Origin of the sequence: Streptomyces albiaxialis (assembly GCF_039530985.1) — a bacterium.
Classification (GTDB): Bacteria; Actinomycetota; Actinomycetes; order Streptomycetales; family Streptomycetaceae; genus Streptomyces; species Streptomyces albiaxialis.
Map to the genome: position 1 here is coordinate 114,326 of NZ_BAAAPE010000013.1, position 56,791 is coordinate 171,116.

49 protein-coding genes and 2 pseudogenes (1 of these 51 only partly in view) are annotated in these 56,791 nt (G+C 72.3%); 28 read left to right on the top strand and 23 right to left on the bottom strand.

Annotated features, from left to right (window positions below; translation table 11 throughout):
- Positions 1-129: 129 nt before the first annotated feature.
- Together ABD343_RS24130 and ABD343_RS24135 are read left to right on the top strand one after the other, a co-directional pair.
- A complete protein-coding gene (locus ABD343_RS24130) occupies positions 130-423 on the top strand; it encodes a hypothetical protein (RefSeq protein WP_344531411.1) in 294 nt (97 codons plus the stop codon).
- A gap of 200 nt (positions 424-623) precedes the next feature.
- Entirely contained in the window at positions 624-989 is a 366-nt protein-coding gene (locus tag ABD343_RS24135) for a DUF5994 family protein (protein WP_344531412.1), read from the top strand.
- 63 nt (positions 990-1,052) lie between these two features.
- Here the strand turns inward: ABD343_RS24135 and ABD343_RS24140 are convergent, their stop codons facing one another.
- Positions 1,053-1,451, bottom strand: coding sequence for a DUF5994 family protein (locus ABD343_RS24140; RefSeq protein ID WP_344531413.1), 399 nt, complete (start codon positions 1,449-1,451; stop codon positions 1,053-1,055).
- Positions 1,452-1,891: 440 nt separating this feature from the next.
- Here ABD343_RS24140 and ABD343_RS24145 point away from each other — a divergent pair, with 440 nt between their 5' ends.
- Both ABD343_RS24145 and ABD343_RS24150 read left to right on the top strand, forming a co-directional pair.
- On the top strand, positions 1,892-2,230 hold the full coding sequence (locus tag ABD343_RS24145) for a hypothetical protein (RefSeq protein ID WP_344532221.1): 339 nt from the start codon (positions 1,892-1,894) through the stop codon (positions 2,228-2,230).
- Between the two features lie 26 nt (positions 2,231-2,256).
- Positions 2,257-2,853 (top strand): DUF5994 family protein, encoded by a 597-nt coding sequence (locus ABD343_RS24150; protein ID WP_425578290.1) that lies wholly within the window; start codon positions 2,257-2,259, stop codon positions 2,851-2,853.
- Here ABD343_RS24150 and ABD343_RS24155 read toward each other — a convergent pair.
- On the bottom strand, positions 2,798-3,283 hold the full coding sequence (locus ABD343_RS24155) for a tyrosine-type recombinase/integrase (RefSeq protein ID WP_344531415.1): 486 nt from the start codon (positions 3,281-3,283) through the stop codon (positions 2,798-2,800). The two genes, ABD343_RS24150 and ABD343_RS24155, sit on opposite strands and share 56 nt — an antisense overlap.
- 352 nt (positions 3,284-3,635) lie before the next feature.
- Here ABD343_RS24155 and ABD343_RS24160 point away from each other — a divergent pair, with 352 nt between their 5' ends.
- Positions 3,636-4,316: a DUF6879 family protein gene (locus ABD343_RS24160; protein ID WP_344531416.1), complete on the top strand. Its 681-nt coding sequence runs from the start codon at positions 3,636-3,638 to the stop codon at positions 4,314-4,316.
- 73 nt (positions 4,317-4,389) lie between these two features.
- On the opposite strand, the gene glnA (ABD343_RS24165) is transcribed toward ABD343_RS24160, so the two are convergent.
- Complete coding sequence (gene glnA / locus ABD343_RS24165; protein WP_344531417.1) at positions 4,390-5,805, bottom strand: type I glutamate--ammonia ligase; 1,416 nt, start codon at positions 5,803-5,805, stop codon at positions 4,390-4,392.
- 199 nt (positions 5,806-6,004) lie between these two features.
- Between glnA (ABD343_RS24165) and ABD343_RS24170 the strand changes: the two genes are divergently transcribed.
- A complete protein-coding gene (locus ABD343_RS24170) occupies positions 6,005-6,478 on the top strand; it encodes an RDD family protein (RefSeq protein ID WP_344531418.1) in 474 nt (157 codons plus the stop codon).
- 79 nt (positions 6,479-6,557) lie between these two features.
- On the opposite strand, the gene ABD343_RS24175 is transcribed toward ABD343_RS24170, so the two are convergent.
- The 4 genes from ABD343_RS24175 to lipB all read right to left on the bottom strand — a co-directional run bounded on the left by ABD343_RS24175 (position 6,558) and on the right by lipB (position 9,454).
- Positions 6,558-7,259: a DUF4191 domain-containing protein gene (locus ABD343_RS24175; RefSeq protein WP_344531419.1), complete on the bottom strand. Its 702-nt coding sequence runs from the start codon at positions 7,257-7,259 to the stop codon at positions 6,558-6,560.
- 10 nt (positions 7,260-7,269) lie between these two features.
- Positions 7,270-7,503: a hypothetical protein gene (locus ABD343_RS24180; RefSeq protein WP_425578255.1), complete on the bottom strand. Its 234-nt coding sequence runs from the start codon at positions 7,501-7,503 to the stop codon at positions 7,270-7,272.
- A 97-nt stretch (positions 7,504-7,600) separates the two neighbouring features.
- On the bottom strand, positions 7,601-8,545 hold the full coding sequence (lipA, locus tag ABD343_RS24185; RefSeq protein ID WP_344531420.1) for a lipoyl synthase: 945 nt from the start codon (positions 8,543-8,545) through the stop codon (positions 7,601-7,603).
- Between the two features lie 84 nt (positions 8,546-8,629).
- On the bottom strand, positions 8,630-9,454 hold the full coding sequence (gene lipB, locus ABD343_RS24190; protein ID WP_344531421.1) for a lipoyl(octanoyl) transferase LipB: 825 nt from the start codon (positions 9,452-9,454) through the stop codon (positions 8,630-8,632).
- 229 nt (positions 9,455-9,683) lie between these two features.
- Between lipB and ABD343_RS24195 the strand changes: the two genes are divergently transcribed.
- Positions 9,684-11,390 carry an NsdA family TPR-like regulatory protein gene (locus tag ABD343_RS24195; protein WP_344531422.1) on the top strand — a complete coding sequence of 569 codons (1,707 nt, stop codon included), beginning with the start codon at positions 9,684-9,686 and terminating at the stop codon, positions 11,388-11,390.
- Positions 11,391-11,530: 140 nt separating this feature from the next.
- Positions 11,531-12,268, top strand: a complete 738-nt coding sequence (locus tag ABD343_RS24200) for a metallophosphoesterase family protein (protein WP_344531423.1) — start codon at positions 11,531-11,533, stop codon at positions 12,266-12,268.
- An 81-nt stretch (positions 12,269-12,349) separates the two neighbouring features.
- Here the strand turns inward: ABD343_RS24200 and ABD343_RS24205 are convergent, their stop codons facing one another.
- Positions 12,350-13,546, bottom strand: a complete 1,197-nt coding sequence (locus tag ABD343_RS24205) for an MFS transporter (RefSeq protein WP_344531424.1) — start codon at positions 13,544-13,546, stop codon at positions 12,350-12,352.
- Between the two features lie 95 nt (positions 13,547-13,641).
- Between ABD343_RS24205 and ABD343_RS24210 the strand changes: the two genes are divergently transcribed.
- Positions 13,642-14,538 (top strand): LysR family transcriptional regulator, encoded by an 897-nt coding sequence (locus tag ABD343_RS24210; RefSeq protein WP_344531425.1) that lies wholly within the window; start codon positions 13,642-13,644, stop codon positions 14,536-14,538.
- A 175-nt stretch (positions 14,539-14,713) separates the two neighbouring features.
- Positions 14,714-15,079: an arsenate reductase family protein gene (locus ABD343_RS24215; RefSeq protein WP_344531426.1), complete on the top strand. Its 366-nt coding sequence runs from the start codon at positions 14,714-14,716 to the stop codon at positions 15,077-15,079.
- Here ABD343_RS24215 and ABD343_RS24220 read toward each other — a convergent pair.
- Complete coding sequence (locus ABD343_RS24220; protein ID WP_344531427.1) at positions 15,063-16,541, bottom strand: sensor histidine kinase; 1,479 nt, start codon at positions 16,539-16,541, stop codon at positions 15,063-15,065. The two genes, ABD343_RS24215 and ABD343_RS24220, sit on opposite strands and share 17 nt — an antisense overlap.
- 251 nt (positions 16,542-16,792) lie before the next feature.
- Here ABD343_RS24220 and ABD343_RS24225 point away from each other — a divergent pair, with 251 nt between their 5' ends.
- Complete coding sequence (locus ABD343_RS24225) at positions 16,793-19,105, top strand: MMPL family transporter (protein WP_344531428.1); 2,313 nt, start codon at positions 16,793-16,795, stop codon at positions 19,103-19,105.
- A 107-nt stretch (positions 19,106-19,212) separates the two neighbouring features.
- Positions 19,213-20,091, top strand: coding sequence for a Gfo/Idh/MocA family protein (locus ABD343_RS24230; protein WP_344531429.1), 879 nt, complete (start codon positions 19,213-19,215; stop codon positions 20,089-20,091).
- Positions 20,092-20,506: 415 nt separating this feature from the next.
- On the opposite strand, the gene glnII is transcribed toward ABD343_RS24230, so the two are convergent.
- Positions 20,507-21,535: a glutamine synthetase gene (gene glnII / locus ABD343_RS24235; RefSeq protein ID WP_344531430.1), complete on the bottom strand. Its 1,029-nt coding sequence runs from the start codon at positions 21,533-21,535 to the stop codon at positions 20,507-20,509.
- A 112-nt stretch (positions 21,536-21,647) separates the two neighbouring features.
- Here glnII and ABD343_RS24240 point away from each other — a divergent pair, with 112 nt between their 5' ends.
- Both ABD343_RS24240 and ABD343_RS24245 read left to right on the top strand, forming a co-directional pair.
- A complete protein-coding gene (locus ABD343_RS24240; RefSeq protein WP_344531431.1) occupies positions 21,648-22,358 on the top strand; it encodes a maleylpyruvate isomerase family mycothiol-dependent enzyme in 711 nt (236 codons plus the stop codon).
- Between the two features lie 14 nt (positions 22,359-22,372).
- Positions 22,373-23,338 (top strand): SMP-30/gluconolactonase/LRE family protein, encoded by a 966-nt coding sequence (locus ABD343_RS24245; protein WP_344531432.1) that lies wholly within the window; start codon positions 22,373-22,375, stop codon positions 23,336-23,338.
- 16 nt (positions 23,339-23,354) lie between these two features.
- On the opposite strand, the gene ABD343_RS24250 is transcribed toward ABD343_RS24245, so the two are convergent.
- The 4 genes from ABD343_RS24250 to ABD343_RS24265 all read right to left on the bottom strand — a co-directional run bounded on the left by ABD343_RS24250 (position 23,355) and on the right by ABD343_RS24265 (position 26,513).
- Positions 23,355-24,464, bottom strand: a complete 1,110-nt coding sequence (locus tag ABD343_RS24250; RefSeq protein WP_344531433.1) for an amidinotransferase — start codon at positions 24,462-24,464, stop codon at positions 23,355-23,357.
- A gap of 191 nt (positions 24,465-24,655) precedes the next feature.
- Positions 24,656-25,483, bottom strand: coding sequence for an SAM-dependent methyltransferase (locus tag ABD343_RS24255; RefSeq protein WP_344531434.1), 828 nt, complete (start codon positions 25,481-25,483; stop codon positions 24,656-24,658).
- Positions 25,480-26,052 carry a GNAT family N-acetyltransferase gene (locus ABD343_RS24260; RefSeq protein WP_344531435.1) on the bottom strand — a complete coding sequence of 191 codons (573 nt, stop codon included), beginning with the start codon at positions 26,050-26,052 and terminating at the stop codon, positions 25,480-25,482. Before ABD343_RS24260 ends, ABD343_RS24255 begins: the two co-directional genes overlap by 4 nt.
- Before the next feature lie 26 nt (positions 26,053-26,078).
- Positions 26,079-26,513, bottom strand: coding sequence for a MerR family transcriptional regulator (locus ABD343_RS24265; protein ID WP_344531436.1), 435 nt, complete (start codon positions 26,511-26,513; stop codon positions 26,079-26,081).
- A gap of 155 nt (positions 26,514-26,668) precedes the next feature.
- Here ABD343_RS24265 and ABD343_RS24270 point away from each other — a divergent pair.
- From ABD343_RS24270 to ABD343_RS24290, 5 genes and pseudogenes are all read left to right on the top strand, one after another.
- Positions 26,669-26,794 (top strand): annotated as a pseudogene (locus ABD343_RS24270) (alkene reductase); the annotation flags it as partial.
- Between the two features lie 111 nt (positions 26,795-26,905).
- Entirely contained in the window at positions 26,906-27,814 is a 909-nt protein-coding gene (locus ABD343_RS24275) for an alpha/beta fold hydrolase (protein WP_344531437.1), read from the top strand.
- A gap of 72 nt (positions 27,815-27,886) precedes the next feature.
- Positions 27,887-28,534: a response regulator transcription factor gene (locus tag ABD343_RS24280; RefSeq protein ID WP_344531438.1), complete on the top strand. Its 648-nt coding sequence runs from the start codon at positions 27,887-27,889 to the stop codon at positions 28,532-28,534.
- 309 nt (positions 28,535-28,843) lie between these two features.
- On the top strand, positions 28,844-31,993 hold the full coding sequence (locus ABD343_RS24285) for an alpha-N-acetylglucosaminidase (protein WP_344531439.1): 3,150 nt from the start codon (positions 28,844-28,846) through the stop codon (positions 31,991-31,993).
- Positions 31,994-32,118: 125 nt separating this feature from the next.
- Positions 32,119-33,207: a sensor histidine kinase gene (locus ABD343_RS24290; protein ID WP_344532223.1), complete on the top strand. Its 1,089-nt coding sequence runs from the start codon at positions 32,119-32,121 to the stop codon at positions 33,205-33,207.
- Between the two features lie 51 nt (positions 33,208-33,258).
- On the opposite strand, the gene ABD343_RS24295 is transcribed toward ABD343_RS24290, so the two are convergent.
- Entirely contained in the window at positions 33,259-34,365 is a 1,107-nt protein-coding gene (locus ABD343_RS24295) for a hypothetical protein (protein WP_344531440.1), read from the bottom strand.
- 136 nt (positions 34,366-34,501) lie between these two features.
- On the opposite strand from ABD343_RS24295, the gene ABD343_RS24300 reads away from it, so the two are divergent.
- The 4 genes from ABD343_RS24300 to ABD343_RS24315 all read left to right on the top strand — a co-directional run bounded on the left by ABD343_RS24300 (position 34,502) and on the right by ABD343_RS24315 (position 38,018).
- A complete protein-coding gene (locus tag ABD343_RS24300) occupies positions 34,502-35,377 on the top strand; it encodes a metal-dependent hydrolase (RefSeq protein ID WP_344531441.1) in 876 nt (291 codons plus the stop codon).
- Positions 35,374-36,465, top strand: coding sequence for a PDR/VanB family oxidoreductase (locus ABD343_RS24305; RefSeq protein ID WP_344531442.1), 1,092 nt, complete (start codon positions 35,374-35,376; stop codon positions 36,463-36,465). The genes ABD343_RS24300 and ABD343_RS24305 overlap by 4 nt, the downstream gene beginning before the upstream one ends.
- 91 nt (positions 36,466-36,556) lie before the next feature.
- The gene (locus ABD343_RS24310) at positions 36,557-37,267 is read left to right on the top strand and encodes a TetR/AcrR family transcriptional regulator (RefSeq protein WP_344531443.1); all 711 of its coding nucleotides are present in this window, start codon (positions 36,557-36,559) and stop codon (positions 37,265-37,267) included.
- Positions 37,268-37,361: 94 nt separating this feature from the next.
- Positions 37,362-38,018, top strand: coding sequence for a SnoaL-like polyketide cyclase (locus ABD343_RS24315; RefSeq protein WP_344531444.1), 657 nt, complete (start codon positions 37,362-37,364; stop codon positions 38,016-38,018).
- Positions 38,019-38,149: 131 nt separating this feature from the next.
- Here ABD343_RS24315 and pulA read toward each other — a convergent pair.
- From pulA to ABD343_RS24345, 6 genes and pseudogenes are all read right to left on the bottom strand, one after another.
- Positions 38,150-40,786, bottom strand: a pseudogene (pulA, locus tag ABD343_RS24320) (pullulanase-type alpha-1,6-glucosidase); the annotation flags it as partial.
- A gap of 444 nt (positions 40,787-41,230) precedes the next feature.
- Positions 41,231-42,235 (bottom strand): LacI family DNA-binding transcriptional regulator, encoded by a 1,005-nt coding sequence (locus ABD343_RS24325; RefSeq protein WP_344531446.1) that lies wholly within the window; start codon positions 42,233-42,235, stop codon positions 41,231-41,233.
- Positions 42,232-43,821: a glycoside hydrolase family 13 protein gene (locus tag ABD343_RS24330; RefSeq protein ID WP_344531447.1), complete on the bottom strand. Its 1,590-nt coding sequence runs from the start codon at positions 43,819-43,821 to the stop codon at positions 42,232-42,234. Before ABD343_RS24330 ends, ABD343_RS24325 begins: the two co-directional genes overlap by 4 nt.
- A 53-nt stretch (positions 43,822-43,874) precedes the next feature.
- Positions 43,875-44,714 (bottom strand): sugar ABC transporter permease, encoded by an 840-nt coding sequence (locus ABD343_RS24335; protein ID WP_425578256.1) that lies wholly within the window; start codon positions 44,712-44,714, stop codon positions 43,875-43,877.
- Positions 44,711-45,589, bottom strand: a complete 879-nt coding sequence (locus tag ABD343_RS24340) for a carbohydrate ABC transporter permease (protein ID WP_344532224.1) — start codon at positions 45,587-45,589, stop codon at positions 44,711-44,713. Before ABD343_RS24340 ends, ABD343_RS24335 begins: the two co-directional genes overlap by 4 nt.
- A 44-nt stretch (positions 45,590-45,633) precedes the next feature.
- A complete protein-coding gene (locus tag ABD343_RS24345; RefSeq protein ID WP_344531449.1) occupies positions 45,634-46,902 on the bottom strand; it encodes an extracellular solute-binding protein in 1,269 nt (422 codons plus the stop codon).
- Positions 46,903-47,096: 194 nt separating this feature from the next.
- Here ABD343_RS24345 and ABD343_RS24350 point away from each other — a divergent pair, with 194 nt between their 5' ends.
- From ABD343_RS24350 to ABD343_RS24360, 3 genes are read left to right on the top strand one after another with little or no spacing between them, the layout of a single operon-like run.
- Positions 47,097-48,791 carry a glycoside hydrolase family 13 protein gene (locus ABD343_RS24350; RefSeq protein ID WP_344531450.1) on the top strand — a complete coding sequence of 565 codons (1,695 nt, stop codon included), beginning with the start codon at positions 47,097-47,099 and terminating at the stop codon, positions 48,789-48,791.
- A gap of 15 nt (positions 48,792-48,806) precedes the next feature.
- Entirely contained in the window at positions 48,807-49,877 is a 1,071-nt protein-coding gene (locus tag ABD343_RS24355; protein ID WP_344531451.1) for a LacI family DNA-binding transcriptional regulator, read from the top strand.
- Between the two features lie 35 nt (positions 49,878-49,912).
- Positions 49,913-50,755, top strand: a complete 843-nt coding sequence (locus ABD343_RS24360; protein WP_344531452.1) for a phosphatase PAP2 family protein — start codon at positions 49,913-49,915, stop codon at positions 50,753-50,755.
- Positions 50,756-50,768: 13 nt separating this feature from the next.
- Here the strand turns inward: ABD343_RS24360 and ABD343_RS24365 are convergent, their stop codons facing one another.
- Positions 50,769-53,756 carry a bifunctional [glutamine synthetase] adenylyltransferase/[glutamine synthetase]-adenylyl-L-tyrosine phosphorylase gene (locus ABD343_RS24365; RefSeq protein WP_344531453.1) on the bottom strand — a complete coding sequence of 996 codons (2,988 nt, stop codon included), beginning with the start codon at positions 53,754-53,756 and terminating at the stop codon, positions 50,769-50,771.
- Between the two features lie 111 nt (positions 53,757-53,867).
- The gene (gene glnA, locus ABD343_RS24370) at positions 53,868-55,229 is read right to left on the bottom strand and encodes a type I glutamate--ammonia ligase (protein ID WP_344531454.1); all 1,362 of its coding nucleotides are present in this window, start codon (positions 55,227-55,229) and stop codon (positions 53,868-53,870) included.
- A gap of 203 nt (positions 55,230-55,432) precedes the next feature.
- Between glnA (ABD343_RS24370) and ABD343_RS24375 the strand changes: the two genes are divergently transcribed.
- Together ABD343_RS24375 and ABD343_RS24380 are read left to right on the top strand one after the other, a co-directional pair.
- Entirely contained in the window at positions 55,433-56,566 is a 1,134-nt protein-coding gene (locus tag ABD343_RS24375; protein WP_344532225.1) for an LLM class flavin-dependent oxidoreductase, read from the top strand.
- Positions 56,563-56,791: the 5' portion of an FMN reductase gene (locus ABD343_RS24380; protein WP_344531455.1), read on the top strand. The gene runs 404 nt beyond the window's last position; only the first 229 of its 633 coding nucleotides appear in the window; its start codon is at positions 56,563-56,565; its stop codon lies off the right edge, out of view. The genes ABD343_RS24375 and ABD343_RS24380 overlap by 4 nt, the downstream gene beginning before the upstream one ends.

The following is a 56,791-nucleotide window of genomic DNA, read 5'->3' on the forward strand; positions in this document are numbered from 1 at the left end:
GCTCCACCGTACTACCGGCGTCCGACGGCCGGGGAAGCCGAGCCCGCCCGTCGCCGGGAAGCGGCCTTGGGTTGGCCGCCGGAGTAGGGTGAAGATCCTTCTCCCGTCCTGTCGGACAAAGAGGTCACCATGCAGCCAGCGGAGACACCCCCGGACGAGCACGCCGAGGTACACATCGTCGCGGAGACCCCCGAGGCCGCCCGGCGCGTCGCGGAGACCATCCGCCGCCACTTCGCCGCCACCGAGCAGCGCAGCTACCCTGCGGGCGACCAGGGCGGGACCCGCCTTGAACTCACCGTGGACACGAACCGCGCCCCGGAACCGGCGCAGACCTGGCTGGACTCCAGCCGCTCCGCGGAGAACGACGTCCGGCAGAGCGGCGCGGGAGAGCCGTCGGCCACGAGCGGTCCGTCCGGCCCCTGAGAGGAGTACGGTGACGCCATCGGGAGCGTTTCGCACACCGGCCCCGATGCCGGTGTCGTTCCCGGTGAGAGACGACACCGGGCGGCCGTCGCCGCGCGGGAGTCCGGAGACAGGTTCGCGCAGTGTCCGCGATCGCCGAGCATCCCCTGTCAGCGGCCGGGCCCTTCAGGGCCCCGACGGCCCGCCTCGCGCTGAAACCCGTGAGCCCTTCCCGGGAGCCCGGTGAACTGGACGGTGCCTGGTGGCCGCGTACACGTGACCTCACAGCCGAGCTGTCCGCTCTCACGGACGTGCTGGATCCGCTGGGGGGGCGAATCACCCGTATCGCCCTCAACCAGCACTGTTGGCCGGTCATCCCGCGCAAACTCTTCATCAACGGCTATGTGGTGAAGGTCGGCTGGTTCTACTCGGAGCCGGACCCGCACAGGATCCTGCTGCTGTCCTCGACGGCGGGCCGCTGGGACCTCCTCGTGATCCCCCCGGAGACCGGCATCCCCTCGGCCGCCCGGCTGCTGGCCGCCGCGAGCGTGCGCACGCGCTGCCGAAGACGGCGACCGCGCTCATGACAGCGGAACGGGCCCTCCACGGCGGACCCGCGTGAGCTGCCGGTCCGCCCGCCGCACACCTGCTCAGGCGCGACCGTCGGTAGCCGCCGCCATGAGACGTTCCGCGGACTCCTCATCCGTATCCGGGGGCACGACCAGCAGGTCCCAGCGCCCCCGGCCCGGCGAGAGGAGGATGACGGTGTTCGGGGCGGAGGCCGCCAGCGTCCTCCTGAGCCGCACGATCCGGTCGCCGACGAGAACGTGGCCGGGAGCCGCGGGCCACGTGGCCCCGTTGACCATCACGCTGGTGATGTGGCCCCACGCGCGCGGCAGCCCGGCGAGCAGGGACGGCAGTTCCGCGGTGAGATCGTACGAACGGGGCCACCACGCACCGTCGATGGAGCGCGGCATGCCGCGGCGGGGAGCCAGACGCAGGCGGAGGACGGGGCGGGAGGGGGGCGGGGTCCGCAGTACGAGGGTCATGGGATCACCTGTCGATAGCCGGAGGATGGCCGGTGGAAGCGGTGGTCGCCGTCAGGCGGAGCCGCCCTCGTGGGCGTCGCGGAACTGGGGGCACTGGGGGCACGGGGCACTCCTTGGCCTCGGGACCGCCGCTGGGATGAGGTGCGGCCGGGGTCTCGGGCTGCCCCCGACGGGCGGGGTGGCGTGCTCGGAACCGGTGCGCCCGGAGACGAACCGTCGGGCGGGCACGCCGCGTTCCTCTTCTTACGAGCGTACTCCCGGCGACGAAGGCACGTTGACACGCTCTCCCGCCGGACGTTGACTGGCGTCACCGCACGAGGGAACACGCCAGGGAGGCAGTTCGCCGTCCTGCCTCGCCGGACACGACGCGCAGGATGAAGGACAGGATCACCGGCACGATCTTCACGGTGATCGTCATCGCGACAGAGCGGCAGGCGAGCATGTACGACCAGCAACGCGCCCAACAGCCCCCCGACCAGCCCCCGGAGCGTGGTGAGCGGCGCGGCCCGAGCGCGAACGCGCTGCTCCCGCCGGACGCACGCGACCGGATATCGCTGCGCCTCGGACACGCCCTCAACACCTTGGCCGACGACCCGCGCGAGGCCCTGGCAGAAGCCGAGGCCGCCCTCGACGACGTCAGCACCCTGCTCGCGGACGCCCTCGCGGAACGGCGACGGACCCTCCGCACGGGCTGGCAGGACTCCTCCGCGGAATCCACGGAACTCCGGCTGGCGATGCGGGAGTACAGGGAGATCACCCAGCGCCTGCTCCGCCTCTAGCGGGCACGCGGCGGGCGGGGAGTAGGCTGGAGAGGATCGAGAGCATCTCGCACACCGGCTTCCACGCCGGGTCGTTCTCGGTGAGAGACGAATCCCGGGCCACTGCGGAAGTGGTCTGGAGACGGGTCCGCGTCATGTCAGCGATCCTCCCCCTGCCCCCACCGCAGAGCCCGCCCCGCGCAGGCGGGGCCGCGCGTCTCACGCTCAAGCCCGACGGCGGCTCCCGTGGGCTCCTGGACGGTGCCTGGTGGCCTCGTTCCCGGGATCTTCTGGTCGAGCTGCCCGCGCTCATCGAAGCCCTGGCACCCGTGTGGGGCCGCGTCACCCGGGTCGCCGTCAATCCGGAGCACTGGCCCGTGGTACCGCGCCAAGTGCCCGTGCTCGGCCACGTCGTCAAGGTCGGCTGGTTCACCCCCGAACTCGACCCGCACAAGCTGCTACTGCTGTCCTACGGCGCCGGCCGCTGGGACCTGCTCGTCATCCCACCCGGGAGCACGGCGGCGTCGGCCGCCCGGCTGATGTCCGCCGCTTCCGAGTGCGACGGTCCGCCCCTGTCCGCGAGCGGGCTCATCGCGGCGGATCAGGCATGGGAGTACGAGGGCGGTACCGCACAGGTTCCATGACCGCACCGAGCCGCAGGCGGACGATGCGTGCGATCCTCTCCTCACCGCAGCCGGCGAGCGAATCGGCCAGACGCCAGGCCGCGAGGCGATACCGCTTGCCGATGGCCTTCCCGGCCTCCGCCACGGCGCCCGTCACGCGGTGCACGTACCGGCGCAGCGTGAAGGCCGGGTCCTCGTGGCCGAGGAGGTCGGCGAGGGTGTGGACGTCGACTCCCTCGTTGATGGCCTCGGAGGCGAAGAGGTGCCGGAGGGCGTGCATCATCTTGTCGCGGCACTTCTCCCACTTGCGGCCTCGGCCCACGGTCGTCTCGTCGAGGACCTGGCGGCGGCGCTTGATCCAGGGCTGGACGGTGGAGGGCTTGATCTGCCGCAGTCGCAGGGCGCCGAGCGGCTCGATGATGTGGTTGCGGACGCGCGACTCGTACTGCACGTAGGTGACCCCAAGCCCATTTCCGACAATGCGGATCGCAGGAGAGGAACGTATGCCTGAACAACGTAGCGACTCCCCTACCCCCGACGCATTCCCGCACAGCGTCTGACCACCGGTCGCGATCCCCGGACAACTGCACCTCCCCGGCAGCGGGAGCGGGGACCGGTCCCCGGATCGCAGTCGGTCCCCGGGGACCGGGAGCCGGGGACGGTCCCCCCGCTCCCGGGGGACCGCCGGCGGGTGAGGGTGCCGAGTTGCTGTCCGAGCTGCGGGCACCGGCTCCGACATCTTCGAAACCATCGAAACGGCGGTCCCGTAGCAGTCAGCGAGGTCTCCAAGGTGGAGGAACCGCGTGGAGCTGATCACCGGCGTCGAGCGCAACCGGCTCATCGAGGCGTGCGCGCACGACGCGTTCCACCTGGAACTGCGGGACGACTACTCGGTGCCCGACGAGGACGGCCCCTTCGAGAGCTGGCTCCCCGACGAGCCGGTGGACTACGCCTTCATGCAGCCGTGGACGCGGATGGTCAAGCGGCTGACGGGCGAGGGAAAGGCCGTTCGACGCGTCCGCGTCGTCTCCCACCCCCACACGCCGTACATCCGGTGGGAGCACCGCACCACTCCCCGCAACCTGGAGGCCGGTGAGGGTATCCGCTGGCTCCCCCGCCACACCGTTCCCGGTGATCTGGTCTTCCCGTTCGACGGAAAGGACTGGTGGCTCATAGACGACCGCCTCCTGGCCGTCGGCCACACCGATGCGAGACGGGTGACGGGACACGAGGTCATCGACGACCCCGAGTGCATCGCTGAGGCCGTCGCGCTCCGCGATGCCCTGTGGTCCCTCGCCATCCCCCACGGCGAGTACCGACCCGGACGTCCGTACTGCGGGCCAACGGTGGCCGAGCCGACGACGAGGGCCGCCGTCCCGGGCAGGGAGGGCGGCCCTCATATCTGTCCTGACGTCACGTCAGAGAATCGACCGGCCGGTGCACATCCGGTGCACAAGAGCCCGGAAATCAGCCGGGACCAGTGAGAAACAGAAGGCACTGTTTCCGCAGGTCACAGCGGTTTCCAGAGTCTCGGCCCAGGTCGCCCGAACCCGCGTTTTAGATGTCGAAGTACAGCTCGAACTCGTGCGGGTGGGGGCGGAGTTGCATGGGGGCGATTTCGTTTGTGCGCTTGTAGTCGATCCAGGTTTCGATCAGGTCGGCGGTGAAGACGCCGCCGGCCTGGAGGTATTCGTTGTCGGACTCCAGGGCGTCGAGGACGGCCGGGAGCGAGGTGGGGACCTGAGGGACGTCCGCGTGCTCTTCGGGGGCGAGCTCGTAGAGGTCCTTGTCGATCGGCTCGGCGGGCTCGATCTTGTTCTTGACGCCGTCGAGGCCCGCCATGAGGAGGGCGGAGAAGGCGAGGTACGGGTTCGAGGAGGGGTCCGGGGCGCGGAATTCGACGCGCTTCGCCTTCGGGTTCGAGCCCGTGATCGGGATGCGCATGGCCGCGGAGCGGTTGCGCTGGGAGTAGACCAGGTTGACCGGGGCCTCGAAGCCGGGGACCAGGCGGTGGTACGAGTTCACCGTCGGGTTCGTGAAGGCCAGGAGGGAGGGGGCGTGGCGCAGGATGCCGCCGATGTAGTAGCGGGCGGTGTCCGAGAGGCCCGCGTAGCCCTGCTCGTCGTAGAAGAGGGGCTCGCCGCCGGACCAGAGGGACTGGTGGACGTGCATGCCGGAGCCGTTGTCGCCGAAGATCGGCTTGGGCATGAACGTGGCCGTCTTGCCGTTGCGCCAGGCCGTGTTCTTCACGATGTACTTGAAGAGCATCAGGTCGTCGGCGGCGGCCAGCAGGGTGTTGAACTTGTAGTTGATCTCCGCCTGGCCTGCCGTGCCCACCTCGTGGTGCTGGCGCTCGACCTGAAGGCCCGCGCGGGACAGCTCCAGGGAGATCTCGGCACGCAGGTCGGCGAAGTGGTCGACCGGCGGGGCGGGGAAGTAGCCGCCCTTGTAGCGGACCTTGTAGCCGCGGTTGCCACCGTCCTCGACCGTGCCGGTGTTCCAGGCGCCGGCCTCGGAGTCGATGTGGTAGTAACCCGCGTTGGCCTTGGTCTCGAACCGCACGTCGTCGAAGACGTAGAACTCGGCCTCGGGGCCGAAGAACGCGGTGTCCGCGATGCCGGAGGAGGCGAGGTAGGCCTCGGCCTTCTTCGCCACGTTCCGCGGGTCACGGCTGTACTGCTCGCCGGTGATCGGGTCGTGGATGAAGAAGTTGACGTTGAGGTGCTTCTCGGAGCGGAAGGGGTCCAGGCGGGCCGTGGAGAGGTCCGGGACGAGCGCCATGTCCGACTCGTGAATGGCCTGGAAACCGCGGATCGACGAACCGTCGAACATCAGGCTCTCGGTCGGGTCGAAGGTCTCGGCAGGCACCGTGAAGTGCTGCATGATGCCCGGAAGGTCGCAGAAGCGTACGTCGATGAACTTGACGTCATTATCCGCGATGTACTTTTTGGCCTCGTCGGGGTTCTGGAACATCCAAGTCCTCCTAGTCCCGTCCATCCCGGTGGGACGGGAGTTGCTCCGGGCGCGGGCCAGTGCGGTGGCACGCTGGGGACCGACCATAGGCAGGGGCCATTTCTCCAGCATGACTCATTTGTTTCGCCGATGTTAACCAGGCGGGCACGAGCTCACCCCGCGCCGCCGCGCCATCGATACCGTTCGATACCGTGGACGGGTGGACAACAGGGAAGCAATCGGATCGTGGCTCTCCGGGCCGCGTGCCGCCGCCGAGGACATGGGTGTCGGCGACTTCGGCTATCGCGGCGAGCGGCTCGGCCTCCCCGAGTCGGGCCCCGGCTCCATCGCCCCCATGGGCCGCCGGTTCGGCGCGCTCTTCATCGACTGGGCGCTCTCGGCCCTGATCGCCTTCGGACTGCTGGCCGACCGGCAGATCCATTCGACCAACAACTGGGCGCTCGTCGTCTTCCTCGTGATGAGCCTGCTGACCGTGGGGACGATCGGCTCGACGCCGGGCAAGCGGCTTCTCGGCCTCCGCGTCGTCTCCGTCCACGGCCTCGGCAAGCTCCCCGTGTGGCGTGCGGCCATCCGTACGGTCCTGCTCGGGCTCGCCATCCCCGCCCTCGTCTGGGACCGCGACAACCGCGGACTGCACGACCGGTTCTCCGGCGCCGTGCAGGTGCGGATCTGAGCCCAGCCCGACACAGAAACGAACGAGGGCCGGGCGCGTACGTTCTCGCGCCCGGCCCTCTGTCGTAGGCCTCGTTCCGCTAGCGGCGGCCGCCGCCGCTCGGACCCTTCGGCATCCGCATGCCCTTCGGCATCGGGCCCTTCGGGATCGGCATGTTCTTCATCAGGTCGCCCAGCGCGCGCAGGCGATCGTTGACCTCGGTGACCTGGGAGCCCGGGAGGACCCGGGGGAGCTTCATCAGCCGGGTGCGGAGCTTGGTCAGCGGGACCTGGTCCTCCTCGTTCCCGACGACCATGTCGTGGACCGGGATGCCCTCGCCCAGGACGCGGGCCATCTTCTTCTTCTCGGAGGCCAGCAGGGCACGCAGCCGGTTCGGGTTGCCCTCGGCGACGAGCACGACGCCCGCCTTGCCGACCGCGCGGTGGATCACGTCCTGGCTGCGGTTCATCGCGACCGCGGGGGTGACGTGCCAGCCCTTTCCGAAGTTCTCCAGGACCGCGGCAGCCGCGCCCGGCTGGCCCTCCATCTGGCCGTACGCCGCGCGCTCGGCACGGCGTCCGAAGACGATCGCGCACGCGAGCAACGCCAGCAGCAGGCCCAGGATGCCCAGGTAGATCGGGTGATCGATCAGGAAGCCGATCGCGAGGAGGACACCGAAGGTGACAATCCCTACGCCGGCCAGGATCCAGCCGATCTTCCGGTCCACGCGCCGGGTCATCTTGTACGTCTGGGCGATCTGCTTGAGCCGCCCAGGGTTCTCGGTGTTGTCCTTCCTCGCCATGGGAGGAAGTTTACGTGGCGTGGCGCGTACCCTCGCGCGCGGAGTCCAGTAGCCGCTCGGCCTCGCCGCGGGCGCGGGCACGGCGGCGGTCCTCCTGGACGGAGACCCAGGCGTTACGACGCGCCGTCCTGTGGCCCCGGCCCAGGAGCAGGCCCTCCAGGCTCTCCAGTCTCTTCAGCGCCCGTCGCATGGCGATCCCTCTCATCTCGTGGATGCGGTACGTGGATGCGGTACGTGAACCCATCGTCACGAATCCGTATTACCAGCGGATGTCCGGAGCATCAAAGTCCGCACAAGGGATCGCCACGCGTTCCTGACGCCTGCGCCCGGGGTTGCGCCGCCTACGCCGCCGACGTCGCCGCGCCGCGGGCCTCCATCGCCTGCTGGTACAGGCGGCCCGCGCGGTACGAGGAGCGGACGAGCGGGCCCGACATCGTGCCCGCGTATCCGATCTCGTCGGCCTCCTGCTTCAGCTCGACGAACTCCTGCGGCTTGACCCAGCGCTCCACCGGGTGGTGGCGGGGGGTCGGGCGCAGGTACTGGGTGATCGTCATCAGCTCGGCGCCCGCCTCGTGCATGTCGCGCAGGGCCTGGCTGATCTCCTCGCGGGTCTCCCCCAGGCCGAGGATCAGGTTCGACTTGACGATCAGACCGGCCTCGCGGGCGCGGGTCAGGACCTCCAGCGAGCGCTCGTAGCGGAAGCCGGGGCGGATGCGCTTGAAGATCCGCGGGACCGTCTCGATGTTGTGCGCGAGGACCTCGGGGCGGGAGTCGAAGACCTCGGCGAGGGCCTCCGGCTGGGCGTTGAAGTCGGGGATGAGCAGCTCGACGCCGGTGCCGGGGTTCAGCTCGTGGATCTGGCGGACCGTCTCCGCGTAGAGCCAGGCGCCGCCGTCGTCCAGGTCGTCGCGGGCGACGCCGGTGATCGTCGCGTACCGCAGCTCCATCGAGCGGACGGACTCGGCGACGCGGCGCGGCTCGTCCCGGTCGAGGGGCTGGGGCTTGCCCGTGTCGATCAGGCAGAAGTCGCAGCGCCGGGTGCACTGCTCGCCGCCGATGAGGAAGGTCGCCTCGCGGTCCTCCCAGCACTCGAAGATGTTGGGACAGCCCGCTTCCTGGCAGACCGTGTGCAGGCCCTCGCTCTTGACCAGGTTCTGCAGGGCGTTGTACTCGGGGCCCATTTTCGCCCGGGTCTTGATCCACTCGGGCTTGCGCTCGATGGGGGTCTGACTGTTGCGGACCTCCAGGCGGAGCATCTTGCGACCGTCGGGTGCGACAGCGGACACGTCCGGCTCCCTACGTACTTTCGAATCGTCGGCGTAGGCCAGCCTACGCCTGTGCTTTATGGGTCGTACACGCCCTATGAGGGCTCAGACCGCGCGGGGCACCGGCTCTGCGGACTCCAGCACCTCGCGCAGGTGCTTCTCCACTACCGGAAGCACCTCGGAGACCGGAACATTCCTGCCCAGCTCGTTCGAGAGCGAGGTGACGCCCGCGTCGCGGATCCCGCAGGGGACGATCCGGTCGAACCAGGTGTTGTCGGGGTCGCAGTTCAGCGAGAAGCCGTGCATCGTGACGCCCTTGGCGACGCGGACGCCGATCGCGCCGAGCTTGCGGTCCTCGCCGCGCTGGCCCGCGTTCGAGGGGGCGTACTCGGGGCCCATGAGGCGCGGGTCGTACTCGTCCTCGCCCCCGCCCTGGCTCATGCGCGGGTCCAGGTCCAGGGAGAGACCGGTGGCGGCCGGGCGCTCCTCGACCGGGTCGCCCAGGACCCACACCCCGCTGCGGCCCTCGACACGGGTGGTCTCCAGGCCGAACGCGGCGCACGTGCGGATCATGGCCTCCTCCAGCCGGCGCACATGCGCCACCACGTCCACCGGGCGGGGCAGCTTGAGGATCGGATAGCCGATGAGCTGGCCCGGGCCGTGCCAGGTGATCTTGCCGCCGCGGTCCACGTCCACGACCGGGGTGCCGTCAAGCGGGCGCTCGTCGTCCGCGGTGCGCCGTCCAGCCGTATACACGGGCGGATGCTCCAGCAGCAGACAGGTGTCGGGGACCTCGTCGGCGAAGCGCGCCGAGTGCACTCTGCGCTGCTCCTGCCACGCCTCCAGGTACTCCACGGCGTCGGCGCCGAACCCCAGGTGAACGAAGCGCAGTTCACCGTTCCCCTGGCCGTGCGCCCCGGGCTGCCCCATGCCGTTCCTCCTCGTTCAGCGCGTCGCCGGGGGGCGCCGCGCGCTCGCGCCCCTCCGCCACTCTACGGGCGGGGCGCGCGGGTCCGGCATGAGGCCACCCCCTCACACGTACGGATGAATACGCGACGAAGGGCGCGAGTGGTGTGCGAAGGCCCGTTACATTCGCGCCGTTCCAGCAGGGCGCCCCGGCGTCTGCCGTAAGCCGCGAGGGCAGGAGACCGTAAAGCCGATGACGATGGAACGACCTGGGGCCGCAGTGACCTCTGCGAACCAGTCCTCCCAGCAGCGCATCCCCAACCGCCAGCTTGCCGCTCTGATCGCAGAGGCGGGCTTCTCCAACGCGGGCCTGGCCCGGCGCGTGGACCAGCTCGGCCTGGAACACGGTCTTGATCTGCGTTACGACAAGACGTCGGTGACGCGGTGGCTGCGCGGGCAGCAGCCACGGGGCACGACTCCCGCGCTGATCGCGGAGGTCTTCACCCGCCGGCTCGGCCGACGGCTCACCGCACAGGATCTCGGCCTGGACGCGTGCGCCCCCGTGTACGCCGGTCTGGAGTTCGCCGCGACGCCCGCCGAGGCGGTGGACATCGTGAGCGGGCTGTGGCGCAAGGACTCCGGCAGCCACGCCGAGCTGCGCAAGATCGCCTTCACCCCCGCCGGGCTGGTGGTGCCGAGCCGGGACTGGCTGATCGGGCGGGCCGACGAGCGCGTGGCCCGCGGTCCCGAGCCCGAGAGCGGCGGCGCGGCGGGCACGCCGGGCACCGCGGGCGGGCCCGGAGGGCCGGGCGGCGCCGGAGGAGCGGGCGCGGGGCCGGGCTCCGGCGGCGCGCACGGGGCCGGACACGGGCCGGGGCACGGACCCGGCCATGGGCCAGGACATGGACACGGCCCGGGGCACGGCCCCGGGCCCGGTGGCGGAGGCGGGGGCGTCGGGCTGCGTGTGCCCGCGCAGACGCGGATGGCGGGCACGGGCGTCGTCGCCCGGCCCCCGCTGTCCGCCGCCCGCCTGGACCGGATCGAGCGCGGCCCGGGCCAGCGCGTCTCGGGCGGGGACGTGGCCGCCCTGCGCTCGGTCTGCGAGCTGTTCCGCGCGCTCGACCACGCGTACGGGGGAGGCCACGCCCGCCAGGCCCTCGTCCGCTATCTGGAGCACGAGGCCGAGCCGATGCTCCGCGGTGTCTACGGGGAGCAGCTCGGGCGGCGGCTCTTCGGCGCCGCCGCCGATCTGACGAGGCTCGCGGGCTGGACGTCGTACGACATCGCGGCGCACGGCCTCGCGCAGCGCTATTTCGTGCAGGCCCTGCGGCTCACGCAGGCCGCGGGCGACCGGGCCTTCGGCAGCTATGTGCTGGTGACGATGAGCAGGCAGGCCGTCTACCTCGGGCACGGGCGCGAAGCCGTGCAGCTCGCGCGGGTCGCGCAGCAGGGCGTGGGCGCCTCGGCCGCGCCCGTCGTCCAGGCACTGCTGCACGCGGCGGAGGCGCGCGGGCACGGCGTGCTCGGCGAGGTGCGCGCCTGCACGGCGTCGCTGGCGCGGGCCGAGCGCGCGCTGGAGGCCTCGCGGCCCGGCGAGGACGTGCCGCAGTGGGCACGGTTCTTCGACGAGGCGCAGCTCGCGGACGAGTTCGGGCACTGCCACCGGGACCTCCAGCAGTACCGGGCGGCGGCGCAGCACGCGGAGCGCTCGCTCCAGTTGCGCGGCGCGGGGTTCGCGCGCAGCCGCCTCTTCTGCCGGATCGTCCTGGCGACCGCGCGCCTGGGCCTCGGCGAGATCGACCAGGCCTGCGCGCTGGCCGCCGAGGCGGCGCTGCAGGCGGCCGAGATGCGGTCGGTGCGGGCGCACGAGTACGTGCGGGACTTCGAGCGCCGCCTGGAGCCGTACCGGGACGCGGCGCCGGTGCGGGCCTATCGCGAGAAGGTGTCGGCGCTCGTGTAGCCCGTACGTCGCTGTTCGCGTCGCGCGATGAGGGGGCGGACGAGGGATCCCGTGATCCCGCGTCCGCCCCTCGCGCGTGTTCGCGCTGGGCGTGGGGCGGCCTCTTGCCGGGATGGGCCTGGTGCGCGGAGGCTGCGGTCATGCCGCATCGCGTAGCCGTACTGTCCGACGTCCACGGCGTCGTCCCCGCGCTGGAGGCGGTGCTCGCCGAGCCGGACGTGCGGGGCGCCGACCTCGTCGTCCTCACCGGCGACCTCGCCGCCGGGCCGCAGCCCGCCGAGACCCTCGACCTCCTCGCCGGGCTCGGCGACCGGGCGCTGTGGATCAGCGGGAACGCGGACCGCGAGCTGGTCGAGTACCGGCGCGGTACGCGCGACACGATCCCCGATCCCATCGGCCCCTGGGCCGCCGGAGCGCTCCGCGAGGACCAGGTCGAACTGCTGGGCTCCCTGCCCGGCACGGCCACGCTGGACGTGTCCGGCATGGGGCCGGTGCTCTTCTGCCACGCGACGCCGCGTGACGACGCGGAACCCGTCGTCGTCGACTCGCCGCTCGCGCGGTGGCGTGAGGTATTCGCGGGCCTCGCGGACGAGGTCCGTACGGTCGTCTGCGGCAACACGCACATGCCGTTCGTACGGCTCGTGGACGGGCGGCTCGTCGTCAATCCCGGCAGCGTCGGAATGCCGTACGGGCGCGACGGGGCGCACTGGGCCCTGCTCGGGCCCGGTGCGGAGTTGCGGCGTACGGGGTACGACGTGGATGCCGCCGTCGCTCGTGTCGTGGCCGACTCCGGGTACGAGGACGTGGCGTCCTGGACCGACTATTTCCTCCGGGCCCGCGCGACGGACGAGGAGGCGCTCCGTGCCTTCTCCGGGTGACGGTGCGCCCCGTCCGGCGTAGCGCCGGGTGCGGCTGTGTCGTGGCTGATCGCGCAGTTCCCCGCGCCCCTGACGGGGCGCTCAAGTGCGGGTTCTTCTCAGGGTGGCTGCCGCTGTGAGGGTGAGGACCAGGGCCAGGAAGGCGAAGGTCGCGTGGAGGGGGAGGCCGAGGGTCTGGGAGAGGAGGCCCGTGGTGAGGGCGCCGGCGCCGAAGCCCGCGTCGTAGCCGGTGTTCCAGACGGCGCTCGCCGTCCCGTGGCGGCCCGGGCCCGCGCGGTGGAACATCGCGACGAGCGTGTCGTTCTGCAGCGCCCCGAGGCCGAAGCCGTGGGCCACGCCCGCGACGAGGGCCAGCGGCATGGCGAGCGGTTCGGGCACCGCGCCCGCCGCGCCGAGGCCGAGCATGCCCAGGGCGCAGAGCAGTGCGGAGGGCGCGGAGAGGCGGCCCGCGCCGCCGCGCCGGTCGTTCCGTACGCCCGCCGCCCAGCGCCCGGCGATCAGCGCCGTGGAGAGGGCGAACAGTCCCGCGGGCGCCGCGCCGGGCGCGCTGAGCGCGAGCGGCAGGAACGAGGCCACGCTCCCGAAGGTGCCGACCGAGACGAAGAGCAGGGTCCAGGGCGTGAGGAGGGGGCGCAGCGGCCCCCTGCCGCGGTCCGGCTGCGAGGGGCGGACCGCCGGTTCCGGCCGCGCGCCGCGCGCGCACGCGCTCAGCGGGGCCGCGACCACGCCCAGCGCGCCCGCCACGAGGAAGACGGGCAGATAGCCGAACGTATGCGCGGCCCAGGCGCCGACGGGGAGGGATGCGGCGGCCGGGATGCCGATCGCGACTCCGTAGCGGCCCACGGCGGAGCCGCGCCGGCTCTCCGCGACCAGTTCGGCGACGAGGGCGCTGCCCGCGACGGTGACCATGCCGAAGCCGAGTCCCCGTACGGCCGAGACGGCGAGGGTCCAGGCGAGGCCGTCGGAGAGGGCGTAGGCGAAGGCGGGGACGCCCATGGTGAGGGCACCGAGCGACAGCGCGCGGCGGGCGGCCGTACGGCGCAGGACCGCGCCCATGCAGAGCTGCGCGGCGACGGTCGTGGCCATGGTGACGGCGGTCGTCGCGCCCGCGCCGCCGTGGCCGCCGCCGCCCTCCTCGGCCCAGAGCGGCACGACGGCGAGGAGCAGGGAGAGGTTGCCGAAGACGGCGACCGTTCCGGCGAGGAGGAAGCGGAAGGGCCGGCCGTCGAGGCCGTCGTCGGCCTCCGGAGGGTGGGGCGCGGTGGGGCAGGTGGTCATGGTCGAGTTGTAGGCCGCCTCGATCCATCGCGTCCAACGAAGGTTTTCGATACGTTCGATCGGTGTCGGCGATGGGTTCGTGACACCATCGGCCCATGGAGCTCAAGCACCTGGAGACGTTCCTCTGCGTGGCCCGGCACCTGCACTTCACGCGCGCCGCCGAGGAGTTGGGGTACGTGCAGTCGAGCGTGACCGCGCATGTGAAGGCACTGGAGGCCGAGCTGGGAGTGCCGCTGTTCGAGCGGCTGGGGCGGCGGGTGCTGCTCACCGAGCCGGGCCGCGAGCTGTGCGGGCACGCGCGTGCGCTGCTCGGGCACGCCGAGCAGACCCGCGAGGCGGTGCGCGGCGCGGGCGACGACCCGGACCAGGTGCGGGGCACGTTGCGGCTCGCGGCGCCGGAGAGCCTGTGCGCGCACCATCTGCCGCCCGTACTCAGGGCCGTGCGTGAGCGTTTCCCGCGGCTGCGGCTCGCGTTCCAGCCCGCCGGGCGCGGCCCGCTGCTCGACGCGCTGGCCGAGGGCACCATCGACGCCGGGTTCCTCCAGGAAGAGGCGGTGAACGAGCCGGGGGTGCGCGCCGAGCGGATGCTGCGCGAGCCGCTGCGGCTGATCGCCCGCGCCGGGCACCCGCTGGCGTCGGCGGCGCGCGTGGAGACGGCCGATCTCGCCGGGGAGACGGTGCTGCTGCTGGAGGCCGGGTGCGCTCAGCGGATCGTGATCGAGCGGGAGTTGAGCAGGGCCGGGCTCCGGCCGCCGACCGTGGAGTTCTTCAGCCTGGAGGCGCTGCGGCGCTGCGTCTCCGCGGGCCTCGGTGTGGGGCTGGCCCCCGCGGGGTCCGTGGCCCGGGAGGCCGAGCGGGGTGAGCTGGTCGCCCTGCGGTGGGTGGAGGAGCCGGTGCTCGACGTCTTCTTCGTACGGCGCAAGGGGCTCAGCCCTACGCGGGCCGTACGGGAGTTGGGCGACCTCGCCCGCACCCACTGGGGCACCTCCTGAGTGCCGGGCACCCCGTCAGGGGCGCGGGGAACTGCGCGCCCAGCCGAGACACAGCCGCACCCGGCGATGCGCCGGAAGGGGCTGCCCCTTGGCCGTGGTTCGCGGACCGCGGGCGCGCTGTGCCCGCTCGCGCAGTTCCCCGCGCCCCTGAGGGGGCAACCCTTACCGTTGGGGGATGGAGATCTGGGTCAATCCTGCCTGTTCGAAGTGTCGGAGTGCCGTGGAGCTGTTGGACGAGGCGGGCGTCTCGTACACCGTGCGGCGGTATCTGGACGAGCCGCCGTCGGAGGAGGAGTTGCGGGACGTGCTGGGGCGGCTGGGGCTGGAGCCGTGGGACATCACGCGGACCGGCGAGGCCGTCGCGAAGGAGCTGGGGCTCAAGGAGTGGCCGCGGGAGGCCGGGGCCCGGGAGCGGTGGATCGCCGCGCTCGCCGCGCACCCGAAGCTGATCCAGCGTCCGATCATCACCGCCGACGACGGCACGGCCGTGGTCGGGCGTACGGACGAGGCGGTGCGCGGAGCGGTCAGCTCCTCGTCGTGAGCGCGCAGGGGATCTCCATCGTCACCATCGTCGGCCCGCCGGGCGGGCTGCTGACGGCGAGGATCCCGTCGAACTGGGCGAGGCGGCGCTCGATGCCCCGCATGCCGGTGCCCTTGTCGAGGTCGGCGCCGCCGCGCCCGTCGTCGGTGACGGCGATCTGGAGCAGGCCGCCCGCCTCCTCGTCGTAGCGCGCGTCGAGCCAGACCCGGTCGGCGCCCGAGTGCTTCGCGGCGTTCGTCAGGACCTCGCTCACCGCGAAGTACGCGGCGGACTCGACCGGTTCCTCGAAGCGGCCCGGCAGTTCGATGTCGACCTCGACGGGGAGTTCCATGCGCAGCGCGAGAGCCTCCGCCGCGTCGCCGAGGCCGCGCTCGGCGAGGACGGGCGGGTGGATGCCCCGCACCAGGTCGCGCAGCTCGGTCAGCGCCTCCGCCGAGCTCTCGCGGGCCTGCGCGAGGAGCTTCTTGGCGCGGGCCGGGTCGTGTTCGACCAGGGCCTCGATGGTGCCGAGGCTCATGCCCATGGCGACGAGCCGGGCCTGCGCCCCGTCGTGCAGGTCCCGCTCGATGCGGCGCAGCTCGGCCGCCGAGGAGTCCACCGCGTCGTGCCGCGTCTCGTACAGGTGCTCCACGCGCCGGGCGAGCTGCGCGCCGCGGCTCGGGGCCAGCATGCCGCGGGTGAGCAGGAAATGGCCCTTGAGCAGGTGCGTGTTGGCCGCGAGGCCGAGGAGGACGAGGCCGGTGCCGAGCGCCGCGCACTCGGCGGCGTCGCCGAAGTCCTGGACGTGGACGAACCCGTACCAGTAGCCGCCCGCGACCGCCTTCCACAGGCCCAAGAACATCACCCAGCCCTCGACGCCGTACGCGATCAGGGCGAAGGGCAGCAGGGCGGTGACGAAGCCCGCGACGCTGTCGACGAGCAGCCAGAGCAGGTCCCGCCAGGTCGCCGGGTCCTTCAGCAGCAGGACGCAGCGCTCGACGTGCCCCGTGACGCCCGCCGGGGGCCCCGGCGGCAGCGGGCGGTACGGCGCGAGGATGGTGACGCCCGCCCAGTCGCGGGCCAGCAGCCGCCGCTGGTTGGCGTGGCGGCGGGTGAGGTCGATCAGCCACGGGGTGGTGAAGACGCCCGCCCCGAGGAGCATGAGCACCATCGAGACCACGGTGGTGATGAAGAGGGTCAGCGAGCCGGCGAGCGAGACGAACGAGAGCGCCAGGCCCCGCACGGCGGCGAGCAGCGAGGTACGCGCCCTGCTTGCCGCCCCGCCCGTTCCGGACCCGGTGACGGTTCCGATACCGGAACCGGTGCCGGTGCCGGTGCCGGTGCCGGTGCCGGTACCTGAGCCCGTGGCCGTGCCCGTACCCGCGCCCATGCCCGTACTCGCGCCCGTACTCCCGCTCGTGCGGGACAGCGTGGCGGACGACCTGTCCACCGCCGTGCCGCAGCCGCTCATCTCCCCGCTCACTCCGCCTCACCTCGTCCGTCCGGGACCGGAACCACTCCGGTCACCGTCCTCCCCAGTGTGCGGCGCGCCCCGCACGGGATCCACTGGGTTCCGCACCCGAGCGTGGGTGGTGCTAGGTGCACCCCCGGCGCTGGCCCTGTGCCACCCCCGATACGGGGGTTCGGCGGCTGTGGCCCCGGACCGCCCGTTCCTAACGTCGGTGGGGCAACGACACGGACGTGTCCAGGACTTACGGGGAGACGGAGAACCCGATGCGGGACGGAACACGGAACACACAGCGGCAGGCCTCGGGCCTGGCCGGACGGCTCGGGGGATGGAGCACCCGGCACCGGAAGACAGCGATCTTCGGCTGGCTCCTCTTCGTCGTCATCGCCTCGGTACTGGGCGGGATGACCGGGCTGACGGCGCCGGACCCGCACGAGGAGGGCGCCGGGGACTCCGCCAAGGCCATGGAGATCCTGGACGACGCGGGGATCAAGGGACACCCCAGCGAGTCGGTGATGGTCAGCGGCGAGGCCAGGAACGGCTGGCGCGGGGCCGCCGGCGACGTCCGGGCGGCGCTCAAGGACACCGGGGAGGTCCAGAACCTCCAGAAGGCGCTGCCCTCCCAGGACGGCAGGGCCGCGCTCCTCACCTTCGAGCTGAAGAAGGACGACGAGCAGATCAAGGAGGACGAGAAGCCCGCCGACAAGGTCATCGCGGCCGTCGACAAGGTGCGCGAACAGCACAGGGACGACGGGATCCAGGTCCACCAGACCGGCGACGCCAGCGGCGGCAAGTGGCTGAACAAGGTGCTCGGCGACGACTTCGCCAAGGCCGAGTGGACGGCCGTGCCGCTCGCGATCGGCATCCTCCTCGTCGTCTTCGGGGCGCTCGTCGCCGCGCTGCTGCCCGTCGCGCTCGCCGTCACCGCGTTCGTCGCGGCCAACGGGCTGCTCGCGCTGGTCAGCACCAAGATGCACATCGCCGAGACCACGACCTCCGTCATGCTGCTGATCGGCCTGGCCGTCGGCGTCGACTACTGCCTCTTCTACCTGCGCCGCGAGCGCGACGAGCGGGCCAACGGCCGCGACTCCGAGACCGCGCTGCGCATCGCCGCCGAGACCAGCGGGCGCGCCGTGCTCGTCTCCGGGATGACGGTCATGGTGGCGATGGCCGGGATGTTCCTGTCCGGGCTGCTGCTCTTCAAGGGCTTCGCCGCCGCGACGATCCTCGTCGTCCTCATCGCGATGCTCGGCTCCGTGACGATCCTGCCCGCGATGCTCTCCTGGCTCGGGGACCGCGTGGAGAAGGGCAAGGTCCCCTTCCTCGGCGGACGTAAGAAGGACGTCGCCGCCGGGCGGCGCAAGCCGCAGGGCCGGTTCGCGGGTGCGATGCTGCGGCCCGTGCTGGCGGCGCCGGGGATGTTCGCCGCGCTGGGTGCCGCGGTGATGCTGGTGCTCGCCGCTCCGGCGCTCGGCATGAAGACCGAGCAGATCGAGATCGACAAGCAGATGCCCGCGGGCAGCGAACTGCGCGTCGCCACGGAGAAGATCACCGAGACGTTCCCCGGCGGCCCGGCACCGGCGAGCATCGTCGTCAAGGGCGACATGAAGAGCGCCGAGGTCCGGGGCGCGATGACCGGCTTCGTCCGCGCGGTCAAGGCCGACAAGGAGCACTTCAGCCCGGGCGTACGGACCCGGGTCCACGCCGCGGAGAACGTCGCCACCATCGACGTGCCGCTCAAGGGCAACGGCACCGACGACACCTCGAAGGCCGCCCTCGACCAGCTCCGCGACACGCTCGTCCCGGAGAAGCTGGAGCCGGTGGCCGAGGACGGCAAGGCGTACGTCGGCGGGCAACTCGCCTCCTCGACCGACTTCAACGACCAGCTCAAGCAGGACATCGGGCCGATCCTCGCCTTCATCACCGTCATCACCTTCCTGCTGATGCTGGTGTGCTTCCGGTCGATCCCCATCGCGGGCGTCACGATCGTCCTCAACCTGCTGTCCGTGGCCGCCGCCTACGGCGCGATGACCGCCGTCTTCCAGCACGGCGTCGCCGTCGACCTGCTCGGCGCGGAGAAGAACGGCGCGATCGAGTCCTGGATGCCGCTGTTCATCCTCGTCGTCCTCTTCGGGCTCTCGATGGACTACCACGTGTTCGTGGTCTCCCGTATCCGCGAGGCGCGGGACCGGGGCCGGTCGACGCGGGAGGCGATCCGCGAGGGCATCCGCTCCACGGCGGGCGCGGTGACCAGCGCGGCGGTCATCATGGTCGCGGTCTTCGCGGTCTTCGCGACGCTGCGGATGACGGACATGAAGCAGCTCGGCGTCGGCCTGGCGGTCGCCGTCCTGCTGGACGCCACGATCGTCCGGATGGTGCTGCTGCCCGCCGCGATGATGCTGCTCGGCGAGCGGTGCTGGTACCTGCCGAAGTGGCTGGGCTGGCTGCCGAACCTGGAGCACGGCCCGTCGGACGACGAGCCGACTCCCCCGGTGGCGCCCGTCGCCCCCGACCCCCGGCTCGGGGTCCCCGGCTACGGGTACCCGGCGGCGGACGAGCCGACGGTGCGCGTGCGCTGACGTCCGTCTCCGGACGACCGGCCGTGACGAGGGGCTCCGCCTGCGGGCGGGGCCCCTCGTCGGCTGCCCGGCCTGCCCGGCATGCCCGGGCTGCTTAGGCTGCGTTCATGAGATTCGGACTTCTGGGCACCGGCCCCTGGGCCGAGCGCACGCACGGCCCCGCGCTTGCGGCGCACGACGACGTCGAACTGGTGGGGGTGTGGGGGCGGCGCACGCAGGCCGCCGAGGCGCTCGCCGCGCGCCTGGACACCCGCGCGTACGCCGATCCGGACGCGCTCTTCGCGGACTGCGACGCGGTCGCCGTCGCGCTCCCGCCCGACGTCCAGGCGCCGTTGGCGGTACGGGCGGCCCAGGCGGGCCGCCATCTGCTGCTGGACAAGCCACTGGCGACGACGGTCGAGGGGGCGCGCGAGGTGACGGCCGCCGTCGAACGGGCGGGCGTGGCGTCGGTCGTCTTCTTCACCCTCCACTTCACGGCGTCGACCGCCGACTGGCTCGACGAGGCGCGCCGCGCGGGTGACGGCGGCTGGCTGCTGGGCCGCGCCGACTGGCTCTCGCCCGTCTTCGCCGACTCCGACTCGCCGTACGCCGCGTCGCCGTGGCGGCACGACAGGGGTCCGCTGTGGGACATCGGGCCGCACGCCCTGTCGGTGCTGCTGCCGTTGCTGGGGCCGGTCGCGGCCGTGCGGGGGGCGCGGGGCGCGGGCGACACGGTGCATCTCCTGCTACGGCACGAGGGCGGTGCGTCGAGTACGGCGACGCTGAGCCATACCGTTCCGGCGGCGGCGTCCGGGGTCGCGGCGGAGGTGCGGGGTCCGGCGGGGGTCGCCTCACTGCCCGAGCGGGACGAGGGTCCTGCGGTGGCTTTTGGGCGGGCGATCGATGCGCTTCTCGCCTCGGCGAGTGGTGGTGTTCCGCACCCCTGCGACGTCCGCTTCGCGGAGAGGATCACCCAAACCCTGACCTCAGCCGAAGCAACCCTCTGACCCACCCTGACTTCAGGGCTCGCCCCTTCTGGGGCGCGGGCCTGTATTCGATTCGCGGCTCCGCCGCGCGGGCGCGCCCGGTCACCACACCACGGGGCTTGCCCCTCTAGGGGCGCGGGGAACTGCGCGACAAGCCACGACGCAGCCGCAGCCCGCGAAGCACAGCCCGGGGCAGCCCGTACGCAGCCCTCATGTCCGGGTGCCCGGCGAAGTGGGCTGCGCTTGCCAGCCCTGCTCCCCCAAGCTCTTCGAGCAGGGGGCGCCCCCACGCGCAGACCTCCCAAGCGCAGTGGGAGGGAGAACCAGGGGCCAGCCCCTTCAGGGGCGGCGGGGGAGGAGGGGCGTGGCCCCCGCTGGAGGGGTGGGGGCCACGCTTCTGGGGGCGCGGGACTCCGCACGTCCCGTAGAGGCACCCTCAGACCTGCCCGGCCTTCGCCAGCGCCGTGCAGCACGTGTCGACCATCAGCCGCGTCACCACGTACGGGTCGACGTTCGCGTTGGGGCGGCGGTCCTCGATGTAGCCCTTCTTGTCGCGCTCGACCTGCCAGGGGATGCGGACGGAGGCCCCGCGGTGGGAGACGCCGTAGGTGTACTCGTCCCAGGGCGCCGTCTCGTGCGCGCCGGTCAGCCGCTCCTGGACGCCGGCCCCGTACGCCCGTACGTGCTCCAGCGGCTTGCCCTCGGCGCCGAGCGCGTCGCAGGCGGTGATGATCGCGTCGTAGCCCTCGCGCATGGCGCGGGTGGAGAAGTTGGTGTGGGCGCCCGCGCCGTTCCAGTCGCCCTTGGCCGGCTTGGGGTCGAGCGTGGCGGAGACGCCGAACTCCTCGGCCGTACGGAAGAGGAGCCAGCGCGCCACCCACATGTGGTCGGAGACCTCCAGCGGGGAGAGCGGGCCGATCTGGAACTCCCACTGGCCCGGCATGACCTCGGCGTTGATGCCGGAGACGCCGAGTCCGGCGGCGAGGCAGTGGTCGAGGTGCTTCTCGACGATCTCGCGGCCGAAGACCTCGTCGGCGCCGACGCCGCAGTAGTAGCCGCCCTGGGGCGCGGGGAAGCCGCCCTCGGGGAAGCCGAGGGGGCGGGCGCCCTCGAAGAAGGTGTACTCCTGCTCGATGCCGAACAGGGCCTCCTGGTCGGCGTGTTCCTCGGCGACGGCGCGCAGCGCTGCGCGGGTGTTCGAGGGGTGCGGGGTGCCGTCGACGTGGTCGACCTCGCACAGCACGAGCAGGTGGGCGCCGCCGCGGATCGGGTCGGGGCAGGTGAAGACCGGGCGCAGGACGAGATCGGACGCGTGGCCGTCGGCCTGGTTGGTGCTGGAACCGTCGAAACCCCACTCCGGGAGGGCGGCGGTGTCCGCGCCGTCCGGGAGGATCTTCGTCTTGGAGCGGAGCTTGGCGGTGGGCTGCGTTCCGTCGGTCCAGATGTACTCGGCCTTGATGCTCACGATGCCGTCCTTACGGGAGCTGACGCGTAGTGCGTGGTGATGCGACGAAGCCTCACAGAGGGCGATTTCTCAGCCATTGCTCATCTGTGTCGCCGGTGTAACGTGACGGCCCATGGGTGACGAGGCCATGCGGGACGGGGACGTAGGGAACGGAGACGTACGGGACGCGGGGCTGCCCGGGCGGCTGCTGGCCGCCGAGCGGGAGCAGTTGATGCCGATGCTGCGCCGGGCCCCGGACGAGGACTTCGCGCTGCCCACCGCCGCCTGCCCGGGCTGGACCGTGCGCCAGGTCCTCGCGCACTGCGCGGCGGCGCTGGTCCGGATCGTCGAGAACCGGCTGGAGCCCGGCGTCTTCTCCGACGCCTCGAACGCGGCGGACGTCGCCGAGCGCGACGGCTGGCCGCTGACGGCGGTGCTGGACGAGCTGGAGCACGGCTTCACCGCGGCGGGCCCCGTGATCGCGGGCCACGAGCACGGGCTGCTGGACACGGTCGCGCTCGGCGAGTGGGTGCACGCGGGGGACGTACGGGAAGCGTGGGGCGAGCCCGGCGCGTACGCGGGCGAGACCGCCGGAGAGGCGCTCGCGCTGCTCTCCCTGGCGGCGCGGCGCAAGGGCACGCCGCTGCTGCACGCGACGCTCACCGACCGGCCGGGGCCCGCGTGGACGTTCGGCGTCCCCGTCGGCGACGGCCGCGCGCCCGCCCGGCTCACGGCCGACACCCCGACCCTGTTCCGGCTCTACGCCGACCGGCCGCTCTCCGGCGCCCGTTACACGCTCACGGGCGCCCGCGAGGCGGAGCTGCACCTCTACTCCCAGGGATGACGGAGGCACACGCCATGACCCGGACAGATCCCCTTCCCTTACGCCCGCGCCCGTCCCGGCGCACGCTGCTGGCCGGTGCGGGGCTCGGCGCGTTCGCCGTGGCCACGGGCGGCGGGACCGCCTCCGCCCGTGGCGCGGCGGAGTGGCCGGACGCCTTCTCGCTGCCCGACGGCTTCCAGCCGGAGGGCATCACCATCGGGCGCGGGCCCTACGCGTACTGCGGCTCGCTCGCCGACGGGTCCGTGTACCGGGCGGACCTGCGGTCCGGGCGCGGCCGGATCGTCCACGGGGGCGCGGAGGGCGCGGCGACCGTCGGGCTGAAGCTGGACCGCGACGGGCTGCTGTATCTCGCGGGCCGCGACTCCGGCACGGTCCGCGTGGTGGACGCGCGGACCGGCGCTCTCGTGGTGACCCACGAAGTGGCGCCGGACAGCGAGCACTTCGTCAACGACGGGGCGGTGCTGGGCGACCGCGTCTGGTTCACGGACTCGTACGCCGCGGTGCTGTACGGCGTGCCCAGGGGCGGCGGCCGGGGCCGGGTGCGGCGGCTGCCGCTGCGCGGCGACTGGCACCAGGAGCCCGGCGTCATCAACGCCAACGGGGTGGTCTCCGCGCCCGACGGCGCGTCCCTGATCGTCGCGAGCAGCCTGCCGGTGGGCAGGCTGTACCGCGTGGACCCGCGCACCGGGCACGCCGCGGCGCTCGCGCTGCGCGGCGTGGACGACCTGCTGAGCGCCGACGGGCTGCTGCGCCTCGGGCGGACGCTGTACGTGGTGCAGAACCGGCTCGGGGTCGTCAGCGTGCTCACCCTCGGCGCGGGGGCGACGACGGCGGTGCTGCGGCGGCGGATCGCCGACCCGCGCTTCGACACCCCGACGACGGCGGCCCGGCACGGCGACCGGCTCTACGTCGTGAACGCCCGCTTCTCGACCCCGCCGGCCCCCGATACCCCGTACACGGTGGTCGCGGTGGACCGCTGACCGGCGGGACGGCCCCTCAGGAGCAGTGGGATTCGAGCGTGCCGCGGCGGCGGACGTCGAGCGTCGCGCAGTGGAACGAGCCGCCGAACGGCGCGTAGTGCAACAGGTCGCACGGGACCGGCTCGAAGCCCCACTGCTCCAGCGCGCGCAGCGTCCCGGTGTGGTGCCGCTCCGCGATGACCCGCTTCTCGTCGAGCATGAGCACGTTCATGCTGAGCCACTTGCCGCACATCGAGGTCAGCTTGAGCAGGCGTTCGGGGAGCGGGTCGGGCTCGGGGGCGACCAGGACGTCCCACGAGGCGAGGGCCTCGGGCAGGTGGTCGGGGTCGATGTACTCGGGGTTGATGAGCACCTTGCCGGGCGCGAGGGGGAGGAGGGTGGTGTCGATGTGCATGGGCGTACGGCAGCGGCTCTCGATCTCGTGCACGCGGTATCCGGGGCCGAGGTGGCGGCGCAGCCACTCGATGCCCATGCGGTTGGTGACGTTGCTCCGCGTGACGAAGAGGTCGCGCCCGGCGCGTACGAAGTCGGCGGCGTCGAAGACCGGCTCGAACTCGGTGAGGATGTACCGCATGGGCTCGTCGTCGCCGGGGACGGTGAAGTCCTGCTCGAACAGCGCGTCGGTCAGCTCCGGCCTGGGGGCCGAGGTCCAGCGCGCGCCGCGCCGGAAGTAGTCCTTGAGGACCTCGCGGTAGGAGTGCGTCTCGAAGTACCGGCAGGGCCAGGCCATCGGGGTCTCGATGATCTCGTCGCCGATCACGAGCAGGCTGTCGCGCGGGCAGGTGTTGCAGAAGCCGCGCGAGGTCCACTCCGGCGTCCCGAAGCTCCGCGCGTGGTCGACGGCGTCCGGGCGGGTGACGGTGACGCCGAGGGAGCGCAGCAGGCCGATGAACTCGTCGAGTTCCTGCTGCGCGGGCTCCATCAGCCGCTGCGGGTACTTCAGACCGGCGGCGAGCCCCTGCAGCCGTGCCGCCCAGGGCGGGATGTTGCAGGCCACGACGGGGTGGCTGGAGGGGATCGTGGCCCCCTCCAGCCGCCCGACGAGGACCTCCTCCAGCGGATCCCACTCGTTGTGGGACCCGACGGGCGAGGCGGGCCCTTCCGGACCGGGGTGTTCCGCTGCCACGTGTGGCCCCCATCTCGTACGGAGACGTCGGCTGCCCTTCCTCCAGCATGCCGGGCACGCGCGCCACCGGCACGCGCGCCCGCGTCCGCACCCCCGTCCGCACCCGCGTCCGCCGGAGGGTCGGTGACCCCGGGTGCCCGCTTCCTCACGGCCGGAAACCCCGTCCGCGTACGCCTGGCGGAGAGGACCGGTTACGGCTTGCGGGCCACGGCGCCGAACTGCGCGACCTCCGGGGCTTCCGGGGCCTCCGCGGCCCCCGGGGCATCCGGAGCCTCGTGAGGCCCGCCGGGGTGCCAGCGGGAGCAGGAGACCAGGCCCGGTTCCAGCAGTTCCAGGCCCTCGAAGAAGCGGAGGACCTCGGCGCGGGGGCGCGGGGTGATGGGTGGCGTGGCGTTCTCGTTCCAGAACCGCATGGCTTCCTCGTTCGCCCCGCCGCCCAGCTCCAGGGTGGGGTGTGTGAGGACGAGGTGGCTGCCGGAGGGCACGGCCGCCATCAGCCGCCGCGCGACCGACACGGCCTCGTCGGTGTCCTGGACGAAGTTGAGGACGCCCAGCAGCAGCACGGCGACCGGCCGGTCCAGGTCCAGCGTGCGCCCGGCGGCGCGCAGGACGGCCCCGGGCTCGCGCGCGTCCGCCTCCACGTACGCGGTCGCGCCCCCGGGAGCGTCCGCGAGCAGCGTGCGGGCGTGCCGCAGGACGGTGGGGTCGTTGTCGACGTACACGACGCGGGCGTCGGGCGCCGCGCGCCGCGCGACCTCGTGGGTGTTGTCCCGCGCGGGCAGGCCCGAACCGACGTCGAGGAACTGCCGTACGCCCGCCTCCCCCGCCAGCCAGGTCACGGCGCGGCCGAGGAACGCCCGGTCGGCGCGGGCCACTTCGGCGATGCCGGGGAACATGGAGGTGACGTGGGCGCCGACCCGCGCGTCGACCTCGAAGTGGTCCTCGCCGCCGAGCCAGTAGTTCCACACGCGGGCGTTGTGCGCGACGGTCGTGTCGATCCCGTCGGCCCTCTCCGTCACGCCGTCCCCGTCCGCTCGTCGCCCCGCTGCTCCAGGTCCTCCAGGTCCAGTTCCAGCAGCAGTTCCCTGCCGTCGATCTCGTCCCACTGCTCGCCGGTGTGCACGAAGCCGAAGGGGGCCACCGTCGCGAGGGAGCCCGCGTTGTCGGGGCTGATCGCGGCCCGTACGGTCCGCACGGCGGGGTCGGCGCCGGCGCGGCGGAGCAGCTCGGCGAGCATCGCCCGCGCGTATCCCCGGCGGCGGTACGCGGGCACGACGGAGTAGGCGACCTCGACCATGCCGTCGGCGTCCGGGGGGCCGTGGAACCCGGCGTGCCCGACGACGTTCCCGTCCTCGCCGACGACCGCCTGGCGCACCACCCACGGCGCCTGCGCCGGGTCCTCCTCGATCTGGCCGAGCCGGTAGCCCCACAGCCAGCGGGCCTCCTCGGTCACGAAGTAGTCGGGCAGCTCCACCCCGGCGACGGCTCCGGCCGACGCCGTGTCGCTGTCGCGGAGGAACTCCATCGCCTCCTTCGTCAGCGGTACGAACCGCACCCGCCTGGCCTCTTCACGCGTCTCCTGGGTCATCGGCGGATCCTCCCCCGCCCCGCCCCTCACCGGCCAGCGGTTTTCGCCCCGGCCCCGACCCCCGCCCCGGCCCCGGACCCGGACCCGGACCCGGACCCGGCCACCAGGCTCTCCCGGTACGCCCGCGCCCCGGCGATGACCTGGTCGAGCGTGTCGCGGGTGTCGAGCAGCTCGGCGATGTGGCGGGAGAGCCTCTCCCGCTCCTCCTCCATGCGCAGGAGCGAGGCGTCGGAGTTCTCCTCGCTGGGCGACTCGACGCAGGGCAGCAGCTCGGCGATGGTGCGGCTGGAGAGACCCGCCGCGTAGAGCCGCTGGATGAGCGCGACCCGTTCCGCCACGGCGTCCGTGTAGTGCCGCTGGCCGCTGGCGCTGCGGGAGCTGGCGAGCAGCCCCTGCTCCTCGTAATACCGCAGGGACCGGACGCTGACCCCGGTGCGGGCCGCCAGTTCTCCGATGCGCATGGTGCCCCCTCGGACGACTTGCCTCTGACATGGATGTGAGGTTTTAGCGTACCCGGCGTACCGCTCGCACTCACGAGGGAGCCCTGACATGACGACCGGGCCGCGCGCCGCGCCCTCGACGCCGGGGCGGCTTCTGGGGCGCCGAGGAGCACGACTCCAACCCCGACCTGGTGGAACGGCTCCGCACCGCCCTCCCCCTCGCCCCGTTCGACGAGTCGGCCTACTACCAGGGCGGTGACACCGGCTACCTCACCTACCCCGCCTATCAGCACTCGGCGTGATCCCGTACCGGCGGGTTGGGGGCGTGAGAGGAGCTGTGCGGGTCACTCTTGGGGGACGGGTCCGGCCGGGACCGGTCAGGTCGGGACAGGCACGCGGTGGAAGGGGCGACCATGGATGAGCAGGGGTCCGAGGAGATCCGGTACGTGACGTCGCGGGACGGGACCGCGCTCGCGTACCGGGCGACGGGGGTCGGCTCGGCACCGGAGGCCGAGGCCGGGTCCGGGCCGCCCGTGGTGATGGTCGACGGGGCGCTCGGCGTGGGGACGGCGCCGATGGCGGCGTCGCTCGGGGTGCCGCTGCGGCCGGACTTCACCGTCGTCGACTACGACCGCCGCGGGCGGGGCCGCAGCGGCGACACCCCGCCGTACGCGGTCGCGCGCGAGGTCGAGGACCTCGCCGCGCTCATCGACGCGGTGGGCGGCCGGGCGCACCTGTGCGGCTTCTCCTCGGGCGGGGCGCTCGCGCTGGAGGCGGCGGACGCGCTGCCGCACCGGGTCGTCGGACTCGCGCTGTACGAGCCGCCGTTCGTCCTGGACGCCGACCGCCCGCCGCTGCCGGACGACTTCGCCGCGCGCGTGCGCGAGGCCGTGGCCGCCGGGCGGCGCGACGAGGCCGTGACGCTGTTCCTGACGGAGGCCCTCCTCGTACCGCCGGAGGCCGTGCCCTCGATCCGCGAACCGGCGGAGCCGCCCACGGTGGAGGGCGCCGACGGGCCCGTCCCCGTGCCGACGTGGCGGGAGATGGAGGAGATCGCGCACACCCTGGCGTACGACGCGGAGATCCTGGACGGCCGGGTGTCCGGCCGTCCCCTGCCCTCCGGGTCGTGGCCGCACGTCACGGCGCCGACGCTCGCCCTCGCGGGCGGCGAGAGCGAACCCTCGGCGCACACCGCGGCGCGCGCCGTGGCCGAGGCGATCCCGGGCGCGCGCTACCGCGTGCTGGAGGGGCAGGGGCACCGGCCCGCGCCCCGGGCACTGGCGCCGCTGCTGCGGGACTTCTTCGGCGGCCCCGAGCGGTGAGCAGGCGGCGGACGGTAGATTCGTCGGCGTCCCGGCCTCATCCGCCCGTCCAGCAAGCCATCGGGAGACCCCGTGCGTGTCGTCCTCGCCGAAGACCTCTTTCTGCTCCGAGACGGGCTCGTCCGGATGCTGGAGGCGTTCGACTTCGAGATCGCGGCGGCCGTGGACAACGGGCCGGAGCTGAGCCGGGCCCTGGACGAGCTGGAGCCCGACGTGGCCGTCGTCGACGTCCGGCTGCCCCCGTCCTTCAGCGACGAGGGCCTCCAGTGCGCGCTGGAGGCCCGCAGGAAGCGCCCGGGGCTGCCGGTGCTGGTCCTCTCGCAGCATGTCGAGCAGTTGTACGCGCGCGAGCTGCTGGCCGACGGCAACGGCGGCGTCGGCTATCTGCTGAAGGACCGCGTCTTCGACGCCGACCAGTTCATCGACGCCGTGCGCCGCGTCTCCGAGGGCGGTACGGCGATGGACCCGCAGGTCATCCAGCAGCTCCTGACGCGCCGTTCGCAGGACAAGCCGATGGGGAACCTGACCTCGCGCGAGAAGGAGGTCATGGAGCTGATGGCGCAGGGCCGGTCCAACGCGGCCATCGCGGGGCAGCTCTTCGTCACGGAGCGCGCCGTCGCCAAGCACACCTCCAACATCTTCGGGAAGCTGGGCCTGCCGCCCTCGGACGACGACAACCGCCGGGTCCTCGCCGTGCTGGCCTACCTCGACAAGGGCTGACCCGCCGCGGAGTCGCCGCGGACGCTCGCGTGGAAGCAGGCGGTCCGCGCCGAGCCGTTCGCGGGCTCCGACGCGCCGGCCGAGCACCGGTGGCATGGCCAGGGTCCTCACGACACGCGAGCTGGGCCTGGTCGTCGCCGGGTTGGAACGCCCGCTGACGGAAGAGTCCACGTGGGCGGGCGGTCATCCGTCAATGTGGCCGCCGCCGGCGGGCCGAAGGGCGGCAAGCCCTCTCGTCGGCGTGCCGCACCACCGCTAGCGTGCCCTCTCGTACGTGTCTTCGGTCACTTCCGACAGTGGGGGGACTCCATGCACGAGAACAACGAGGTCAACAGACGTGCCGTGCTCGGCGCGACGGGGGCGCTCGGGGCGGGAATCGCGCTGGGGAGCGGGTACATCCCAGCCATGGCGGCGGACAGAGCGGCAGACGGAACGGCGGCGGGGAAGGCGGCGGGCGCGGTCGAGCACGCGCGGGAGGCCGTGAAGCGGCTCCTCCCCGAGCACCACGCGCAGATCACGCTCCAGGAGACCGGCGGCCCCGAGCGCTTCAAGGTGACGGGGAAGAAGGGGCACGTCCGGGTCGCGGGCACCGGGCCCGTGGCCCTGCTGACCGGGCTCCACTGGTATCTCAAGTACACCTGCGACGCGCAGCTCTCCTGGGCGGGCAGCCAGCTCGGCCTGCCGGAGACCCTCCCGGCGCCCCGCGAGCCGCACGGGCGGCGCGCGACGGTCCCGCACCGGTTCGCGCTCAACGACACGCACGACGGCTACACCGCGCCGTACGCGGACTGGACCCACTGGGAGCGCTTCCTCGACGTCCTGGCCGCGCACGGCTGCAACGAGGTGCTGGTCACGGCCGGTATGGAGGCCGTCTACCACCGGCTGCTGAAGGACTTCGGGTACAGCGACAAGGAGGCCCGCGCCTGGATCCCGCAGCCCTCGCACCAGCCCTGGTGGCTGCTGCAGAACATGGCGGAGTACGGCGGCCCGCTCACGCCCGAACTGCTCGCCAAGCGCACCGAGCTGGGCAAGAAGATCATGACCCGGATGCGTGAGCTGGGCATGCGCCCCGTGCTGCCGGGCTACTTCGGCACCGTCCCCGAGGACTTCGCGAAGCGGAACCCGGGCGGGCGCACCATTCCGCAGGGCACCTGGAACGGGCTGCCGCGCCCGGCGTGGCTCGACCCGCGCACGGCGGTCTTCCGTAAGGTCGCCGCCGCGTTCTACGAGCACCAGGCCGAACTCTTCGGCGAGATCGGCCACTTCAAGATGGACCTGCTCCACGAGGGCGGCGACCCGGGCGATGTGCCCGTGGCCGACGCGGCGCGCGCCGTGGAGACCGCGCTGCAGAACGCGCGGCCCGGCGCGGTCTGGGTGATCCTCGGCTGGCAGGAGAACCCGCGCAAGGACCTGCTCGAAGCGGTCCGCGACAAGGAGAAGATGCTCATCGTCGACGGCCTCTCCGACCTGGAGCGGGTCACCGACCGCGAGAAGGACTGGGGCGGGGTGCCGTACGCGTTCGGCACGATCCCGAACTTCGGCGGACGTACGACGATCGGCGCCAAGACCCACATGTGGGCCGAGCGGTTCACCAAGTGGCGCGACAAGAGCGGCAGCAAGCTCGTCGGGACCTGCTACATGCCGGAGGCCACGCACCGCGACCCGGCCGCCGCCGAGCTGTTCTGCGAGCTGGCCTGGCGCGAGGAGGCCGTGGACCGCGCGGAGTGGTTCGACGGCTACGCGAAGCTGCGGTACGGCGGGGAGGACGCGTCGGCCCGCAGGGCGATGGCGGCGCTGCGCGAGACCGCGTACGAGATCAGCAGCGCGGACGGGCGTCCGCACGACAGCGTGTTCGCGTCCCGGCCGAGCCTGACGGCGCGCTCGGGCACGTACTACGCGACGCACACCCCGGCCTTCGACCTGCCGGGCTTCGACGCGGCGCTCGCGGGCCTCGTCGGGGTCGCGGAGGGCCTGCGCGGCAGCGACGCGTACCGCTACGACGTGACGGACACAGCGCGCCAGGCCCTCGCCAACCGCTCCTGGCTGCTGATCCCGCAGCTCCAGTCCGCGTACCGGCTCGGCGAGACGGACCGGTTCAGGAAGCTGGCCACGCTGTGGCTGAAGCTGATGGGGCTGAGCGAGGAGGTCTCGGGCGCGCACACCGCCTTCCTGCTCGGACCCTGGCTGGAGGCGGCCAAGCGGATGGCGACGGGCGAGGCGGAGCGCGCGAAGCTGGAGCGGTCCGCGCGCGTCCTGGTCACCACCTGGGCCGACCGCTCGACGGCGGACGGCGGCCACCTCGCGAACTACGCGAACCGCGACTGGCAGGGCCTGATCGGCGACTTCCACCTCCCCCAGTGGAAGGCGTTCCTGGACGACCTGGAGGACGCGCTCGCGGAGGGCCGGGACCCGAAGAAGTGGGACTGGTACGCGGTCGAGGAGCCGTGGACGCGGGAGACGAAGCAGTACCCGCTGCGGCCGACGGGCGACGCGTACGCGGTGGCCAAGCGGGTGCACGACACGCTCGCCAGGGCCCCGTTCCAGGGCTCGCTGGAGCTGACGGCCGAGCCCCCGGCCATACCGCCGGGCGGCACGGTCACCGTCAAGGGCGTCTTCCGCAACGAGAACGGGCTGCGCGCGACCGGCGAGGTCGACTTCGCACTCACGGGCCTGGAGGGCGCCGACCCGCAGGACCCGACGAGCCTGCCGTCGGTCGGCCCGGGCGAGCGCGCCACGGTCCGCTGGCGGTACACCACCCCGGACCGCGAGCTGGCCGATCCGCTGGAGCCGCTGCCGTTCGCGCTGTCGGTGCGGTACGGGCCCGAGGGCGAGGACCGGGTGGTGACCGCGCGTGACGGCCGGATCTTCCTGGCCGGGCCGCTGCCGGACGAGGTGCGGACGGCCACGCACGGGGAGAGGACGGGCGCGGTCTTCGGGTACCTCGGCGGCCGCTGGGCGATCAACGGCGGCGGCGCCGACCTGTGGAAGAACACCGCCGAGTTCGGCACCGTCTACCGCCCCGGCGCGCTCGCCGACGGCGGCTCGGTCACGGTCAGGGTCGCGGCGCAGGACGCGACGGGCCCGTGGGCCCGCGCGGGCATCGTCGCCCGTAACGACCTGTCGTCGAGGACCGCGCAGGGCTTCATCAACCTCGCGGTGACCCCGTCGAACGGCGTCGTCCTCTCCTACGACACCGACGGAAACGGCACCGTGGACACGTACAAGCGGATCACCGGGGTGAAGGCGCCGGTCGTGCTGCGGCTCTCCCGGAGCGGCGACTCGTTCAAGGGCGAGCTGAGCACGGACGACGGGGCGACCTGGCGCACGGTGGCAACCGTGCGGACGTCCGGCGCGTCAGCCAAATTGGACGCGGGTCTCTTCATGACGGCGACGAACGGCGGAGGCCAGGCCCGCGGCACGGCCGAATTCGACGGCTGGCGGACCTCCTCCGGTGGGTGAGTCCGGCCGGGGCAGGAGAAGATAGCCGGGACCTACGGCCGAGGGGGAGAGGGCAGGGCATGAGCACAGCAGAGGGACCGTCCGAGGAACACCGGCGCACCGTCGCCGCGCAGACGCACGAGCTGATGCTCGCGATGATCCGGGGCCCGGTCCTGGCGGTCGTCTCCCTGCCCCTCTCCATCCTCGCCTTCGTCCTCACCGTCGTCTCGCTCGCGCTCATCCCGGTCGGGGTGGGCGTGATCACCACGCCGTTCGCGTTCCAGGGCCTGCGCGGGTACGCGAACGGGCGGCGGGCCCTGGTGGACCGGTGGACGGGGCTGCCGGTGCCGCAGCCGTACCGGCCGTGGCCCAAGGATCTGCGCGCCGGGGTCGTCGGGCACGTCGAGAAGTGCCATCTGCTGCTCAAGGACCCGGCGACCTGGCGCGACCTGGCGTGGACCCCGGTGGACATGACGGCGGGGTTCGTCACGGCCCTGCTCCCCCCGCTGCTTCCGGTCAACCTGAAGATCACCAAGGCCATGCTCAAGCCCACCCGCGAGATGCTGCTGGCCCGGCGCGTGGAGCAGCTCTACGAGACGCGGCACGACGCGGTGGACTCCTCGGCGGCCGAGCTGCGCCGTATCGAGCGGGACCTGCACGACGGGGCGCAGGCCCGGCTCGTCGCGATGGGCATGAGCCTGGGCACCATCGAGGCCCTGGTCGAGAAGAACCCGGAGAAGGCGAAGGAGCTGATCGCGCAGGCCCGGGAGAACTCGGCGGAGGCGCTGACCGAGCTGCGCGACCTGGTGCGGGGCATCCACCCGCCCGTCCTCGCCGAGCGCGGCCTGCCGGACGCGCTGCGGGCGCTGGCGCTGCGGATGCAGATCCCGGTGGAGGACGACATCTCGCTGCCGGGCCGGTTCGAGGAGCCGGTGGAGTCGGCCGTGTACTTCGCGGTGAGCGAGGTCCTGACGAACGCCGCGAAGCACTCCGGGGCGAGCCGCGTCTGGCTCGACGTGTCCTACTCGTACGAGTCCGGGGGCATGCTGCGTGCCGTCGTCACGGACGACGGCAAGGGCGGCGCCTCGCTCGACAAGGGCACGGGCATGCAGGGCATCGAGCGCCGCCTGGGCCAGTTCGACGGCATCCTCGCGGTCAACAGCCCCCAGGGCGGGCCCACCATGATCACCCTGGAGGTCCCCGCGGAGGTCCTGCCGGACCGCCAGCTCCAGTGACGGACCCGGCAGGACCGTAGCGGCCGTACGGGCCGTAGCGGCCGTACGGGATCAGGTGGCGCGGGCCACGCGGAGGCTGAGCGAGTAGTCGCCGTCGCCGTCGGTGAAGCGGCGGGTGACGTTGAACGACGAGCCCACGTTGGGCAGTTGCTTGAGCACCACGCCACGGGAGAAGACGAACGTCTGGTCCGCGATGTGGTCGTCGTCCAGGAAGCCGAGCAGCCAGCCGATCGCCGCGCCGACCCCGGCGACGACGGCCCCGACCCAGGCGGCGACGCCGGTCGCGGCCAGGATGCCGGCCGCCGCCGCGAAGGCGACCGCGACCCCGGCGCGGATTTTCTCGGTGTTGCCCTCGTCGTGCTCCCACAGCGAGACCAGCGAGCCGACCTCGCCCTCGGGGAGCGCCTGGGACGCGCAGTTCTGGCCCCAGATGCAGCCGTCGGCGGCGGAGAAGGTGCGGGACTCCCCGCTGTCGACGTCCCCGAAGATCTGGGAGCGCGTGGTGACGGTCGTACCGCCGCCGAGCGAACCGAAGATCCAGTACGGCTCGTTGGACGGCCCGAAGATGCTGTCGGTCTGGCGGTCGACGCACTTGAACGACGCCGCCTTGATGGTGACCCGCGAGCCGACGGGCGCGGCGGCGGTGGCGGCGGCGTCCTGCTCCAGGGCGACCGTCATGCCGGACGCGTACTCGGCGAGGGTCGCGCGCGGCGGCAGCCGGAAGTCGGCGAGGGTCGCGGTGCCCGCGTGGATCGCGGGGACGTCGATGCGGGTGACGGTGGGCATCTCCAGCACCGACTTCACGATGCCGGGCGCGTCCTTCTCCAGGTCCTTCATGGTGTAGGACTGCTTGACGTCGAGCTGGGCGAAGCGGCGCGGGAACATCTCGTCGCGCAGCTTCTTCGGGACCTTGGTGTCGAGCTGGCCCTGCTGCTTGATCTCCTGGTCGGTGTAGCCGTTCTTGCGGAACGCCGCGACCATCGTGCTCTCCAGGTCGCTGAGCTTCGCGCCCTCCGCGTACTTGGCGCAACTGTGCAGCATGAGCGCGAGCAGCCAGTTCCGTTCCTTGTTGGCCACCAGCTTCCTGCGCTGGGGGGCTCCCCTTCCCTTGCCCTTCACCAGATCGTCGAGAATGCGGTCTGTTGACCGAGCTGCCATGATTCTCCCCCTTGAGGTAGGACATCCCTTGCTCCCCTTTTGGGATGCCTCTGCGAACGTCCCGCTGGGTGCCTGCGCCGTCAACGGCCCGTACGGCACCTGTTGCACGGCGGGTACCCGCCAGTACATTGACGCCATGTCTAATACGGCGTCCCGTACGACGACCGAGCTGAGGGCGCGGCAGGTCGCCTTCGACTGGTCGGACACCCCGCTGCACTGGCTCCCCGGCGACCCGGCGACGACCCACACCATCAACGTGCTGCATCTGCTGCTCCCGGCCGGCGAGCGCTGGTTCGTGCACGTCTACAAGCAGGCGCTGCCCCTCATCCGCGACGAGCGGCTGCGCCGGGACGTCATCGGGTTCATCGGCCAGGAGGCCGTGCACTCGCAGGCCCACGACGATGTGCTGCCGCAGCTCAAGCGGCTCGGGCTGGACCCCACCCCGTACACGGCGCAGGTCGACTGGTTCTTCGAGAAGCTGCTCGGCGACCGCACGCTGCCGCCCGGCAGGGCGCGCCGCTGGTGGCTGCTGGAGCGGGTCGCGCTGATCGCCGCCATCGAGCACTACACGGCGTTCCTCGGCGACTGGGTGCTGGGCGCGGAGGCGCTGGACGCGCGCGGCGCCGACCCCGTCATGCTCGACCTGCTGCGCTGGCACGGCGCCGAGGAGGTCGAGCACCGCTCCGTCGCCTTCGACCTCTTCCTCCACCTCGACGGCGGCTACCGGCGCCGGGCCCGCACCTGGGCCCTGGCCTTCACCGCGCTGGTCTTCCTCTGGCAGCGCGGCACCCGCTTCTTCATGGAGAACGACCCCACGCTGCTGGACGGCAGGGCGAGCTGGCGGGAGTTCCTGCGCGCCGGGCGCGAGGGCGTGCTGCCCTCGGCGGGCGCCATGCTCCGCTCGATACCGACCTATCTGGGCCCCGGCTACCACCCCTCGCGGGAGTGCGACACCGCCCGGGCCGAGGCGTATCTCACCGCCTCCCCGGGTGCGAACGGGGTGGTCCGGTGAGGGCCCGTACGGCGCTCGTCCTGCTGGCCTCCGGCGCCGCCGCCGTGGCCGCCAAACGCGCGGCGGGACGCCGCGTGGAGCGCTCCCCGCTGTGGCCGATGCCCGCGCTGGAGATGCCCGTCTCCGGGACGATGGGCCAGCGGCGCACGGGCCCGGACCGGGCGCGCACGCTGACCGTCCTGGACCGCGCCGAGCCCGCCGAGGGCGTCGTACGGCTGCGGCTCGGCGGCGCGGGGGCGCTCCCCTCCTGGCGGCCGGGCGCCCACGTCGATCTCGTCCTGCCCTCGGGCCTGGTGCGGCAGTACTCGCTGTGCGGCGACCCCGGCGAGGCCGACACCTACACCCTCGCCACCCGCCTCACCGAGGACTCGCGCGGCGGCTCGCGCGAGGTGCACGAGGTGCTGCGCGAGGGCGTCCGGGTCGAGGTCCGCGGCCCCCGCAACCGCTTCCCGCTCGCCGAGGCCCCGGCGTACCTCTTCGTCGCGGGCGGCATCGGCATCACCCCGATCCTCCCGATGGTGCGCGCCGCCGAGGCCGCGGGCACGCCCTGGCGGCTGCTGTACGGCGGCCGGACGCGGGCCTCGATGCCGTTCCTGGACGAGCTGGCCGAGCTGGACGGCGGAGAAGGGCGCGTCACGGTCGTCCCCCGGGACGAGGCCGGGCACCCGGACCTCGCGGGCGCGCTCGCCGCGGCGCCGCCGGACGCGGCCGTCCACTGCTGCGGGCCCGGGCCGCTGATGGACGCGGTCACCGCGCTGCCCGCGCCGGGCGGCGGCGTGCACCTGGAGCGGTTCACCGCGACGGCGCCGCGCGGCGAGGGCCCCGACCGCCCCTTCGAGGCCGAGCTGCGCCGCAGCGGAGCGACGGTGACGGTGCCCGCCGACAGCACGGCGCTCGCCGCGATCCGCGCCGCGTACCCGGACACCCCGTACTCCTGCGAGCAGGGCTTCTGCGGGACGTGCCAGACCGGCGTGCTGGAGGGCGAGGTCGAGCACCGCGACGAACTGCTGACCGACGCGGAGCGGGACACGTCGATGCTGCTGTGCGTCTCGCGTGCCCGTGGGGAGCGGGTGGTCCTGGACCTCTGAGGCCCGGCCCCGGACCACGGCTCCGGGCCCGGCCCCGGAGCCGTGGAGCGCGGCTGTACGGACACTTGTACGGATCGTTAGGGTGTCGCCCATGACAACCGGGGCGCGCCGCAGGATGGGCGTGGAGGAACGGCGGAAGCAGCTCATCGACGTCGCGCTGGAGCTCTTCAGCCACCGCTCCCCGGAGGACGTCTCCATCGACGACATCGCGACGGCCGCCGGGATCTCCCGCCCGCTCGTCTACCACTACTTCCCCGGCAAGCACAGCCTCTACGAGGCGGCGGTGCGCCGCGCCGCCGACGAGCTGGCGGGGCGGTTCGTGGAGCCGCACGACGGCCCGCTCGGCGGGCGGCTGCTGCGCGTGATGAAGCGGTACTTCGACTTCGTCGACGAGCACGGCCCCGGCTTCTCCGCGCTGCTGCGCGGCGGTCCCGCCGTGGGCTCGGCGCGCGCCAACGCGATGATCGACGAGGTGCGGCGCGCGGCGTACGCGCACGTGCTCGACCACCTCGGCGTGGCCTCCCCCGGCCCGCGCCTCGCGCTGGTGATCCGCTCCTGGGTGGGGCTGGCCGAGACCACGGCGCTCACCTGGCTGGAGAAGCGCGCCATCCCCCGCGAGGAGCTGGAACTCCAGCTCGTCCACGACTTCATGGCCCTGGCGGCCGTGACCTCCGCCCACGACCCGGAGACGCGCGGGGTCGTACGGCGCGTCGTCGCCCAGGAGCCGGCGGACGGCCCGCTGGGCGACCTCGTGGCGCATCTGGCGACGCTCGCACCCGGCACGGAAGTGAGCGAACCGTGAAGGAGTGTGTGCACAACTTGCCTATTGTGTGGGCGAGTTGAAAACGAGAGTATCGGTTCCGGTCTACGAGTGATCGCAACCGAAGGATTTCCGCATGCCTGACACCAGCGAGACTCCACTGTGGCTCCAGGGCCGTGAGGCCGTCATCGCCGCGGCGGACCCGAGCGAATGGCGCGAGAAGGCCCCGGACTATCACCTCTCCCACGTGGTGATGCCGCGCGAACGGACCACGCGGCACGCGCCCGGCCAGTTAGAGGCGATCGTCGAGAGCATCGTGCAGGTCTTCGAGATGGAGGTCTCGCACAAGAAGGACCCCGCGACCTGGGTCTCCATGGTCACCGAGACCTTCCGCACGCGGATCAACGGCGGCGCGTGGGCCAGCGCGGCGGACATCGCCGAACAGGGCAGCTACAACGTCCTGATCGGCGACAGCGCCTTCTACCGGCGCGAGGACGAGAGCTTCACCTCCCAGCACCACGTCTTCCACACCGCCTTCCCCGGCGGCTTCTTCTGGGAGGTCCAGGAGGTCCTCTCCCCGCCGCCCGTCGTCACCTTCAAGTGGCGCCACTGGGGCGACTTCACGGGCGCGTACAAGGGCTTCGCGCCGAGTGGCGAGCGGGTCGAGATGTACGGCATGAGCGTCGCCAAGGTCAGCGACGACCTCCGCCTGGAAGAGGTCGAGCACTTCTACGACCCGAACGCGTTCCTGGCAACGCTGACCGGCGGCTGCCCGGTCGCCCATTCCGGTTAAGACCGGAGCAGGGGCTGCCCCTTGCCGTGGATTGCCGGGTGCGCGTGTCCTGTGGCCAGGCGCGCAGTTCCCCGCACCCCTGAAGGGGCAGCCCCTGCTCTTCCGTCGCGCTTGGGAGGTCTCTTCGCCGGTCAGCGGTGCTTGAAGACGGCTACCGTGCGGCCCGGGACGGTGAAGGTGCCGGACTTGTAGGAGGCCCGGCGGGCCGTGGGGTCGGAGCCGTTCTTCTGGGCCGGGTGCAACTCGTACCGCCTCTCCGCGAGGCCGGGGACTCGCTGTTCCGTCGTCTTCGGGCTCGCGTTCAGGACGAGGACCAGGTCGCCGACCTGGGCCGTGATCACGCCCGGGGTCTCGCCCTCCCCCGACAGGGGGAAGGCGACCTCGCGCTGGACCTCTTCCGCCGTGGCCAGCGAGAACGCGGGCTCCGTGGCGCGGATCCGGAGCAGATCGCGGTACGCCGACGACGTACCCTCGATCTCGCGGCACCCGGGAGTCAGCCGAGGGTTGGTCAACAGGGGCTTGGCGTAAGCCCACTTGGGCTCGTTGTCGGCGGCGGGCGGCAGGCCGCGGCCGAATCCGTTGCCGCGCCGGCAGTCCCAGTTGAGGGCGTTGAACCAGTCCCCGGAGTCGAACGAGTTCCGGTCGAGGGACTTCGAGCGGAGCAGGTCGGTCCCCGCCTGGGAGAGCGAGGGCCCTTGGGAGAGCAGGGCCGTCGCCATGCCGAGGACCTGCATCCGGCCCCGCTCCCCCGCATTCGCGGAACCCGGCAGTTTGAAGGCGAGCGCGTCGTACAGCGTCTCGTTGTCGTGCGCGTCCGCGTACGCGAGCGCGTCACCCGGCGCCGCCGCGTACCCCGCGGGCCGGCCGTTGTAGTCCACGTCGCGGCCCCGCACCCGGCGCCCCCGGCTGTCGGTGAACGCGAAGTCCGCGAGGTTGCCGGTCAGTCCGACCTTGATCAGGTCCTGGTAGTGGAGGAGGCGGGCGCGCTGCTCGGCACGCGTACCGTTCGCGGGCGAGCCGTTGGGCTCGTTCCACAGGCCGCTGGCGAAGCCCTGCACGCGCGGGTCCTCGTCGAACGGCGCGCCGCCGCGCACCGCGTCGCGCGCCCGGTCGGAGAAGGTCGCGACGCCGGTTCCGGCCATGTTCCGCTGGGTGGCCTGTTCGAAGCGGGCGTCGTCGGCGACCTCGCCGAAGTTCCAGCCCTCGCCGTAGAGGATCACGGACTTGCCGTCGACGCCGTCCTTCTCCGGCGTCAGCGCGTCCAGCGCGCGCCGCACCGCGAGGATGTTCGCCTTGGGGTGGTGGCCCATGAGGTCGAAGCGGAAGCCGTCGATCTTGTAGTCGCGGGCCCAGGTGACGACGGAGTCGACGGTCAGCTTGCCCATCATGGCGTGCTCGGGCGCGGTGTTGGCGCAGCAGGTGGAGTCGGCGACGGTGCCGTCGGCGGTCAGCCGGTGGTAGTAGCCCGGCACGATGCGGTCGAGGACGGACTGGGGGTCCTGGCCGCTGGCGGCGGTGTGGTTGTAGACGACGTCCATGACGGCCCGCAGCCCGGCCCGGTTGAGCCCGCCGACCATCTCGCGGAACTCCCGCGTACGGGAGGGTCCTTGCGGATCGGAAGCGTATGAGCCCTCGGGCACGGTGTAGTGCGCGGGGTCGTAGCCCCAGTTGAACGCGTCCTTCCCGGCCGTCTTCCCCACGCACTCCTGCTGCCGCGCGGAGTCCGGCGCGTACGAGGCCAGGTCGCAGCCGGGGCGCTGCTGGTCCGCGCGGCGCTCGGGGACGGTCGCGAAGTCGAAGGCGGGCAGCAGGTGCACGTACGACGTCCCGGCACGGGCGAGCTTCCGCAGGTGCCGCATGCCGTCGGAGCGGGTGTCGGTGAACGCGCGGTACGTGCCGGGGTGGCGGTTCGTCGGGTCGTGCGCGGAGAAGTCGCGCACGTGCAGCTCCTGGATGCGGGCCTCGCGCGCGGGGCGCGCGGCGGGCTTCGCGAGCCGGTCCCAGCCGGCGGGCTTCAGCCGTGCGTCGCGCAGGTCGGCGGCGACACTGCGGCGCGAGTCCGCGGTCAGGGCGGTCGCGTACGGGTCGGTGACCTCGTTCGTGACCGTCTTCCCGACGGAGGGCGCGAAGACGGTGACCCGGTACCGGTACTCCTCGCCCTTCCACGGGCCGTGCGCCCGCCATACGCCGCTCGCGTCGTCGCGGCGCATGGGTATCTTCTTGCCGCCGATCTCGACGGCGACGCGGCGGGCGGTCGGGGCCCAGAGGGCGAGGGTGGTGCGGTCCTTCTCGAAGACCGGGCCCAGCTCGGCGCGGGTGGCGCGGGCGGCGTAGAGGTCGTCGAGGACACCCGGCGTCTGCACGCCGGTCGCCGCCGACAGCTCGTCCTTCCCGGCGACGGCGACGACCTGCCCGCGCAGGGCGGCGCGGAGGGCGCCGGTGTCCTGCTCCTGCTCCTGCTCCGCGAGGCGGTAGGCCTCGTAACCCTTCGCGAGGTGGGGGTACTTGGCGCGTTGCGCGTCGGTGAGACCGCCGGGTACGGGTTCGAGGGCGAGGTCCTCGCCGCGCCCTTCGAGCGCGCCGTCCTCGATTTTCAGCTCCCCTTCGGGGCTGGCGACGAGCCGGTGCGTGTCCTGGGGGTCGCCGAGCTTCTCGGGCCAGGCGACGGTCGTACGGTCGATCCACTGGACCTTGGCCTTGCCGAGGTCCAGTTCGGGGCCGTCGTCGCCCGGGGCGGCGGCTGAGGGCGGGCCTATCAGCACGCCCACCGCCACGACTGCGCTGAACAGCGCGATTCTGCGCACGACTTCATCCTCCACACGTCGGGGGAACCGGCCCGGCCGGGCGGGCGCGTGGGGGTCCCCGAGGGTGACCCCCCGCCCGGCCGGACCGGAGCGCTGGGAACGTAACAGCTTGCAGAAATTTCTGGAAGCCTTTGCGACAGAGCTTGCGCCGGACAGAGGCCCGGGGCCCTTCATGGGAGGGCGAAGCGAAGGTGCCCCGTCAGGGGCGCGGGGAACTGCGCGACAAGCCACGGCGCGGCCGCAGCCTGCGAAGGCGCGCGCGGGGCAGCCCGAACCCAGCCCCGTGGTCCGGGTGCCCGGCGAAGAGGGCTGCGCCTGCCAGCCCTGCTCCCCCAAGCTCTTCGAGCAGGGGGCGCCCCCACGCGCAGACCTCCCAAGCGCAGCAGGGAGAAGTGGGGCGTGCCCCCTTCAGGGGCGGTGTTGGGCCGTGGAGCCCCGCACCACCAACTCCGGTTGGAAGACGAACTCGGAGTTCGGGACAGGGTTGCCGCCCAGCGCTTCGAGCAGGGTGTGGACCGCCGCGTTCGCCATCGCCCGAACCGGTTGCCGCACAGTCGTGAGCGGCGGATCGGTGAACGCGTTCAGCTCGGAGTCGTCGTAGCCGATGACCGAGACCCCGCCCGGCACGTCGAACCCGCGCTGCCGCGCGGCGCGGATCGCGCCGAGGGCCATCAGGTCGCTGCCGCAGACGATGCCGGTGCAGCCCTCGTCGAGGAGCGAGCCCGCCGCCGCGTGGCCGCCCTCGACCGTGAAGAGGGTGTGCCGGACGAGCCCCGCACCGCCCGTCGCCTCCGCGAAGCCCTCGGCCTTGCGCGCCGCGGGGACATAGCGGCTCGGCCCTATCGCGAGGCCGATCCGCTCGTGGCCGAGCTGGCGCAGGTGTGTGACGGCCATGACCGCCGCGGCCCGGTCGTCGGGCGAGACGAAGGGCGCGCTGACGCGCGGGTTGTAGCCGTTGACGAGGACGAACGGGACGCCGCGTCCCGCGAGGCGCGCGTAGCGGTCCGGGTCGGCCGACAGGTCCGCGTGGAGCCCGGAGAGGAAGATGATCCCGTCGACCCCGCGCTCCACGAGCTGCTCGACCAGCTCGTCCTCGGTCGCCCCGCCGGGGTGGTGCGTGCCGAGGACGGGGGTGTAGCCGTATCCGGCCAGGGTCTGCTCGATGACCTGGGCGAACGCGGGGAAGATCGGGTTCGTCAGCTCGGGGATGAGCAGCCCGACGAGCCCGGCGCTGCGCTGCCGGAGCCGTACGGGCCGCTCGTAGCCGAGGACGTCCAGCGCCGCCAGCACCCGCTGCCGGGTACCGGTGGCGACGCCGGACCTGCCGTTCAGCACCCTGCTGACGGTCGCCTCGCTGACGTCGGCCTGACGCGCGATGTCGGCGAGGCGGCCGGTCGCGGGGGTGCCCGTCATGTGCTCACCGACCACCAGACCGTGGTGTCGCCGGGCAGCGTCGCGCTCCCGTCGTACGGGCCGCTGGCGAGGATCAGCGCACCGGGGGAAGCGTCGAGCACGGAGTCGAGCGCGGCGGCCGACTCGCCCGTGTTCGCCGTGCACACGAACCCGCCGCGGCGGAACGCCAGCACGCCCTCGGGCGCGGGCAGCCACTCGACCGCGTCGCCCGCCCCCAGCTCGGGCCGTTCGCGGCGCAGCCGCAGCGCGGTGCGGTACAGCTCCAGCGTCGAGTCCGGGTCGCCGGTCTGCGCCTCGACGGACAGCTCGCCCCAGCCCTCGGGCTGCGGCAGCCAGCTCCCGCCCGTGCCGAAGCCGTACGAACTCCCTTCCCGGTCCCAGGGGACGGGGACGCGGCAGCCGTCGCGCAGCCCGTCCTGCCCGGCGTCGCGGAAGAACGAGGGGTCCTGGCGGGCGTCGTCGGGGATGTCGAGGACCTCGGGCAGGCCCAGTTCCTCGCCCTGGTAGACGTAGGCGGAACCCGGCAGCGCGAGCATCAGGAGCGTCGCGGCGCGGGCGCGCGGGAGGCCGCCGCCGAGGCGGGTGCGGTGCCGTACGACGTCGTGGTTGGACAGCACCCAGGTCGCGGGCGCTCCCACGGGGCGCAGCGAGTCGAGCGCCTCGTCGATCACGGCGCGCAGCGCTTCCGCGTCCCAGCCGGTGTTGAGGTAGTGGAAGTTGAACGCCTGGTGCAGCTCGTCCTCGCGTACGTACAGGGCCGTACGGTCGGCGCCCGGGGTCCACGCCTCGGCGACGCCGATCCGCTGCCCGGGGTACTCCTCCAGGACCCGGCGCCAGTCCCGGTAGATCTCGTGGACGCCGTCCTGGTCGAAGAAGGGCAGCCGCTCGTCCCCGAGGAGCTGGAGCTGCTGGACGGTGCCGACGTCGGGCAGGCCCTCGGGCTTGACGAGGCCGTGTGCGACGTCGATACGGAAGCCGTCGACGCCCTTGTCGAGCCAGAAGCGCAGCACGGAGCGGAACTCGTCCTGGACGGCCGGGTTCTCCCAGTTGAAGTCGGGCTGCTCCGGCGCGAAGAGGTGGAGGTACCAGTCGCCGTGGGTGCCGTCGGCGTTCTTGGTGCGGGTCCAGGCGGGGCCGCCGAAGATCGACTCCCAGTCGTTCGGGGGCTCGGAGCCGCCGGTGCCCCGGCCGGGCCTGAAGTGGTACCGGGCCCGGGCCACGGGGTCGCCCGCGAGGGCCCGCCGGAACCATTCGTGCTGGTCGGAGGAGTGGTTCGGCACGACGTCGACGATCACGCGGAGTCCCAGGCCGTGGGCCTCCGCCAGGAGCGCGTCGGCGTCGTCGAGGTCGCCGAACATGGGGTCGATGGCCCGGTAGTCGGCGACGTCGTAGCCCGCGTCCGCCTGCGGCGAGGCGTAGAACGGGCTGAGCCACACGGCGTCCACGCCGAGCTCCCGCAGATACGGCAGCCCCCGCCGCACCCCGGCCAGGTCCCCCATCCCGTCCCCGTTCCCGTCGGCGAACGACCGGGGATAGACCTGGTAGATGACAGCATCCCGCCACCAACCGGCACTGTGCTGATTCATGTCACCTCTGCTTGCGTTGTCGTTACGGATCCGGTGGGAGCCGGTCGGAGGGGTCAGGATTTCGTCGCACCGGCGGTGAGGCCCGAGACCAGGTGCCGCTGGGCGAAGCCGAAGACGACGGCGGCGGGGACGGCGATGATGACGGCGGCGGCCGTCATGGAGCCCCAGTCCGCGCCGTAGCGGTTGACGAAGGTCTGGAGGCCGCCAGCCAGGGTGAGGTTCTCCTCGCCGGTCATGAAGGCCGTCGCGTAGGCGACCTCGGCCCAGGCCGTCACGAAGGTGTAGAAGCCGGTGACGGCGAGGCCCGGCTTGGCCAGCGGCAGGATGAGGCGCCAGAACGTGCCGAAGGGGTTGAGCCCGTCGACGCGGCCCGACTCGTCGATGTCGACGGGGATCGTGTCGAAGAAGCCCTTCATCATCCACGCGCAGAAGGGCACGGCCACCGTGAGGTAGGTGATGATCAGGCCGAGCGGCTGGTTGAGCAGCCCGAGCTTCGCCATCGTGTTGTAGAGCGGCACGATCAGCACGGCCATGGGGAACATCTGCGTGATCAGCAGCACCCACATCAGCGGCCGCATCCCGGGGAAGCGGAACCGGCTGATCGCGTAGCCGGTCGTGGCGGCGATGAAGACGCCGACGACGGTCGTCCCGACCACGACGATCAGCGAGTTCGCGAACCAGTCGAGGAAGTGGGTGTCGTCCACGACGTGGCTGTAGTTGTCGAACGTGAAGTTCCGTACGAGCGCGGTCGAGAAGGCCTCGCTCTTCGGCTTGAACGACGTCACCAGCAGCCACAGCGGCGGGAAGAGCGCGCAGAGCGTGGCGAGCGCCAGCCCCGCGTGCAGCCCGAACGAGGCCAGCGGGGACCTCTTCGCGGTACGGGCCATCGTCACCACACCTCCCCTTGGCGGCGCAGCGCCCGCCGGTAGACGATCGTGAAGAAGGAGAGCAGCACGAGGATCAGCACGCCCCAGGCGGCCGAGGTCGCGAAGTCCCGGGGGCTGTTGACGAAGGAGAGCCGGAAGGCGTACGTCACGAGGATCTCGGTGGAGTCCTCGGGGCCGCCCTTCGTCAGCAGGTAGATGACCGGGAACATGTTGAACGTCCAGATCGTGCTGAGCATGACCACGGTCGAGGCGACCGTGCGGACGCCCGGCAGCGTGATGTTCGTGAACCGCTGCCAGGGCCCGGCCCCGTCCATCTCGGCGGCCTCGTACAGCTCGCCGGGGATGGCCTGGAGGGCGCCCAGCATCGCGACGATCATGAACGGGACGCCGAGCCAGACGTTGACGGCGATGACGGCGACCTTGGCCCAGGTGGGGTCGCCGAGCCAGGCGACGCCCTCGATGCCGCCGCCGTCGAGCACCTTGTTGAGCAGCCCGTTCTTCTCGTTGAAGAGCATCTTCCAGGCGAAGACGGAGACGAACGCGGGGATGCCCCAGGGCACGATCATCGCGACGCGGTAGAACGAGCGGCCCTTGACCTGCCGGTTGAGCATGTTGGCGAGGGTGAGGCCGAGCAGGAAGGTCAGGCCGACGCAGCCGACCGTCCACACCGCGGTCCAGCCGAGCCGGTCCCAGAAGACGCTGTCGGACAGGATCGCGGTGTAGTTGTCCAGGCCCTTGAACTCGTAGGTGGCCGGGATCTTGTTGACGCCGATCTCCCGCTCGACGTTGGCCTCGTTCGCGTCGGTCAGCGACAGGTAGACGCCGCGGAGGAGCGGGTAGCCGATGATGAGGCCGATCACGATCACGACCGGCGCCACCATCGCCCAGGCGTACCAGTGCCGGGCCAGCCGTGCCTTTGCGAGCACTACTTGTAGTCCTTCAGGAGCTTGCGGAACTCGTCGCCGGTCTTCTTCGCCGCGGCGGAGGGCGACTTGCCGCCCGCGAGCACGCCGTCGACGCCGACGCGGATGGGCTCGAAGAGCGAGTTGCCCTCGGCGATCCAGGGGCGCTGCACGGCCTTCTCGACGGCGGGCCGGAAGAACTTCACCATCGCGTTCTTCTCGACCGACGGCTCCTCGTAGACCGACTTGCGGGTCGGCAGCAGGCTCAGCTCCTCAGTGGTGCGCTTCTGCACCTCGGCGCTGCTCATGTACTTCACGAACTCCTGCGAGGCGCGCAGGTTCTTCGACCCGGCGTAGACGGAGAGGTTCCAGCCGCCCTGCGGGGAGCCCTGCGCCTTGCTGCCCGCCGGTACGGGCGCGACGCCGAGGTTGTCCTTCTTGTCGCCCTTGAACTCCTTGCCCTCCTGGGCGAGGGCGATGTCCCAGGGGCCGTCGACGATCATCGCGACCTTGCCCTCCTGGAACGCCTTGATGCCGTTCTCCTGGCCGTCGCTGGAGTCGGTGATGGCGGCCTTGGAGTCGACCAGGTCCTTCATGGTGGCGAGGGCCTTCTCGCCGGGCTTCTCGTCGACGGTGACCTTCTTGGCCTTGGTGTCGAGGAGGTCGCCGCCCTCGCCGTAGAGGTAGGGCAGGAACCAGTACGGGTCGTCGCCGCGCAGGTAGAGCGCGGTGGCGCCGGTCTTGTCCTTGATCTTCTTCGCGTTCTTCTTGAGGTCGGCGAAGGACTGGGGAACCTCGACGCCGGCCTCCTTCAGCAGCCGCTTGTTGTAGAAGAGGCCGAGGGTGTCGGTGACCTGGGGGGCCGCGTAGGTCTTGCCCTTGAACCTCGTGGAGCCCGCGGCCGTCTTGAGGTAGTCCGACTCGTTGTCGAGCGCCGGGGTGCCGTCGAGGGCCTGGAGGTAGCCGAGGTTGGCGAAGTCGGCGACCCAGGCGACCTCGGTGCGCATGACGTCGGGGGCACCGGAGTTGCCGCCCGCGGCGTTCTTGAACTTCTGGTTGGCGTCGCCGAAGTTGACGTGCACGTACTTCACGTTCACCTTCGGGTGCTTCTTCTCGAAGTCCTCGGCGATCTTCTTGTAGGTGCCCTTCTCGCCGTCGTTCGAGGTGTCCCAGAAGGTGACCGTGCCCTCCACCTTGCCGCTCTGCTCGCTGTCGCCCCCGTCGTCGCCGCAAGCAGTTGCCGCAAGCGCCAGTGTCGCCACCAGCGCGGTGGCACCTATCCCACGCCGCATGCCACGCGTGTCCCGCCGCATGTCCCGCTCCCTCCGCAAGAGTGCGCCCGCGCCCTCAGCGGCGCTCGGCTGCGCAGGAACGTAACAGCGCGGCAATCCTTGCGAAAGACCTTGCGGCAACTTTCTGCAAACGTAACTCGACGCTCGGCGCGGCAGTTGGAGCGATCAGTCACCTCCGCGACGACAAGGACATCATGGACGCATACCACCCTGAGACTACAGAACGGGACGAAACGCTCCCCGCCACCCGGGAACCGGCCGACCCCGCCCCGCGGGACTGGTGGCGGGACGCCGTCATCTACCAGGTCTACGTCCGCTCGTTCGCGGACAGCGACGGGGACGGCGTGGGCGACCTGAACGGCATCCGCGCGCGCCTGCCCCATCTGCGGGGGCTCGGCGTCGACGCCCTGTGGCTCACCCCGTTCTACGCCTCGCCCCAGGCCGACGGCGGCTACGACGTCGCCGACTACCGCGCCGTCGACCCGCTCTTCGGCGCCCTCGCCGACGCCGAGGCGCTGCTGGACGAGGCCCACCGGCTCGGCCTCCGCGTGATCGTCGACATCGTGCCCAACCACACCTCGGACCGGCACGCCTGGTTCCGCGCCGCGCTCGCCGGGGACGAGGCGGCCCGCGCCCGCTACCACTTCAGGCCCGGCAAGGGCCCCGACGGCGCGCTCCCGCCGAACGACTGGGAGTCCGTCTTCGGCGGCCCCGCCTGGACCCGCCCGCCCGGCCAGGACGACTGGTATCTCCACCTCTTCGCGCCCGAGCAGCCCGACCTGAACTGGGAGAACCCGGAGGTGCACGCCGAGTTCGAGGCGATCCTCCGCTTCTGGCTCACCCTCGGTGGCCGGGGCGTGGACGGCTTCCGGATCGACGTCGCGCACGGCATGGTCAAGGCCCCGGGGCTGCCCGACATCGGCCGCCGGGAGCAGGCCCGCATGATCGGCGCGCAGGAGCTGCCGTTCTTCGACCAGGACGGGGTGCACGCCATCCACCGCGGCTGGCGGCGGCTGCTGGAGTCCTACGGCCCCGACCGCATCGGCGTCGCCGAGGCGTGGGCCCCCACCACCGGGCGCCTCGCGCTGTACGTACGCCCCGACGAGCTGCACCAGGCGTTCAACTTCCACTTTCTGCGCTGCCCCTGGGACGCGGACGCGATGCGCGAGGTCATCGAGGAGTCCATGGCGGCCACGACCTCCGTCGGGGCGCCGACGACCTGGGTGCTGTCCAACCACGACGTCGTACGGCACCGCACCCGCCTCGGCAGCCTGGAGCGCGCCCGCGCCGCGGCCCTCCTCCTGCTCGCGCTGCCCGGCTCCGTCTACCTCTACCAGGGCGAGGAGCTGGGCCTGCCCGAGGTGACCGCGTTGCCCGACGAGGTGCGCCAGGACCCGGCGTTCCACCGCGACACGGCGGACGGCACCACGGGCCAGGACGGGCTGCGCGACGGCTGCCGCGTCCCCATCCCCTGGGAGCGGGACGGGAGTTCGTACGGCTTCGGGCCCGGCGGGAGCTGGCTGCCGCAGCCCGAGGACTGGGGCGAGCTGTCCGTCGAGGCGCAGACCGGCGACCCGGACTCGACGCTGGAGCTGTACCGCGCGGCCCTGCGGCTGCGCCGCACCTGCCGCACGCGCGGCACGGCCGCCGGGGAGACGCTCACCTGGCTCCCCGCGCCCGCCGGCGTCCTGGCGCTCGCCCGGCCCGGCGGCCTCGTCTGCGTCCTCAACACCCGCGACGAACCGGTCGAGATCCCCTCCCCCGGCCACCCCCTCCTCGCCTCCGCCCCCGCCACCACGAACGGCGAAACCGCGCGCGTCGCGGCGAATTCGTGCGTGTGGTGGAAGGCCAACAGGAGCGACCGGCGGGACAATGCGAGCCATGCCTGAGTAGAGTCCGGTCCTGTGACCGCACGGCTAGCTGACATCGCAGCACAGGCGGGGGTCAGCGAAGCCACGGTCAGCCGGGTCCTCAACGGCAAGCCTGGCGTCGCGGCGGCCACCCGCGAATCCGTTCTCGCCGCACTCGACGTCCTCGGGTACGAGCGGCCCGTCAAGCTGCGCCAGCGCAGCGCGGGCCTCGTCGGGCTGATCACCCCGGAGCTGGAGAACCCGATATTCCCGGCCTTCGCCCAGGTCATCGCGCAGGACCTGACCCGGCAGGGCTACACCCCGGTCCTCGCGACCCAGACCCCCGGCGGCTCCACCGAGGACGAGCTGACGGAGATGCTGGTGGACCGGGGCGTCTCCGGGATCATCTTCGTCTCCGGGCTGCACGCCGACACCACCGCCGATACCGGGCGGTACGAGCGGCTGCGCGGCCAGGGCGTCCCGTTCGTACTCATCAACGGATTCTCGGCCAAGGTCCGCGCCCCCTTCGTCTCGCCCGACGACCGCGCGGCGATGCGGCTGGCCGTCACCCATCTCGCCTCGCTCGGCCACGATCGGATCGGCCTCGCGCTGGGCCCCGAGCGCTTCGTGCCGGTGCAGCGCAAGATCGAGGGCTTCACGCGCTCGATGCGCGACCAGCTCGGCGCCGACGACACGGCCGCAACGGAGCTGATCCAGCACTCCCTGTTCACGCTGGAGGGCGGCCAGGCCGCGGCGGCCGCGCTGCTGGAGCGGGGCTGCACGGCCGTGGTGTGCGCCAGCGACATGATGGCCCTCGGCGCCATCCGCGCGGTCCGCCAGAAGGGCCTGACGGTGCCGGACGACGTCTCCGTCATCGGCTTCGACGACTCCCCGCTCATCGCCTTCACCGATCCGCCGCTCACCACCATCCGGCAGCCGGTCACGTCCATGGGGCAGGCCGCCGTGCGGGCCCTGCTGGAGGAGATCGGCGGCACCCCCGCCCCGCACACCGAGTTCGTCTTCCTCCCCGAGCTGGTCGTTCGCGGTTCAACCGCTTCCGGGACCCGGAGGACGGGATCGGCCGTACGGAGTACGGAAGCTGTCCAAGACCCGACCTCCGGATGATCGGCCGGGGACCCATGTCTGGCAGACTGTCGCGCATGGGGGTACCGACCACGAAGACGGAAGCAGAGAGCCGGCAGGACACCACCGAGGTCCCGGCGGAAACCACGCCTACGCGGACGCGGCCCTCCCGGCTGGAGAGATGGCGGACCCCCCGGCGCCCCCGCATCTGGTTCGAGATCGCGCTGATCGCCGTCAGCTACTGGACGTACTCCCTGATCCGCAACGCGGTGCCCGAGCAGAAGGACGCGGCGCTGCGGAACGCGGACTGGATCTGGGACACCGAGCGTCTCCTCGGCGTCGCCTTCGAGCAGTCCGTGAACCACACGGTCAACGGCGTCACGTGGCTCATCATCGGGATGAACTACTACTACGCGACGCTGCACTTCATCGTGACCATCGGCGTCCTCGTCTGGCTCTACCGCAGCCATCCGGGGCGGTACGCCGCCACCCGGCTCGTGATCTTCGCGACCACCGGCTGCGCCCTGCTCGGCTACTACCTGTTCCCCCTGGCCCCGCCCCGCCTGATGAACGGCGGCCACTTCATCGACACGGTGAACGTGCACGGCACCTGGGGCTCGATGGCCTCCGGCAACCTCGCGGAGATGTCGAACCAGTACGCGGCGATGCCCTCCATGCACATCGGCTGGTCGGTGTGGTGCGGGATCACCATCGCGATGCTGGCCAAGCCGCTGTGGGCCAGGATCCTCGGCGCGCTCTACCCGGTGATGACGCTGCTCGTGATCGTGAGCACCGCCAACCACTTCTGGCTCGACGCGGTCGGCGGCCTCCTCTGCCTGAGCCTGGGCTTCGGCATCTCCTACGCCTGGTACGGCCGCCTCTCCTACAACCTGCCGAAGCTGGCCCCCGCGACCTCGTAGCGGCGGGCGCGGGCTACTCCGCGTCGTAGAACAGCCGCTCCACCACGCCCCGCGCCTGACGCGTCACCCGTCGGTAGTCGTCGACCATCTCGCCCACGTGCCCGGGCTCGTACCCCAGATAGCGCCCCACGGCCGCCAGCTCCCTGGGCTCGGAGGGGAACGTGTCGCCCGGGCGGCCCCGCACCAGCATGACCGCGTTGCGCACCCGTGAGGCCAGCACCCACGCCTCGTCCAGGGTGCGCGCGTCCTCCGCGCCGACGAGCCCGGCCGCCCGAGCGGCGGCCAGCGCGATCCGGGTGCGGGGCGTGCGCAGCTCCGGGATCTCGTGGCCGTGCCGCATCTGGAGGAGCTGCACCGTCCACTCGACGTCCGTGAGCCCGCCCCGGCCCAGCTTGGTGTGGGTGGTGGGGTCGGCGCCGCGCGGCAGCCGCTCGGACTCCATACGGGCCTTGAGCCGCCGGATCTCCCGTACGGCGTCCTCGTCCGGCCCGCCCTCGGGGTAGCGCAGCGGGTCGATCAGCTCCACGAACCGCTCGCCGAGATCGGCGTCGCCCGCGACCGGCTCGGCCCGCAGCAGGGCCTGGCTCTCCCACACGACGGACCAGCGCCGGTAGTACGCCTCGTACGAGGCCAGGGAGCGGGCCAGCGAGCCCGACTTGCCCTCGGGGCGCAGGTCGGCGTCCATGACGAGCGGCGGGTCGGCGGTCGGGAGCTGGAGGAGGCGCCGCATCTCGGTGGCCACGGCGAACGCCGCCTTGCCCGCCTCGTGCTCGCTGACGCCCTCGCGGGGCTCGTGGACGAAGAGCACGTCGGCGTCCGAGCCGTATCCCATCTCGTGGCCGCCGAAACGGCCCATGCCGATCACGGTGAACCGGGTCGGCAGCTCGTCGCCCCACTGGGCCCGCACGGCGGCGCGCAGGGCCCCGGCGAGCGTGGCGGCGTTGAGGTCGGTCAGCGCGTCGCCGACGCGGTCGATGGCGACGGCGGGGTCCTGCGGCTCGCTGCCCTCGGTCCCGTAGGCGCCGATGAGGTCCCCGGCGGCCGTACGGAACAGCTCCCTGCGGCGCACCCCGCGCGCCGCCGCGACGGCCTGCTCGGCGTCCTCGGCGCGGCCCACGGCCGCCAGCGTCTCCTGGGCCAGCGCCGCCGGGTCCCGGGGTCGCAGCCCGCCCTCGTCCCCGAGCAGCGCGACGGCCTCGGGGGCGCGCAGCAGCAGGTCGGGCGCGAGGCGCCCGCCCGACAGCACCCGGGCCAGGTTCTCGGCCGCGGCGCCCTCGTCGCGCAGCAGCCGCAGGTACCAGGGCGTCTTGCCGAGCGCGTCCGAGACCTTGCGGAACGCGAGCAGGCCCGCGTCCGGGTCGGCCGAGTCCGCGAACCAGCCGAGCAGCACCGGCAGCAGCGTCCGCTGGATCGCGGCCTTGCGGCTCACGCCCGAGGCCAGGGCCTCCAGGTGGCGCAGGGCCGCGGCCGGGTCGGCGTAGCCGAGGGCCTCCAGGCGCTGGCCCGCGGCCTTCGGGGAGAGCCGCACCTCGCCGACGTCGAGCTGCGCGACGGCGTCCAGCAGCGGGCGGTAGAAGAGCTTCTCGTGCAGCCGCCGTACGGCCGCCGCGTGCCGCCGCCACGCCTTGTGCAGCTCGGCGATGGGCTCGCTGCGGTAGCCCAGCGAGCGCCCGAGCCGCCGCTGGTCCTCCTCGGCCTCCGGCATCAGGTGCGTACGGCGCATCCGGAAGAGCTGGATCCGGTGCTCCATCGTGCGCAGGAAGCGGTACGCGGCGTCGAGCGCGGCGGCGTCCTGCCGCCCCACGTAGCCGCCGACGGCGAGCGCGTCGAGGGCCTCCAGCGTGGTGGGGCTGCGCAGCGAGGCGTCGCTGCGGCCGTGCACGAGCTGGAGGAGCTGCACGGCGAACTCGACGTCCCGCAGTCCGCCGGGCCCCAGCTTCAGCTCGCGCTCGACGTGCGCGGCGGGGATGCTGGCGATGACGCGGCGGCGCATCTGCTGGACGTCGGTCACGAAGTTCTCGCGCTCGGCGGCCTGCCACACCATGGGCGCGACGGCCGCCACGTACTCCTCGCCGAGCGCCTCGTCGCCCGCGACGGCGCGGGCCTTCAGCAGCGCCTGGAACTCCCAGGTCTTCGCCCACCGCTGGTAGTACGCGAGATGGCTGCTCAGCGTCCGGACGAGCGGGCCGTTGCGGCCCTCGGGGCGCAGGTTCGCGTCGACGGGCCAGATCGTGCCCTCGGCCGTGGTGTCCGAGCAGATCCGCATCATGTGCGCGGCGAGCCGGGTCGCGGCCCGTACGGCCTCGTCCTCGTCGGTCCCGGCGGCGGCCTCCCCGACGAAGATCACGTCGACGTCGGAGACGTAGTTCAGCTCGTGCCCGCCGCACTTGCCCATCGCGATCACCGCGAGGCGGCAGCGCGCGGCGTCCTCCGGCGCGTCCGCCTCCGCGAGGGTCAGCGCGGAGCGGAGCGTGGCCGTCGCGAGGTCGGCCAGCTCGGCGGCGGTCTCGGCGATGTCGCTGGTGCCGCAGACGTCGCGGGCGGCGATCGAGAGCAGCGCGCCGCGGTAGGCGACGCGCAGCGCGTCGGGGCTGTCGACGTCCCGGAGCGCGTGCTCGAACTCCGCGACCCCCGGGTGCAGGTCCGCCGACTCGTAGGTGACGAGGGCCTGCCAGTCGGCCGGGTGCGTGGCGAGGTGGTCGCCGAGCGCGGTGGAGGCGCCGAGGACGCCGAGGAGGCGGTCGCGCAGGGGCTTGGACGCCCGGAGGGCGTCGAGGAGCTGCTGGGTCTCGCCGCCGAGCGCCTCGACGAGCCGCAGCAGGCCTACGAGCGCGAGGTCGGGGTCGGCCGTCGCGCCGAGGGCGTCGAGGAAGAGGGTGTCGTCGCGCAGCGGCACGAGGGCTTCGCTGTCCAGCAGCCGGTCCGCGGACGCGGGGTCGCTGAAGCCATGCCGGAGCAGCCTCCTGACCCGGCTGTCGGGCCTGCCCCCACTCTGTGTCACGCCGTACCTCTCCGTTCCGCTCGCGCCCACTGGGCTGCCCCTCGCGGTACGTACGCGTCCGCGGGTGGGTCGTGGCTGATCGCGCAGTTCCCCGCGCCCCTTCAGGGCGCTCTACAGCACCGGCAACGACTTGCGCAGCTCGAAAGCCGTGACCTCGGAGCGGTACTCCTCCCACTCCTGCTTCTTGTTGCGGAGGAAGAAGTCGAAGACGTGCTCGCCCAGCGTGGAGGCGACCAGCTCGCTCCGCTCCATCAGGGAGATCGCCTCGCCCAGGTTCTGCGGCAGCGGCTCGATGCCCATCGCGCGGCGCTCGGCGTCGGAGAGCGCCCAGACGTCGTCGTCGGCACCCGGCGGCAGCTCGTAGCCCTCCTCGATGCCCTTGAGCCCGGCGGAGAGCAGGACCGCGTAGGCGAGGTACGGGTTGCAGCCGGAGTCCAGCGAGCGGACCTCGATCCGGGTCGAGCCGGTCTTGCCGGGCTTGTACATGGGCACGCGGATGAGCGCGGAGCGGTTGTTGTGGCCCCAGCAGATGTACGAGGGGGACTCGCCGCCCTCGCCCGCGGTGCGGTTCGCGCCGCCCCAGATGCGCTTGTAGGAGTTCACCCACTGGTTGGTGACGGCGGAGATCTCGCCCGCGTGGTGGAGGAGGCCCGCGATGAAGGAGCGGCCGACCTTGGAGAGCTGGTACTCGGCGCCGGACTCGTAGAACGCGTTGCGGTCGCCCTCGAAGAGCGAGAGGTGGGTGTGCATGCCGGAGCCCGGGTACTCCGAGAAGGGCTTCGGCATGAAGGTGGCCTGCACGCCCTGCTCCAGCGCGACCTGCTTCATGACCAGGCGGAACGTCATGATGTTGTCGGCCGTGGACAGCGCGTCGGCGTACCGCAGGTCGATCTCCTGCTGGCCCGGCGCTCCCTCGTGGTGGGAGAACTCGACGGAGATGCCCATGGACTCCAGCATGGTGATGGCCTGGCGGCGGAAGTCCATGCCGACGTTCTGCGGGGTGTGGTCGAAGTAGCCCGAGGAGTCGGCGGGGACCGGGCGCGAGCCGTCCACCGGCTTGTTCTTGAGCAGGAAGAACTCGATCTCGGGGTGCGTGTAGAAGGTGAAGCCCAGGTCGGAGGCGCGGGCCAGGGTCCGCTTGAGCACGTAGCGCGGGTCGGCGTAGGAGGGGGAGCCGTCCGGCATGAGGATGTCGCAGAACATCCGGGCCGTCCCGGGGGCCTCGGCGCGCCACGGCAGTATCTGGAAGGTGCCGGGGTCGGGCTTGGCGATCATGTCCGACTCGTAGACCCGCGCGAAGCCCTCGATCGCGGAGCCGTCGAAGCCCATCCCCTCGTCGAACGCCTGTTCAAGCTCGGCCGGCGCGACCGCGACGGATTTCAGGAAGCCGAGGACATCGGTGAACCAGAGCCGGACGAACCGGATGTCGCGCTCCTCCAGGGTGCGGAGCACGAATTCCTGCTGCTTATCCATATGGACCCATCCTTGCTGGTCAAGCGGGTTGCCTAGCCCTCGGGCGCACGGAGCGTGCACCTCAGTATCACGCCGGCGGATTTCCGGCGCGTGACGCGCCTGGCCATTGTGGAACACGGGGCGGGAATGCGGTGGGACGGGAGCACGTTAGAGTAGTTGAACAATCAACAATCCCCCTCAGGACGGTGGGCCCCATGACCTCCATGCAGTTCGGAATCTTCAGCGTCGGCGACGTCACCACCGACCCCACGACGGGCCGGACGCCGACCGAGCACGAGCGGATCAAGGCGATGCTGGCCATCGCGCGGAAGGCCGAGGAGGTCGGCCTCGACGTGTTCGCGACGGGTGAGCACCACAACCCGCCGTTCGTCCCCTCCTCCCCCACCACGATGCTCGGCTATCTCGCGGCGAAGACGGAGAGGCTGATCCTCTCCACCTCGACCACGCTGATCACGACCAACGACCCGGTCAAGATCGCCGAGGACTTCGCGATGCTCCAGCACATCGCCGACGGCCGCGTCGACCTGATGATGGGGCGCGGGAACACCGGCCCGGTCTACCCCTGGTTCGGCCAGGACATCCGGCAGGGCATCCCGCTCGCCATCGAGAACTACGCGCTGCTGCGCAAGCTCTGGGACGAGGAGGTCGTCGACTGGCAGGGCCGCTTCCGCACGCCGCTGCAGGGCTTCACCTCGACGCCCCGCCCGCTGGACGGCGTGGCCCCGTTCGTCTGGCACGGCTCGATCCGCTCGCCGGAGATCGCCGAGCAGGCGGCGTACTACGGGGACGGCTTCTTCGCCAACCACATCTTCTGGCCGACCGGGCACTTCCAGAAGCTGATCGACCTCTACCGCGACCGCTTCGCGCACTACGGCCACGGGACGCGCGAGCAGGCGTACGTCGGGCTCGGCGGGCAGGTGTTCATCGGCAGGAACTCCCAGGACGCCGTCCGCGAGTTCCGCCCGTACTTCGACAACGCGCCGGTCTACGGGCACGGGCCCAGCCTGGAGGAGTTCACGTCCGAGACGCCGCTGACCGTCGGCAGCCCGCAGGAGGTCATCGAGAAGACGCTGACCTTCCGCGAGTCCTTCGGGGACTACCAGCGCCAGCTCTTCCTGATGGACCACGCGGGCCTGCCGCTCAAGACGGTCCTGGAGCAGCTCGACCTGCTCGGCGAGGAGGTCGTGCCGGTGCTGCGGAAGGAGCTGGAGAAGGACCGCCCGGCCGGTACGGCCGAGGCGCCGACGCACGCGGCCCGCGTGGCCGCCGCGCGGTCCGAGCAGTCCGAGCGGTCCGAGCAGTCCGACAAGGAGCAGCAGGAGGAGGTCTCCGCATGACCACCGCACCGATCAGGCTGGCCGTCGTCTCCGCGGGCCTGAGCGAGCCCTCGTCCACCCGGATGCTGGCCGACCGGCTCGCCGCCGCCGCCCGGGACAGCCTCGTGGAGCAGGGCCACGAGGTGCGTACCGACACCGTCGAACTGCGCGACGTGGCGGGCGAGATCGCGAACAACTTCGTCACCGGCTTCCCCGGCCGTGCGCTGCGCGAGGCGCTGGCGACGG

Coding starts and splice junctions, on each gene's coding strand:
- ABD343_RS24325 (WP_344531446.1), bottom strand. CDS start 42,235: ATGACGGGCACCCCCGCGACCGGCCGCCTCGCCGACATCGCGCGTCAG.
- ABD343_RS24195 (WP_344531422.1), top strand. CDS start 9,684: ATGACGATGGAACGACCTGGGGCCGCAGTGACCTCTGCGAACCAGTCC.
- ABD343_RS24130 (WP_344531411.1), top strand. CDS start 130: ATGCAGCCAGCGGAGACACCCCCGGACGAGCACGCCGAGGTACACATC.
- ABD343_RS24375 (WP_344532225.1), top strand. CDS start 55,433: ATGCAGTTCGGAATCTTCAGCGTCGGCGACGTCACCACCGACCCCACG.
- ABD343_RS24315 (WP_344531444.1), top strand. CDS start 37,362: ATGCCTGACACCAGCGAGACTCCACTGTGGCTCCAGGGCCGTGAGGCC.
- ABD343_RS24205 (WP_344531424.1), bottom strand. CDS start 13,546: ATGACCACCTGCCCCACCGCGCCCCACCCTCCGGAGGCCGACGACGGC.
- ABD343_RS24210 (WP_344531425.1), top strand. CDS start 13,642: ATGGAGCTCAAGCACCTGGAGACGTTCCTCTGCGTGGCCCGGCACCTG.
- ABD343_RS24345 (WP_344531449.1), bottom strand. CDS start 46,902: ATGCGGCGTGGGATAGGTGCCACCGCGCTGGTGGCGACACTGGCGCTT.
- ABD343_RS24265 (WP_344531436.1), bottom strand. CDS start 26,513: ATGCGCATCGGAGAACTGGCGGCCCGCACCGGGGTCAGCGTCCGGTCC.
- glnA (WP_344531454.1), bottom strand. CDS start 55,229: ATGGATAAGCAGCAGGAATTCGTGCTCCGCACCCTGGAGGAGCGCGAC.
- ABD343_RS24285 (WP_344531439.1), top strand. CDS start 28,844: ATGCACGAGAACAACGAGGTCAACAGACGTGCCGTGCTCGGCGCGACG.
- ABD343_RS24295 (WP_344531440.1), bottom strand. CDS start 34,365: ATGGCAGCTCGGTCAACAGACCGCATTCTCGACGATCTGGTGAAGGGC.
- ABD343_RS24360 (WP_344531452.1), top strand. CDS start 49,913: ATGGGGGTACCGACCACGAAGACGGAAGCAGAGAGCCGGCAGGACACC.
- ABD343_RS24300 (WP_344531441.1), top strand. CDS start 34,502: ATGTCTAATACGGCGTCCCGTACGACGACCGAGCTGAGGGCGCGGCAG.
- ABD343_RS24240 (WP_344531431.1), top strand. CDS start 21,648: ATGGGTGACGAGGCCATGCGGGACGGGGACGTAGGGAACGGAGACGTA.
- lipB (WP_344531421.1), bottom strand. CDS start 9,454: ATGGGGCAGCCCGGGGCGCACGGCCAGGGGAACGGTGAACTGCGCTTC.
- ABD343_RS24175 (WP_344531419.1), bottom strand. CDS start 7,259: ATGGCGAGGAAGGACAACACCGAGAACCCTGGGCGGCTCAAGCAGATC.
- ABD343_RS24260 (WP_344531435.1), bottom strand. CDS start 26,052: ATGACCCAGGAGACGCGTGAAGAGGCCAGGCGGGTGCGGTTCGTACCG.
- ABD343_RS24275 (WP_344531437.1), top strand. CDS start 26,906: ATGGATGAGCAGGGGTCCGAGGAGATCCGGTACGTGACGTCGCGGGAC.
- ABD343_RS24330 (WP_344531447.1), bottom strand. CDS start 43,821: ATGAATCAGCACAGTGCCGGTTGGTGGCGGGATGCTGTCATCTACCAG.
- glnA (WP_344531417.1), bottom strand. CDS start 5,805: ATGTTCCAGAACCCCGACGAGGCCAAAAAGTACATCGCGGATAATGAC.
- ABD343_RS24145 (WP_344532221.1), top strand. CDS start 1,892: ATGTACGACCAGCAACGCGCCCAACAGCCCCCCGACCAGCCCCCGGAG.
- ABD343_RS24290 (WP_344532223.1), top strand. CDS start 32,119: ATGCTCGCGATGATCCGGGGCCCGGTCCTGGCGGTCGTCTCCCTGCCC.
- ABD343_RS24140 (WP_344531413.1), bottom strand. CDS start 1,451: ATGACCCTCGTACTGCGGACCCCGCCCCCCTCCCGCCCCGTCCTCCGC.
- ABD343_RS24245 (WP_344531432.1), top strand. CDS start 22,373: ATGACCCGGACAGATCCCCTTCCCTTACGCCCGCGCCCGTCCCGGCGC.
- ABD343_RS24215 (WP_344531426.1), top strand. CDS start 14,714: ATGGAGATCTGGGTCAATCCTGCCTGTTCGAAGTGTCGGAGTGCCGTG.
- ABD343_RS24200 (WP_344531423.1), top strand. CDS start 11,531: ATGCCGCATCGCGTAGCCGTACTGTCCGACGTCCACGGCGTCGTCCCC.
- ABD343_RS24225 (WP_344531428.1), top strand. CDS start 16,793: ATGCGGGACGGAACACGGAACACACAGCGGCAGGCCTCGGGCCTGGCC.
- ABD343_RS24340 (WP_344532224.1), bottom strand. CDS start 45,589: ATGGTGGCGCCGGTCGTGATCGTGATCGGCCTCATCATCGGCTACCCG.
- ABD343_RS24310 (WP_344531443.1), top strand. CDS start 36,557: ATGACAACCGGGGCGCGCCGCAGGATGGGCGTGGAGGAACGGCGGAAG.
- ABD343_RS24230 (WP_344531429.1), top strand. CDS start 19,213: ATGAGATTCGGACTTCTGGGCACCGGCCCCTGGGCCGAGCGCACGCAC.
- ABD343_RS24350 (WP_344531450.1), top strand. CDS start 47,097: ATGGACGCATACCACCCTGAGACTACAGAACGGGACGAAACGCTCCCC.
- ABD343_RS24180 (WP_425578255.1), bottom strand. CDS start 7,503: ATGGGTTCACGTACCGCATCCACGTACCGCATCCACGAGATGAGAGGG.